Below are 55,293 nucleotides of genomic sequence, written 5' to 3'. Positions count from 1 at the left end.
GACGGACCGAGTACCCCGCCCTGAGACCAGAGGGTTGTCGACTCAGCACCTGCCGTGAGATCCACCCATGAGCTCTCGTTGAAGGGGCCTGGGGACCAGGCGAAGCGCAGGGACGAGCCCGAGGGGAAGGTGGCTCCACTCGCCGGGCTGCTCGGGCGCGGAACTCCAGGGGCTCTGATCTCGTACGTCGCGGAGGACAGGCCCGGAGCTGAGACGATCAACGTGCTCACGGCGCCCGGAGTCGGGAAGACGCCGGGCGTGGTGTCCACGCTGCCGATGGGGATTGGATGACCGTTGAGGGTGGCCGTGGCATCCGCGGCCGTGAGCCACCGGCTCCCGTCGCTGACGCGCACGAGCGCCTGCTCCCGGACGCTCTCCCCGGTGGAGGTCTCCTCGATCCGCAGGACGAAGGACGCGCTCACCCGGAGGATGCCAGGCGTCGCCGGGAGTCCACAGAACTCCAGCGGGTTGGGTGAGCCCGCGGCCTCGGGTGTCATCGTCGCCACGCACACCAGCGCGGCGAGCTCCTCCTCTCCGGTGAGCGTCAGCGGGATGGGAGTGTCCAGGGGTACAGGCTCCGCCCCGGAGAGAGCGTCCCCTCCGGGGACGTGAGAGAGGATGAAGCGCCCGTTCTGACATCCTGCGTCCTCCCAGTAGCTCAGGGCGTAGCCGGGTGCTTGCGGGTCGAAGAACGAGAGCGTGGCGCCGAGCACCTCGTCCTGGGGGACTTCACCGGCGGGGATGGGATCCAGCCTGCCGTTGTGGTTGCCGTCCCGGTACGCAACGAGGATCGCCTGCCCGAAGCGGCCCGCCGCGCTCTCCGTCAGCGCCTCGGGAGGGGGAGGCGCGTAGAGGTGGAAGGTGAAGTCGATGGGGAACGAGGGCTCGTAGGCGATGTCCTCGGTGACGATCTCCCGGGGCTGCGATGGGTCCGTGCGGGACTTGTACCAGACGAGCGCCAGCCGCACCGGCTCATCGACCTGGACGCGGTCCGCCAGGAGCAGCTGGCCCTCCAGTGTCACCAGCGGCTCGCCGCGATAGTCCGGCTGCACCGGCGCCCCCTCTCCACATCCCATCATCAGCATGGCGGCGGTGAGCGCTCCCATGCTCGCGCGAAGAAACTCCTTCATGCGGCCTTCCCAGGTTCGGGTGGAGCACATCTCCACCTCCACTCCCTGTACCGAGGGAGGCCGTGAAAATGGGAACTGTCAGAATCGCCACCCCACCGCCGCCTCGACGCCGGCCCCCGTCCTCCAGGGCGAGGCGTCACCTTCCAGCGGGAGGTAGCGCAGCTCGGCGCTGGCCTCGAGCAGCGCCAGGGCGTTGCCCGCCAGAGGGATCTCCACACCGGCCACCCCCACGGGCCCCAGGCCCTGGCCCCATCGCTCAGGCAGGGCCTTCACCCCGAAGGCGCGTTGGATGCGCTCCTCCTGGGCTCGCGTGAAGCTCTGGCGCAGCGTCAGCGAGCGCAAACCCAGTCCCCCATACGGAGCGAGCGGCCAGCCCAGGTACCGCCAGCCGAAGCTCACCTGGGCGAGCAGGCTCTGCTCGGAGATGTCCAGGCCCACGCCGGCATAGGTGGCGCGCTGTGCCGAGACACCCGCCTTCCACCACCACTCACCGAAGGTGTGGCGGTACCCGACGCCTGCTCGCCACCGGGCTCCCGTCTGGGGGATGGGCCCCGACTGGAACCCTCCCACGAGCAGGAGCGTGGAGGCGCGCAGGTCGACATAGCCTCCCTTCACCGCCACCTCGATCCAGCCGCGCTCCACCATGGCCCGCTCGTCCACGGTGAGCTCTCCTCCATACGGCAGCTCCAAGGTGGCCACCGCCACGCGCGAGCCCAGGCGCTTGCGCACCACGTACCGTCCCGGCGGTACCGCCAGGCGCAGCACGCGCCCTGCCCGCTTGTCCACCTCGAGCAGCACATCCGGCTCGGGCTGGCTCGACACGGTGAAGGAGCCCTCCGAGGCAGGCGGGAAGATCACCGCGCTCCGGTGGCGCAGCGGCTCGGTCAGGACGACCTCTCCCGCGCCGCTCAGATCGATGTCCGCCACGGGGTGCTGCGAGCCCCGGGCCGCGGCGGACACGGTACGCCGGTACGAGTAGCTGTAGGCCTCGGCCAGCGTGATCTGGCCGTCCCCGTTCACATCCGCGTCGCCTCGCAGGCCCGTCAGCAGGTGGTGGGTGAAGAGCGAGCCCGCCAGCGACTCCCACTCCTCCGAGGACTCCGCAGGCCCGCTGGAGGAGATGAGCACCTCGCCCCTGAGAGGCAACCGCTCCAGGCTCAGCTCGTAGCCGGAGACGAGCCTGCCCCCCTTCCGCCGCGCGACGATGCCGCTCTCGCACGTGTCGAGGATGAGGACCCGCAGCGGCGCGGCCACCCGCCTCGCCAGCTCGCGCAGCTCCGCCAGCGGCAGGTGGCCCCCGCCCAGGTGCACCTGGCCCGCTCGAGCGTGGGCCGACACATAGATGAAGAGCGTGACCTCCGCGCCCGAGGCGGCGAGCTCGGCCGCCCGCCCGCGCACCTCGGTGAACGCGGCGCGAACCTGCTCCACCGTGGCGCCCTCGAGCAGATAGGCCCGCGTCGACTGCACCTGCCCCAGCTCCAGCATCACCTCGTGGAAGCGGCGGGCGTCCGCGTTGGCATAGCGCAGCGGCACGTCGGTGGGGTCTCCCACGTTGTTGCCGATGGACACCAGCAAGCGCACCGGGGCCGCCCACGCCTCGCCCGCGAGCAGCACCGCGAGGATCACCACCAATCCCGGCAGCTTCATGGGCTCTTCTCGAGGACGACCCAGTCCACCTGGCAGCGCGGGCAGTCGATGCGCGGCGCGCCAGAGGAGGGGCTGCTCAGCCAGGCCCGGAGTTCCTCCACGGTGAAGGGCTCCGGGCTGAAGATGGCAGCGAGACGCTCGGGCCCTGGGGCGTCATCGAGCGCGATGCTCTCTTCCAGCACCGAGAGGGTGCCGCCAGCCACCCGTGCCGCGGCGCTGCCCTGGTAGGGATGGAAGACGGTGAGCCGCCCCGTTCCATCGACGCTGATGAGCAGGAGCCAGCCATCGCTCGGAGGCTGGTAGTGGAAGCGCAGCACCTCGCCCGCGCGGACCTTCGCACCGGAGGCCAGCGGTTGGGGCGAGGCTTCCCCTGGGCGCTTCACATACACACCGAACTCCGTCCGTCCCTTCAAGCGGACCTCGTTGCTCCCCGGCATGAACAGGACCGCCAGGAGCACCATGCAGGCACCTGCAGCGACGGGGGCGAACAGCCAGCGTCTCCAGGCTGGCGCGGGACTCCGGCGAGCATCCAGCTTGCGCAAGAACTGCTCGGGAGGATGGGAGCGGCGGTACGCCTCGCTCGCCTGCGTGAGGGCGTGGAGGTGCTCCGTGCACGCCGCGCACGAGGCAACGTGCTCCGCAATGCCGGGCTCGATGGCGTCTCCCGCGGCCATGTACTCGAGCACCACCACGGGAGGACAGCCGGGGCCACGGGGCGGAGCGGGCAAGGGCTTCATGGCGTCACCTCCGGGGATGACAGTTTCCGAAACTTCCGCCACCGCTCGCGCAGCAGCTCGGCGAAGCTCGCGAGCTTCTTGCCCACGGTGCGGCGCGAGTAGCCTGTCTGGGCCGCGATCTCCTCCTGGGTCCACCCCTCGATGTGGTGGAGGATGACGATGTCTCGCATGCGGCGGTCGAGCTGCCCCATCACGGAGGAGACGAGGGCACGGCGGTCCGCATCCTCCGGAGCGCCCAGTCGTCGGGGGTCCAGCTCGGCCAGCTCGGGGGGCTCACGGGGCTCTTCCCGGGCCCGGCGCTTCGCCCGGTCGAAGCAGACATGGTTGGCGATGGCATGGAGCCAGGCCAGGGTGACGGGCGCCTTGAGCGAGCTCTGGTAGCTGCGCACGCGCACGAAGACATCCTGGACGGCATCCTCCGCATCCGCTCGGTTGCCCAGGAGGAGCAAACAGCGCTGGTGAAGGCAATAGCCGTACTTGTCGTACAGCGCTGAGAGTTCCTCGGGACCCACGTTCCTGTCAGTTCACTCCTCGGGGGATATACCCGCGGAGGGCCTGAAATGGGAACAGGGGCCCCACGAGGCCCTGTGGATGGCTCGCCAGGGCATGAGGTGTCGATACAGCCCTGGATATTTCACGCCAGGGATTGCGCACTGGCCTGAAGCACAGGGTCTTCGCTTGGGATTGGCGACGAGAGCGACGATGTGTCGCAAATCGCGACGGTGCCGAGGTCCGCCCGTGAGGAGAGGTGCACCATGCAACAAATACATAAAAATATTGAAACCACACCCCTACGGATTACTGATTTTCCATCACCCCTGGCCCCTGGAGAGATCGATGCAAGTGTATCGAGATACGTGTTTCTTCAAGCACTCCCTGATGATGGCGCTGGCGTCCGCGCTTTTGATGACGGGATGTGACGCAACGCTCCTCTCGCCCGAAGGTGCTCCCGAGGACGAGGCGGTCGAGGTGTCAGGGATCGCGCGGCGCATGCAGGAGGGAGACGATCTCTGCGACGCGCCGGACTTCACCTCGGAGGAGTTCGCGAAGCTGGAGGACGAATACCAGCAGCTCCGCGTGCTGCGCGCGGCGCGGGCCAACGGCTCCGTCACCGTCCCTGTCTACTTCCACGTCATCCGGCAAGGCCTGGAGTCCTACAACGGAGAGGTCACCCTGAAGCAGGTCTACGACCAGATGGCCGTGCTGAACACCGCCTTCGCCAACACCCCCTATCGGTTCGACCTGGTCTGGCTGGATCGCACGACGAACCCGTCGTGGTTCAGGCTGCTCAAGGGCACTGGCAATGAGGCCACCATGAAGCACACCTTGAAGAAGGGAGGCCCGGGGTCGTTGAACATCTACACCATGGCCCCGCAGGACGGGAGCCTGGGCTGGTCGAGCTACCCCTGGGAGCTCTCCGCCCGGCCCACCATGGATGGCGTGGTCGTGAGCTACGCGTCCCTGCCGGGTGGCGCCGAGGCCCCCTTCAACCGGGGAGCGACGCTCGTCCACATGGTCGGGCACTGGTTCGGAGTGCTGCACACGTATGAGGCGGGGTGCACGGGAAGCGATGGCGTGGCGGACACGGCCGCGGAGGCCAGCCCCGCTTTCGGCTGCCCCGTCAACCGGGACAGCTGCCCCGGCGGCGGCACGGACCCCATCCGCAACTACATGGACTCCACGGACGACTCCTGCAAGACGGGCTTCACCCCTGGCCAGAGCGCGCGCATGGACGCCATCGGAGCGGCCTATCGGCTGTAGCCCATCGCTCCTGCTGATCGGTATGGCACGTGCTCAGAGGCGCTCGCCGTGGCTCGGTTCCAGGTTCGCGAGCCCGTCGAGCGCCGCGAGGCGTGTCGTTTCACAGGGGCGCTCGTACGCGACACGCTCCAGCAGGGCCGCCGTCCGGGCATCTCCGAGCTGTGCCGCCGCCATGCAGAGGGTCGCGCGGGCTCGGCTCGCCCCCTCGACCGGCGCTCGGACACTCCCCTGCTCCACGTCGAACAGCAGCTGCTCCCAGCGATGGCGCCGCGTTCGAGACACCAGGTTGATGGATACGGAGAGCGCCTCGGGCGGCCACTGGGTGTGCACATCCACGTGCGCGCGGTAGTGCATCACCGTGCCCCTCGAGAGGCGGAAGCGCCCGCGCGGTGTGAGTACCACCGGCTCTCCGGGCCGCCCGACGATGGAGGCGCGCTCGTACTCCCACAGGTCGGTCTCGTAGCCGGGGCCGTGGTAGCCCACCGTGAGGAAGTCGAGGTCATGGTCGTGCGGCACGTCGTAGAAGAAGAGCTGCTGCTGCCAGTCCCGGGCGGGACCCGAGGCGGCCCAGGGCATCCAGATGTTGGCGCGCACGAAGAAGCGAGCTCGCGTCGCCAGGTGCAGCGTGGCGGCGGTGGCCTCGTTGCCGGGCTGGAAGTCACCGGAGGCGAGCTCGGCGTTCAGACGCTCGACGAGGAAGTGGCGATCATTGGCCAGCGCGGAGAGCAGCGGCGTGGCGGCGAGCAGGCCGTCCGGCGCATCGAAGTCGATCTCGCGCTCGACACGCTCGAGGAAGTCCTCCAGGCCGAGCACCGCGTCGGTGGCGTGGGGGCTGAGCTGGCTCATGTGAGCGACTCCGCGAGCCGGGCGAGCGTGCGACGGGCCGCCGTGCGGATGTGGGGATGCGGGTCGTCGGCGGCGAGCTGGAGCCGATCCTGTGCCGCGCCTGTATCGACCCGTGAGAGTGCGCGCAGGGCGCTCCAGCGCACGTGATGCGCCGGGTGCTCGGTCAGTTGGATGAGGGTGGGAGCCGCCGCCGCGCCGCCCAGCTCGGCCAGGAGCTCGGCTGTCAGCTCGAGGCGTGAGGCCGTCGGATCGCCCGCGACGGCCCGCACGGCGCGACACGTCGTGCCGTCGTAGAACCACCGCAGCGGTCTCACCGGCCCGGCGCTCACGGAGACGATCACCGTCGGGGCCGTGGGTCTGGGCACGCACACGTCGCGCCCAGCCGCGAGCACGAGGACGTCTCCTCGCAGCAGCGTCCGAGACGCCTCGGGGAGGAGCCGCCGCCCGGGGTCGAAGACATCATCACGCGCGACCGGCTCCTCGGTATGGCGCTCGACCTCCAGCGGCGCGGGCCCCATGGCTCCAACGAGCAGGTGCTCGGCGGGCCCTTCCACGGTGGCGGGCCTGGCTCCCGGTGAGAGCACCTGGAGCGCCAGCCGCCAGCGACGGCCCCGCGCGAGCACGAGTGCACCGCCCACGGAGGCGGGCACGAACTCGGGCTCGGAGAGCAGGCGCTCGAGCCCACCGGCCAGAAAGCCCTCCAAGACGCCATGGCCCAGGAGCGCCGAGAGCGCACCGGCGCATCCAAGGATGCCTTCGGCGTCATCTCGGGTCTGGCGCTCGCAGGCCTGGCTGAAGCCGGCGAGCGCGTCGTCATGGGGAGTGGCTCGCATGGCGTCCTCGAGGGACGCTGGCCCGGCCTGGAGGTGGCTCGGGCCAGCGCCCGCGCTTCTCCTAGCCGATGAGCTGGGAAGTGGCCGCAATGGGGACGCTCACCGCGGTGGCCTTGAGGACGATGACCGCGGTGGAGGGACTCCCGACGCTCACCGATGCGAGCGCTGCGACGTCGGCGGTGGGCGGTGCGACAGGGTGCTCGAGCTCTTCGAGGACGAGGGGACGCTTATCCATGGTGTGCTCCGGGGTTTGAGCGCGGGAGGGCCGCGCCTGGAGAGACCGTCGCACGAGCTGGCGTGCGCGCGCATTGACCGCACACGCCAGATTCATTGTCCTCATGCGCCAGCCCGGATCACCGCGGATGGGCCGGCTCCAGCCCGTGCTACGGCGCCCCTCCCGCGCCGACGCGGAAGGTGTTGCTGATCACCGGCTCCTGGATGGTCCGCCCCTGGGAGTCGGTCCGCAGGGTGTCTACATCGTGCACGATGCGGTACTCGCCAGCCTGCAGCTGCGCGGGGAGCCGCAGCGTGCCCTGGGCCTGTTCGCCGCCCTCCAGCGTGTGGAGCATGAGCTCGCAAGCCTCGGCCTCGCCGAGGTGCGGAGCGTAGGCCCACTCGATGCCCTGCCGGCGCTCGACCCGGACGGTGCAGAGGTTGTAGCCCACCTTCCGCAGGCCCTGGTTCTGAAGCACGAGCTGTACGGTGTCACCGGGCTCATACTCGGTGGCGTCCGTGGTGAGTGAGACCTCGATCTCCCCACAAGCCATCAGGAGCGAGGCGAGGGCTAGCAACGGAAGTGTGAGACGCACGTGTGTCCTCCTCAGCATGACCCTGGCCCCGATGCAGCCGCCGGGCCAGCTTCATCCCCCGTCTTCTCGGAGGGTTGCACGGGAGGCGCTCTCGGAAGTCCGGAGCCCTACCCTCGAGCATCACAGATCTCTGAGGCCCTTCGAGCCTCGCCCGCTCCTGGTGCGCGGCCTACTTGGACTCGACCCGTCCGAGCGGCCTGGCGGCTCCAGTCAGCGCGCTTCGCGCTTCCTGCCAGGCGGAGTCTCCGGGGTAGAGCGCGGTGCGGAGATAGGCCCAGGTGAGAAGCTGGACGGCAACCACTCGCTCGGGGTTCTCGTCCGTGGTCTCGGCGACGTCATATCCCGAGACTCCGCCCAGCCCGTGCCCTGCGTCGAACAGGGTGACCAGGGACTTGGGGCTTGGGGAGAGGAAGTATGGATCGGCGTGCCAGTCGGCGCCTGCGACCGTCAGGTGTGGAGAGTCGTCCTTGTCGCCGGCGATCACGAGCGCGGGCGTCGTCATCCTGGAGAAGTCGATGGTCGAGAAGAAGGGGTAGTTCTCGGCTGCGAACTTGCTGAGGGCGTCGCCTCTGCCGGGCGCGGCGAGCAGCACGCCCGCCTTGATCCGGGGCTCGGCGAGGTTCACTTCCGTTCCGTCGCGGAGATCCTCGTGCCGCGCGCCCAGCAACAGGCTCGCGGTGTGCCCGCCCAGCGAGTGCCCGATGACGGCCACCTTGCCTCGGTCCAGGCGCCCGGCGAGCGCGGCGACGGCACGCTCGATGGCGTCGAGCTGATCGAGGATGCGCTTCATGTCCTGGGCCCGCGATCGCCAGTACAGCGGCGCATCCGGATCCTCGGAGCCGAGGTTGAGCGTCCTCGAGTCGAGATGGGTCGGCTGGATCACGACGAAGCCGTGTGCCGCCAGGTAATTGGCGAGCGGGGCGTAGCCGTTCAATGAGGAGAGGTGGTTGGAGCGGCCATGGCCGTGCGAGAGCAAGATGATGGGCAGCTCGCCTCCGGTCATAGGCGCGGAGACTCGCACCTGGAGATCGACGGCGCGGCCGGGAGCTGGCAGCACGACTGGGCTGACCGAGAGGACCGGCATGGGGGCGCTGGGGGTTTTGGCCGCGGGAGTCCGTGCGCTCATGATGTTGATTTCCTTTCGTGGGCCTGGCCCCGTGAAGACGTCCGGAGGCAAGCGCGCGAACCATGCCGCGCGGCGCGACCCAGGGATTGGAAGGACCGGACATTTCATCGTTCCTTCCGCGCAGGCTTGAACGGCCACGGTGGACGCGTGAGGATACGAGGGTGCCGCGCACGCTGGACTCCGCCGCCTCGACGTCCTCACTCTCCCGCTTCGTCGAGGGTGTTCGCACTGTCGTGCCAGTCGCTGGACGCACATGTCACGAGCGGCTGCCCGACGGAAGAACGACCCTTGTCTTTCGAGTGCTCGAGGAGGGTCGAAGAGGGGATGTGTGCGTCGCGGGCCCGCGAACGCGGGCGCTGTTCAAGAACGGAACGGGCGTCGCGCGGGCGGTCATCCTTCAGTTCAAGCCAGGCTGGTCGGCGCCGCTCCTGGGAGTGGCAGCGAACACGCTGACGGACCAGATCGTCCCGCTGGAAGACATCTGGGGCCGTTCGAGCGACGAGCTCTGCCTCGAGCTCCTTGCGGCGCGAAGCCTGCCGGAGGTGCTCGACCGGCTCTCCCACGTGATCGCCCTGCGTACCCAGCGGGCATTCGAGCCGGCATCGGCGCGGCTTGCTCGCCGCGCGGTTCGCCTGTTCGAAGGAGAAGAGGTTCGGGTGGAGAGCGTGGCGGAGCGGCTTGGCGTCACGGCGCGGCATCTTCGCCGCGCCTTCACGGAGAGCGTCGGCATCGGGCCGAAGGATTTCGCGCGGACCGTTCGCCTGCAGCGTGCCGTACGGATGGCGACGACCTCGAAGGACTGGGGACGCATCGCCGCGGACGCGGGCTATTACGACCAGGCGCACCTCATTGCCGACTTCCGGGAGCTCATCGGGCTCACACCGGGCGCCTTCCTGAAGCGTGCGGGCACTCGGAGCGTTCGGTTCGGCTCCAGTGAGGCCCCCAGAGAGGCAGGGGGCTGGACGCGATGAGGGCGATGCGCAAGGCGGCGGGCAGGTGCTCCGCCCGCCTCCCGGCCGCGCCTCAGTCCATCAAAGCGGGAAGCTCCACTGGCCGTCCCAGCAGACGCAGCTGGACTCCGTGCCATCCACGTTGCAGCAGGGCAGCCGGCTCTTGTTAGGGAAGCAGGCCACACCGGGCCAGTTGTCACACATGGTATCGGCCGTACACGGCAGCGGTCAGCGAGGGGCGGCAGCGGGACCTTTTCACCGCGCCTGTCTCGCGCAGAGGGCTTCGAGCTCCGAGGATGGGGTAGGATGTCCCCCCGCGCATGAGCCTGCTCCTGTCCCTCTCGCTCGCCACGGTGGTGGCAACCGCGCCCTCTGTGGAAGGACACTGGGAGGGCAAGGTGAGCTGTCCTCCTCCCTCCTCGGCTCCCGAGCAGCCCCCGAACATCTTCACGATCCATGTGCTGATGGCCCCAGGCCCTCAGGGGCTCCAGGGCTTCATGAGCTCGCCGCGGCCGGGAATCTCCGCGGAGCTCAAGTCCGTCACGGTGAACGAGGCGCAGCTCCGCGTCACCGCGAGCGTGCCCCAGCACTATCAGGTCGTCCTCGCGGGAGCGCTCGACGGCGCGACCTGGTCGGCCACCCTGACCCAGGGGCCGCTCTCCTGCCCCGCGAAGTTCCAGCGCCTCTCGGACCTTCAGCTGAAGACGCTGCCGATCGCGCCCCGGGCCCAGGCGCAGCCCCACTGGAGCTGGATCACCGTCGGGGAGATGGTCTTCCGCCACTATGGCGTCGTCGTCGCGAAGGACACCGTGGACTCCTCCGCCCAGTGCCACATCGTCCGCGCGCTGTTCTCGGGCAGCGAGCAGTTCCAGTGTCAGTCCAACTGCAGCCCCTGTGAGTCCATGAGCGGTGGCAGCTCCGTCGAGGTGGCGGGGATGCTGACGAGTGTTCCCCGCAGGCTCGCCGCCAGCGGTCGCCCGGTTCCCAGGCTCTACGCCGCCGGCGCGCCCGTGCTCCCCGCCAGCCAGATGATTCAAGAGCTCGAGCAGGGCAATCCCATCGTGGTGGGACTCAGCCCAGGCGCTCCATCCGCCCTCCCGGCGAGCCTCCATCGCTTCCTCCCGCCCATGCACGCCGCGCTGGTGACCGGCTACCTGAAGAGCTCCGCCGAGACGTGGTACCTCGTCAACGATCCCTACCCCTTCCGCGATCCCCTCACGAATCCCTATGTGCAGCAGCAGAGCGTGCCCGTCATGGGGCTGCTCCAGGGCGCCCCCATTCCGGTGGCGTATTGGATTCGCGAGAGCGCCTTGAAGGCGGGGCTCCAGTGGAGCGAGTCCTTCCTGCTGAGCGCGGAGCAGGAGCCGCGCGAGAGGAAGGAAAGGAATTCAAAGGAACTACCCTGACCCTCACCTTCTCACCTTCTCCGGGGACGAGCCGGCGTTCGTCCACGCGGGCCTGCTGCGACTCGCGACGAGCCCAACCCCGAGGCCGCCGTGCAGGGCGTCGTGCGCCTGGACACCGAGCTCCGGTCGAGGCCGTGGAGGGGAACTGAGCCAACGCCTCAATGAGCCACCCCAGAACTCGGGATGTTGAGTCATTCGGATGGCGCGCCTATGCTCGGTGGCATGAAACGATTTCTGGTGGTCGCCGGCAATATGACGGGCGACATGTTTGGGGTGCTGGCGGGACTGCTCCTCGACCCGGAATTGAGCGTCTTGATCCTCGAAGAGGTGGAGTTCGCTACCGATTCAGCCCTGGCCACCGACCAGGTGCCAGTGCACCCGATTGTGCTTCCCGAAGAACCCCCTGTGCTTCCCCAACAACTCCCTGCGAGCACCACCGTGAGCGCAGATGCGATGGGAAAAGCGAAGGAGCCGAGAAAGCAGCGGGACCCCCGGGAAGTGTTCGCCCAAAAGGTGGAGCGGTATCGGGAGGCCTTCCCAACAGTCATGAGTTACATCTCCGCGAAGGACCCTAACGGTCGCTGCAAGGCCAAGGAGATGGTGGCTCTGTTCTCGTCGTCCTCCGTGAAGCGTGGCCGTATCCTCCTGCTTCCAGTCAAGAGCCTGAACGCTGCCTATCCCCTTGTCTCGCAGGGTGACGAGGTAGCCATTCAATATGTCACCCTGAATGCATACAAGCTCAAGGAAACCGGCGAGCGTGACGACAAGAAGTCCCGAGCCCAGAAAGCCATGGGCCTCCTGAAGGACTCTCCCCCAACCGGCTTGATGTCCGGCGTGTCCGGGGGCACGAGTGCCACCACGTCGGTTGTGTCAGAGCCTCTGTCCAAGGAGCACTTCACGGAGGTGAGCGAGGGCACGAAGATTGTCCAGAAGGCCAAACGCAGCCAAATCGTGGGGGCGATGCGTGAGTCGTGGGGAATGAAAGGCTTGAGCCTGATCGAGTTCGACAAGTTCGCGGAGAAGATCATCCAGAAATGCGTGGATACGCGAGATCACGAACTGCTCAGGAAGAAGCGCTATGCGGTTCTCTGGGTTCGTTTCTCAGGCAAGAAGGGAGGCCCCCACCCGCAGCACGACACCAGCTACAGAGGCCTCAAACAGCTCATCACCCTATGCCAGAAAGTAGGCCTGGGGGTCATTCTCTGCGGTGACCGGGCGTGGCTGGATTCCAAGAAGATCAAGCTGGAGAAGCTCGCAACCGAGAGCAAGAGTTCCACCTTCATCGATCTCACGGAGATGTGGGAGCGCTTCGAATGGAAATCCTCACTGATGACCTTGAGTGTCGAGGAGAGGCTAAAGCCCATCAAAAGCCGCATCGCGCAGATCGCGCTGCTCGACTACCTCAACCGGCGCACCCTGGGGCTGGTGCATCTGGGCTTCCGGAGTGGCAACCTCGAGGCCTACTCGCTCATTGGTCATCGCGTCTACTACATGGAAGAGAAAGGCAACAAGGAAGCTAAGCGCATGGTGATGTGGCGCTCGAATCCCCAGAAGGCTCCCCCCAGGGAATTCCTGGCCCCACGATATGATCGGATCGTCATTGACCTGCCTGCGTCGCGAACTGGGAAGTTCATCGTCACCCAATTGCGCCAGCCATCCAAGACGGCGGAGGGCCCCTTACGTGACAACATGGTCGCGCCCTGGGGCCCCAAGCGCCTGGACCCCAACAAGATCCTGCTCAAGCAGCGGGACCCCGCTGATGACTCCTTGGAGTCGTTCGACCTGTACAGCGAGCAGTACGACCTGACCGTAGCGCGGTACTACTTGAAAAAAGAGGCGCTTCATCAGACGGGCCTGACCGAGCATGCCGGCTTTCTCGAGAGCGATCTGAAAAAGATCGAGGTTGTCATGGCGCAGGCCGCGAATGACAGTGACATGACGGTCATCGAAGGCGTCACGCATTGGCAGAAGCAGGTCAAAGGCACGGAGTGACGCGGGGGCCGCTTCCAGGGCGGTGGAGCTGGCGCCACGATCTGGTCTGTTCTGACTGCGCATCCCTTCCTGGATTGGAACCATCCTGGAGATGAGCTCGAGCCTCGATGCCTCGCCCCCGGAATCCGCCGCCTCAGACCCCCTCAGGGGTCGTGTTGCTTCTGGAGACTGGCAATGAGCTCCTTCTTGTCCTTCACTTTGCCAATCTCCGAGTTGAGACGCGGGGAGAAGGAGCGGAAGAGAGTGCCCAGCGCGTAAGAGGGGTCCTTGCTCTCCGGGTTGCTCCTGGCCACGCGTGTGGGGCGATCGCTGGCCGGAGAGGATGTGGGGCTGCTCGGCCGGCAAGCTGTCCCTCGTCGGGCCCTCGCTCGGGCCCTCCCCGCTGGCCATGGCGGTGCGCAAGGGGCGCGCGGCGGCGTGGGACGCGGTGCTGAAGCGGGTGGAGCTCGGCTGGAGGCCCTGCGCAAGGAGTGGGTGCCGGGAGAGCCGGAGGCGTTCAGTCCCACGTTCACCCCTGCACGGACCTGGCGCTGCCCCGATCCGAACAACAGGACGTGCGAGGACTGGCTCTCCCTGGCGGCCCATGAGGAGACCATCACCGTGTGGCGGACAGGCGAGATGATGGTGCGGCGCGGCTACCCGGCGACGGTCTATTCGGGGTGGCTACCCCCCTCGCTGGTAGCCCGCTGGCTGGAGGTGCTGGGACCGTTCATGAGGGTCGAGCCGGCCTACAAGGCCACCAACACCCCCGGGCTCACCCTCCTGGGCAGATACGAGGGGCAGTCGTACACGTGGGAGCATGAGAGCGTCGCTCCCGCGAAGCGGCCAGAGTCGGCGCGCGCGGCCATCGCGCGGCTCCGCAGCTATGCGAGCTGGCTGCAGCCCGATCCCCAGGCACGCGCCATCGTGCAAGCGCATCCGGAGCACGAATTGACTCCGTGCGAAGGGCTGAAGCTCAAGGGCAAGCACCTGGCCAAGACCCCATCGGTGAACCGGGCTCTCACTGGCGGCAGCCCGGCGGCGGTGCGCGATGAGCGCGAGCACGCCTGGCTCCTGTCCCAGATCGAAGAACATGGCTGCCTGCGCGACGCGGGGTCTGAAGTCAACGTCATGGCCGTGGAGCCACCCGAGCCCCCGTCGCCTTGCCACGTGGGGCGGGTCTCAGCGGGGAGCGATCGGGGCCTTCCTGGCCCGTCCCCACGCGACGAACGCCGCAAGTCCACCGAGCACCAGGTTGACCGGCAGCGCCGCCAGCTCTCCACGGGAGACGTGGAAGCCGATGGCCAGGAGCATGACGAGCGCGAGGCCCGCCCCCGCCAGCGCCGTGAGCCCCGGCTTGATGCGGCTCCAGGCGGGGACAATGAGACCGATGGCACCCGCCAGCTCGGAGGCGCCGATGAATCGCACGAGCGCGGGAGGCACCGCACCTGGCCAGCCCAGCATCTGCGCGAGGTCGGCCATGGGCATGGTGAGCTTCATGACGCCCGCCATGCCGAATGACAGGGCCAGGACGGCCTGTACGGCCCAGAGGGTGACGTGCAGCGCCTTGGAGCGCGAGAGCCCTCCTGTCATTGAACCAGGAACCGCTTCGGTTGCCGCCATGTTCGACTCCTCCTTGCGAGATGGAGGCGCCCTCATGGAGTTTGTGACATCGGTAGAGGTTCTTGCGGTGGTCGTACTCGAGGCCGATCTCCATCAGGCGCTCCGAGGCCAGGCTCCTCAGGAGCGTGGCCGCGAACCCGCGCTGCTTGTTGCGCTTCAAGTGCTCGGTGAACACCGTCGCCATCCGCGGCAGCGGCTCGCGCTTGATTCTGCGAGTCAATTTCAACGCTCGTCAGAACCGACGGAGGGCTCGACTCCTTGATTACTTAGGAGTCCTAAGCTATAAACCCATGCATGAGTCGGCACCTTCCGTACTTCGAGGAGCACACCGAGGCGATCCCGACGCGCATTGCCGCGGGGCTGCACAAGATCGGGCTCGCCATGAAGCAGCAGGTCTGGCAGCAGGCGAACGGGGAGGGGCTCTCGGCCACGCAAGGACAGATCCTGGCGGTGCTGGTCGGTCAAGGCCCTCTCACCGGGAAGGAGCTGAGTGAACGCCTCGGCGTGACGCTTCCCACCATCAGCGACTCCGTGCGCGTCCTCGTCGAGAAGCAGCTCGTGACCCGGTCGCCGGATCCTCGTCATCCGCGGGCGAGCCTGCTGACGCCCACGGACAAGGGCGCGTCGCTGGGAGCCCGCGCGCGCTCGTGGCCAGAGTTCATGGCGGACGCCGTCGGCGACCTGTCCGCCGACGAGCAGCGCGCGTTCTTCGCGGGCGTCATGAAGATGATCCGCTCGCTGCAGGAACAGGGGCTCGTCCCGCTCAGCGGGATGTGCGTCACGTGCACGCACTTCCGCCCGAACGTGCGCCAGGGAGCGACACCTCATCACTGCGCGCTCGTGGACGCGCCGCTCGCGGCTGAGCAGCTTCGCCTCGACTGCCCCGAGCATGCACGCGCGCCGGACGAGGTGCGTCAGCAGCTCTGGCAGAAGTTCCTGAAGCCGGGCTGACGCTCTCCTCGCGCCCCAACTCATCAACGGTCTTCCGCGGCCATCTCGGCTGGCGGCAAGCGGAGCTTTGCTCCAAGGAAGGCACACCCATGAGCAACATCCCTGGCTACACCCTCGGCACCGCGTCGGTTTCGCGCTCGCCCGTCACGCTGGCTGACTTCGAGCAGATGAAGGCGAGCACACTCTTCGGCGAGGAGGACGTGAAGTATCTGCGCCTGTCTCACGACGTCGTGAAGGACTACGTCGAGCAGATCCTCGACGTCTGGTACGGCTTCGTTGGGAGTCAGCCGCACCTGCTCGCGTCGTTCACCGGCAAGGCGGACGGCAAGCCGCTCGGGGATTATCTCGGCGGCGTGCGCAGGCGCTTCGGACAGTGGATCCTCGACACGGCGCGCGCCGAGTACGACCAGAAGTGGCTCGACTATCAGCACGAGGTCGGGCTGCGTCACCACCGCGCGAAGAAGAACAAGACGGATGGTGCCCCATCGACGGACATCGTGCCGTTCCGCAATCTCTTCGCGCTCATCTTCCCAGTGACGTTCACCTTGCGCCCCTTCCTCGCCAAGAAGGGCCACTCGAGCGAAGACGTCGAGAAGATGTACGCGGCGTGGGTGAAGTCGTGCCTCCTGCAGCTCACGCTGTGGAGCTACCCCTGCGTGAAGGAAGGCGACTTTTAAGGTAGGCCCCCGAGCGCGCCCACGACTCCCCGTCCTCCCGTCAGGCGGGGAAGTAGCTCCCCTGCTCGGCACGGACGCGCCCTTCCTCCATCAGCTTCTCCAGCGTGGCCAGGGCACTGCGCTCGGCCACCGGGTGAAGGAACGTGGGCGTGTCCGCGTAGGCAACCTCCACCACCTGGGACAGCGTGGCGCCTGAAGGAGGCACGGCCTCCAGGATCCGCGCCTCCCGGGCGGCGCGGTGATCGATGTACTCCTGCAGCTTGCCCGGGCCATCCGGGATGGGCCCGCCGTGCGCCGGGTACAGCGTGGTGACGGGCCAGTCCCGCAGCCGCGCGAGCTGCGCCAGGTAGTCCCGCATGTTCCCCTCGGGCGGATCGATGACGATGGTGCCCACGCCCGCCACCATGTCGCCGACCACTCCCGCTCGGCTCCGCTCGTCCACGAGGCAGATGTGCCCTCGCGCATGCCCCGGCGTGTGCAGCACCCTCCAGCGCTGGGGCGGGCTCCCCGCCAGCTCCAGCACCTCTCCGTCCTCCAGCAGCCGGTCGGTGGCCACCTGCAGCCGGTCCGCCGTGCGCGCATGGCACCACAGCGGAATGCCCAGCCGTTCCTTCACCGTCTTCGCTCCGCCGACGTGGTCCCAGTGGTGGTGGGTGAGGACGACCGCCACCGGCCGCATCCCCTGCCCCTCGAGGATCTCCAGCAGCTCCTTCAGCTTCTCGTACTCGCGCTCATCCTCCGCGCCCGGGTCCACGAGGAGCAGCTCGCCGTTTCCCAGCACGTACCCGTTGGTGTGCGTGGCTGGAGGCAGCGTCGGCGTCACCATCGGGATGATGCGCACGCCCTGCTGGAACTCCACGAGCGTGGCGACACCCTCCGGGCAGTGCGGCGGCGCCTCCAGCCGCGCGAGCACGGCCTCCGGTGTGTCGAACCGCTCCAACACTTGGAGCACATACAACCCTGGCGAGTGCAGCAGCGCGGTGCCCTGCCCCCAGCGCCCCAGCGCCTCCGCCGGAGCCACCCACGCCGCCTCCGTCAGCTCGCCCGGCCACAGCTCCGCCACCGCGTGAGGCGGGGCCTCCACCAGGAAGAACCGCGTGTCGAAGCGCATCGGCATATAGGGAGGGGTGATCCACCTGCCGGCGGGATGGAAGTCCTCCGAACGCAGCGCCAGGCCCTCCTCGGCGAGCAGCTGCCCCCACTTGCGCTCGTCCGCCAGCAGCGCCCGGCGCAGCGCCTTCAGGCGCTCCGGGCTCAGCGCCTGCGCGCCCTCCGCCATCAGCACCCCGGTCTCCTCGAAGAGCTCTCGCACGGCGGCCGCGCGGATCGCGGCCTCCTCTCCGGACGCCCCGCGCACCGGCACCTGCGCGTCCTCCTTGTCCACCTTGCCACCTGGGAAGGCGTAGAAGCCGCCCGCGAACCGGAGCGTCTTCTCCCGCTTCACCCAGAACACCTCCACGCCCGAGCCCACCCGCCGGTACAGCACCACCACCGCCGCCGGCCGAGGCTGCACGGGTGAGTGCGGAGGCGGCCTCGGCATGCCGGGGAGGGCCTCGCTCATGACTGCACCGCCTGCCCCAGCAGGCGCGCCATCATCCCTCGCGCCGTCTCGATCTGGTCCGGCCGCACGTACACCCGCGTCAGCCGCACCGAGCCGCTGTAGCGCTGGTAGAGCGGCGTGTAGCGCGCCACCTCCGTGAGCCGGCCCGTGGAGACATCCACGATGAAGAGGCTGGGGCCGGCCCCCTCGCCGAAGTACTTCGAGAGCACGCCCTGCGACTCGACGACGTAGTGCTCGAGCTGACCGGCCACCAGCGCGCTACGCAGCACGTCCAGGTCATACCCCGTGTCGCGCTCGGTGAACTGGGCCAGCAGCTTGAACCCCCGCCGCGTGGAGATGCGCTCCGCCCACCGGTTCTTCGAGCGGCGCAGCGTGTACCAGAGCGCCGCGTCATCGCAGAGCAGGAACGCCTCCGGGTCCGCGGGAATCTCGAACTCGCCGGGCGCCTCCTCGTAGTAGCGCCTGAGCATGTGGTCGAAGTTCACCGAGGTGTGGTGGTAGTAGACCGAGACGAACATGTGGTAGCGGCTGAGGAGGAAGTCCTCGAAGGCGAACGCCGCCGCCCGGCTCAGCGCCAGGTACGCCCGCCCGTCCTTCACCGCCGGGTTCAGGTTCGAGATGATCCACTCGAAGTCGTACCGGCCATAGTTGACGCCCGTATAGAAGGAGTCGCGCAGCAGGTAGTCCATCCGGTCCGCGTCCAGCTCGCCGGACACCAGGGCCCGCAGCAGCGGTGACCAGTCCACGCCCCGGTACGTGAAGCCCGGGTCCCTCGGCGGCCTGGCGCCGGTGATCAGCCCCACCACCGCGTCCGCGCGGATGCCCAGCGGCCCGAAGTGCTCCTCGATGAGGGGCGTGAGCGTGCTGTCCAGGAGGATCTTCGCCGTGAAGTCCTCGTGGGTGGCCTGGGGGCCCTCGGCCGTGGCGTCCAGCCAGGCGGGCAGCTTCAGGTGCGCCCGGGGCGGGGCGATGCGCTCCGAGGCGTGGGACAGCGGCATGTGGCCCAGGTCATGGCAGAGCACCGCCAGCCGGACGGCCGCGCAGAAGCGGGACTGCACCTCCTCCGGCAGCTCCGCCCGCGAGGCCACCGCCCCGAACAGCCGCGAGGCCACGTGCATGGCCCCCAGCGAGTGGGCATGCCGCGTGTGGGTGGCTCCCGGAAAGGCCAGGTCCCCGAACCCCAGCTGCCGCACATGGCGCAGGCGCTGGTAGTGCCGGCTGTCAATGATGGCCTTCTCCGGGTCGCTCACCGCGATGGTGCCGTGGATGGGGTCGCGAATCCGCATGGTTCCCTTTCCATACTCCTGGATACCCCTGCCGGGCAGCACTCCCAGAAACACCGGACGACCAGCCGGTCAAGCCTTCGCGTCGGACTGGGATCGGCTCTGGGGACGTGCTAACCCTTCTTCCCCAATACGAATGCACATCGTCATCCTGCACAACCGCGACCACGATCTCCTCGAAGACGATCCAGGACGGGAGGCTCGCGAGGATGTGGTGCGCGTCGCCTCCGCCCTCTCGGAGGCCCTCACCCGAGGAGAGACGCACGCCGAGCCGCTCGCCATCGAGGGCGACCGCCTGGACTTCGTGGACACGCTGCGCCGCGTGCAGCCGGACCTCGTCATCAACCTGTGTGAGTCCCTGGCCGCCGACAGCCGGGGCGAGATGGTCATCCCCTGCCTGCTGGACCTGCTCGGGATTCCCTACACGGGCTCGTCCGCCCTCTCGCTGGGGCTGGCGCTGCACAAGCCCAAGGCCAAGGAGCTGCTGCGCGCCCGAGGCGTCTCCACCCCGCCCTTCGCCGTGGTGGAGCGCCTGGAGGACGTGATGGCGGTGGACCTGCGCTACCCGCTCATCGTCAAGCCGGCGCGCGAGGACGCCAGCGTGGGCGTGGACTTCGACTCGGTGGTGCACGACAGGCAGGGCCTGGCGCGCGTGGCCGAGGAGGTGCTGCGCACCTTCCAGCAGCCCGCCCTGGTGGAGCAGTTCATCGCCGGCCGGGAAATCTATGTCCCGCTGCTGGGCAACGCACCGCGTCGAGCCCTGCCGCTCACCGAGATCCGCTTCGGCAAGGCCTTCGAGAACCGGCCGAACATCGTGTCCTACAAGGCGAAGTGGGAGGCGGAGTCTCCCGAGTGCCAGGACAGTCCCTCGGTGCCGTGCACGCTGGAGGACGCCGAGCTGGAGGCGCGGCTGGTGCGCACCGCCACCGAGGCGTTCACGGCGCTGGACTGCCTGGACTACGGGCGCGTAGACCTGCGTGTATCGCCCGAGGGCGTACCTTACGTCATCGACATCAACCCCAACTGCGATCTCCACCCGGGCGCGGGGTTTGCCAAGGCCGCAGCCGCGGCCGGCATGGACTACCCCGCCCTGGCCGCCCGCCTCGTGGAGATCGCCCTCGAGAGAACCCATGGAAATCCGTCCGCTCGAAAAAAAGGACCGGGAGCCGCTCGCAGCGCTCATCCGGCGAATCGAAACGTTCTCGCAGGAAGAGGTGCAGTGCGCCATCGAGCTGGTGGATCTCGCGCTCACGCCGAATAACCCGGACTACACCATCCTGGTGGCGGACCGGGACGGCCCGCTGGTGGGGTACGTGTGCTACGGCCCCACGCCGATGACGGAGGGGACGTTCGACTTGTACTGGATCGCCTCGGACCCGACGGTGCGGGGACAGGGCGTGGGCGCGTCGCTGATTGCGGGCATGGAGGCGGACATGCGCCGCCGGGGCGCCCGGGTCATCCGCGTGGAGACGAGCGCCACGGAGGCCTATGGCCCCACCCGTGGCTTCTACGCCTCCATGAAGTACACCGAGGAGGCCCGGTTCCGGGACTTCTACAAGGTGGGGGACGACCTCATCATCCTGGCCAAGCGGCTGTAATCCGCGAACAAAACGCCGCGCCATCCGTTAAGAGGGGGGAGATGACTCGCTCCCGCCTCTGCGCTCCCCTGCTGGGCCTGTCCGTCGCGCTGCTCTGCGCGACGCCGGCGCTGGCCCAGGCTCCCGCTCCCGCCGCTTCCGCCGCTCGTGGCGCCCCCAAGGCCTCGGACGTCTCCGACGCCTTGAAGGCGCCGCGCCCCAAGGGAGGCGAGTGGCTGGGGCTGTACCTGATGGACAAGAAGGTCGGGTACTTCTTCACGGACCTGTCGCTGGTGCCCGGGCGCAAGGACCAGGTGCTCGCCGTCAACGAGATGGTCTTCAAGGCCACGGTGGGCAACAAGCTCTCCGAGCGCCTGTACCGCGAGGAGCGTCTCTACGAGGCGAAGCCGGGAGGCCGGCTGCTGTCCTTCACGGTGCAGCAGCGGGGCGACGGCGGCGAGCAGCGGCTGGAGGCCACCAACCTGCCCACCGGGCTGCGCGTGGTGAGCAAGCGCCCTGGCCAGGCCGACGAGGTACGCACGCTGCCGGCCAGCCAGGAGAAGGTGGAGGACGCGGACCAGGCGCGGGTGGCGCTCTACCGGAAGGCCCGGGTGGAGGGCACCATCACGGACGGCACGGACCTGACGAGTTACAAGGTCACCACCACCACGGAGCCGCCCGAGGAGCGGATGGTGCGCGGGGTGAAGGTGCGGATGGGCAAGGCGCAGACGATCTCCGAGAAGGAGAAGGTGCCGGTGACGGCCTACGTCACGGAGCAGGGAGAGATGGTGGAGGTGGACTTCGGCCAGACGATGCAGGCGCGGGCCGAGTCGGAGGCGGTGGCAAAGCGGCTGGACGTGGTGGAGGTGTTCGGGCTCACGCGCGTGGTGCTGCCCAAGCCGCTGCCCGTGGAGGCGCGGGCCGTGCCGGGGCGGGCCGTGCTGGTGATGACGGGGCTGCCGGACAAGTTCCAGCAGGACAGCTACCGGCAGAAGTACGTGAAGCTGCCGGACGGGCGGGTGGAGGTGACGCTGATGGCGGACTTCCCCAAGCAGCCGAGCCTCAAGCCCCTGCCGCTGGCGGATCCCGACGGCGGAGAGAACCTGAAGGCGACCATCATCGTCGAGAGCGACAACGCGGAGATCCGCAAGCTGGCGAAGAAGCTGGCGGGCTCGGACAAGGATGCGTACACGGTGGCGAAGAAGATCGTCACCTGGGTGGCGACGAGCCTGGTGAAGGACTACGGGGCGAGCGCGGATCGAGCCTCGGACGTGCTGCGGCAGATGAAGGGCGACTGCACGGAGCACTCGCTGCTGACGGTGGCGCTGCTGCGGGCGGTGGGCATTCCGGCGCGGCGGGTGGACGGCGTCGTCTACATGGTGAACGAGGACAAGGTGCCCGCCTTCTACTGGCACGAGTGGATCGAGGCCTACGTGGGCGAGTGGACGCAGATGGACCCTACGTTCAACCAGATCGTCGCGGACGCCACGCACTTCGGCGTGGGCCAGGAGGGCAACGCGGAGATCACCCCCCTCATCGGGCAGCTCAAGGTGGTGGAGGTTCGCGACAAGCCGCCGGCCGCCGGGGCTCCTGCGGGCCGCTGAGCACGGAGCGGAAGTGCCAGGCCGGCTAGGCCAGCACCTCGGACACGCTAGAGGCTTTCACTGCCCGCTCGAGCCAGCGATCCAGGGTGGGCAGGTCCGTACAGGCCAGGATGCGTTGGCGAGCCACGTCGTCCACGGGCACGCCTCGCACGGTGAGAACCCGGAGCACGTCCTCTGCACGTCCCGCAGCCCTCCCCTTCTGCTCCAGCTTCTCGAACTTTTCCTTGAACCAGGTCGACATCAGCTCCTCCGTGTGCTGCGCGCTCACCACGGATTTTAACATGTCCACCGTGGCATCCCGCGCATCCTCATCCCCCACCAGCAGCAGGTAGTGGAAGACCGCCTTCAAGTCCTCCATGCCCTGGGCATCCCCGAGCGCCTGGATGAAGAGCACCCTCCAGCCAGGCAACCGCTGCGCCAGTTCCTCCCTGCGTCCGTAGACCAGCGCCAGCAGCACCAACCGCACCAGCGGCGGGCCGGGACGCGCCCTCAGCGCCTCCTCTCTCTCGGTGGTCAGGTCATCCAACAGGTACTCGAAGCGTGGCACCAGCGCTCTCCACTGCTCCGGGTGCTCACCCGGCACATCGAACAGCTCCTCCACCCTCCGAGGTGCGCTCCAGGCCCCGCCTGGCCCGTGGTACATCACCAAGGGGATGATGACCGGCAGCAGCTCACTCCCCGGATGCTCGCGGTGCCAATGCTCCAGCTGGCGCACCACGTAGCGCAGCATCCGCAACGCCATCCAACGGCTCACCGTCGACTGGTGCTCCAGCAGCACATAGAACAGCACCGTCCGGCCGCCGCGAAGGCGGGCCGAGAACAGCATGTCGCTCTCGGTCTCCCGCAGCTCCGGGTCCACTACCGAGCCTGACTCCAGCTGCAGGCTCGCCCAGTCCACCTGAACCACGACGTGGTCCGGCAGCGCGGCGCGCAGCTCCGCTTCGGCTCTCTCCCGCTGGTTGAAGGTGAAGCGCACGAGTCGATCATGTGGACCGGACATAGGGCGCGGCATCAGCACGAAACGGGCCAGCCCTGCCGCGCAGGCAGACGGAGATACAAGGCGTCCACCATCCGTTACCTCCGTCCCGCACCGGAGACGGTCTGTCCCTCTCTGGCCTGTCCTGGCTACCAGCGACTCGCTGACGCAGACCTACTCATGGCGTAGGCTCCGCGCAGGCCCGGGGACACGTACGTGGAGCATTGCCTGTGAGAGCTCCGGCGGGAGCGAGCTCCTCGCGCGGAGGGCTTCAGCGCCACGGCCCCCGCGCGAGCAGTCCCGCCTCGGCCGCGTCGCCCAGCGCTCGGGCCTCGCTGATGGGGAGCAGTTCCAGCTCCCCCACGAAGAACAGGTCCTCGCCCACGCCCGGGACACGCACCTGGATGAGCGGATCCCTCGGGTACTGCATCTCCGGGTCGTCGTAGACGAGGCCCACCACCATGCCCGTGTGGCCCAGGAAGCGCTGTCCGATGGTTCCGTCCTCGGACGTGTCGACGATGCGCACCAGCTCACCCATCCGCACGGGAGCACCCTCGACGTCCTCGGAAACGATCAATGTTGGATCTTGGATCATGGCGCGTAGGAGCTGGACTTGAGAGACCGGGACACCACCACTTCCACCATGGCAATGAGCGCCCACGCTGACAGGTGGTAGCCCGCCACATGCAACCAACCCTGCGAACACGCGAGCTCGCCCACCAGCGCGCCCGTCGTGCCCACCGAGAGCCCCGCCACCATGGCTCGCACGGGGCGGAACGCGGCGCTGCGTAGCGCCAACAGCGACACCACCAGCGGCCCGAGCCCCACTCCCAGGTGGCTGACCGTGCACACCCAACCCGGGAGCGTCGGCTCCACGTGAGGCTCTCCCCTGGCGAAGACGAGCGCGGCGGCACTCAACATCGCCAGCACGATGCCCGCGGGCCGCAGCCACTTCCCCCGGGGCGACAGCGCGCCCCACGCGCACACCGCGCCGGTGAACCACAGCAACCCGAAGAGCGGCGCGCGGCTCAGCAGCGCGTCGAGCGTCATCTGCCGCAGCGCCAGCAGCACCGAGGCCACCAGCGCCACCATGGCCACCGTGCTCGTGAACACCCAGACGGCTTGCGTGCGCCAGCGGCGCACCGTGCGGTTGCGCGCCAGCTCCGCGCGAGCCGCCTCCAGCGTCCGTCCCAGCGAGGCGGCGTCCGCCGGATAGGGCTGCGTGAGCAGGCTGTCGAGCGAGGGACGCATCAGGCCTCCACCAGTCCGCCCAGCAGCGCCCGGAGCTTCTCGTAGCCACGGTGCGCCCGGAGCCGGGCCGCGCCCACGCTGCCCCCTTGCAGCGCGGCGATCTCCTCGAAGGACCACCCCTCCACCTTGCTGAGGATGACGGCTTCCCGCTGATCCCTCGGCAGCTGCTGCAGCGCGTCCTCCAGCTGCTTGCGCAGCCCGGGGTCCCCCACGCCGGGAAGCGCCGCCGAGGCCTCGAGCGGGCGCTCCTTCGAGAACGCCTCCACGTGCCGATGGTGACGCAGTGAGTCTCGCGCCGCGTTCGCCGCGATCGTCAGCAGCCAGGGCACCACCGGTGTCCCCGGCTCGTAGCGCCCCCGCGCCCGGATGACGGACAGGAAGGTCGTCTGCAGCAGGTCCTCCGCGAGCGGTCCGTCACGCACCATCCGAGCCAGGAACCCCTTCACCCGTCCGGCATGCCGGGCGAAGAGGGCCTCGAAGGCGTCGTGTTCACCGTCGCAGAACCGTTCCATGAGCTCTTCGTCCGTAGGGCTCCCCATCCTCTGCCTCACGTACGATTCACCCGGGAAAGTGTTTCCAGCACCTCACTGGCGGCCATAAAGCCGCGAAAGGATTGGGAAAATCAAGCAGGGACTGCCGGACAGCAGGCAGCCGGGCTCAGGCGTGGTGGCGCAGCAGATCCCGCGCGTACCACGCCAGGAGCGGCTCCTTGCTGGAGGCCGCATGCCACAGCGCGGTACGGGCCGTCACCGAGAGCAGCGGGAAGGAGTTCAGCGAGTTGGCCGCCGCCACCCGCAGCTCCAGGTCCATCGCCTCATCGATGATGATGTTCGCCAGCGTCTCGAGCGCCGCCTCGTGGTGCAGCGGCGAGCGCGAGTGGCTCAGCCGCAGCGCCGCGGACACGCGCAGCTCCAGGTCCCCCGTGCGCAGCAGCCGCACGAGCAGCTCCCACGCCTCGGGCCGGTGCTCGCCCAGATCCCACACGAAGCCCTTGATGGCCGCCTGGAGGTTGCGGTCTCCGTCCTCCAGCCGCTGGATGAGCACGCCCAGGATGCGCTCGGCGATGGGCTGGAAGCGCTGCGGATCCCTCGAGCAGACGGCGATGCTCCCCACCGCGCGCAGCAGCGCCGCCAGGGGCTCGCCCTTCACGCCCGAGGCCAGCGCCCGGGCCAGCAGCTCCACCTGCTCCGGCGCTTCCGCGCACACTCGCGCGATGGCGGCGGCCGAGTACTCCCGCTCGGCCGGGTCACTCTCGGGAGCGAGGATGCGGCCGATGAGCACTCCCACCGCCTCGCGCGCCTCGCCTCCGTAGCCGCCAATCTCCCGCAGCGCCCGGCCCCGCATCTCCGCGTCGCCGTACCGCAGGTGTCCCATCAGCTCGCGCACGCGCGACAGACGGGCCTCCGCGTCATCCGGCAGCGCCGGCCGCGGCAGATCCAGGTGCTGCAGATCCGTGACGAGGCACACCGGCCGACCATCCTCGGCCAGCCCCCACCACGAGCAGTAGGCGCTGTGCGCCATGGACGAAGGCGCGAGCGTGCCGGAGGAGAAGGCCACGACGTTGGCCCCGGACTTCGCGTCGAGCGTCAGCACCGTGCTCGACCACGAGGGAGTCTCCCCATCCGTGAAGGTCTCGATGAACTGGCGGCTCCGGTCGGACACCCGCTCCACCACGTCCGCGTCGAGGAACGCGGTGATGTCCGGATCCGCCCGGTACCCATAGCGCTGATTGGGACGCAGCGCCTGAGGGCTGCGCTCGCCGCGAGCCGCCATCTCCCAGCGCACCGGGCGCTCGTCCTCGAAGCGGACCATCGCCATGGCGATGAACTCGTGCGAGGTGGGCGAGCCCGCGCGGCCGGACCGGATGATGCTGAGCACGACGGGGTAGCGGCCCGGGCGAACCGTGCGCGAGAACGGCTCGCGGTGGTCCAGCGCCAGCAGGGCCAGCAGGTGCGCCCCAGGCAGCGGGCGCGGGGGCAACGTCAGCGGGTTGCACGCGACGATGCGGCCACTGGTCAGAACCAGCGTACCGACATGGTGCGTGGATACAGCCACCGGCCTTCCACGGTCGAGCAGCACCCTGCTGTCCTCGAACGCCGCCAGCAGGTCCTCCGTGGCACTGCTCACTCTCATCGAAGAAATGCCCCCGCTCGAGATTGTAACCGCTCTTCCAGGCGCGTGCTGGAAGAGGTTGCCGGCCAGAGAGTAGGCGCTGTTCCCAAGGAGGGAAGTCCCGCGTCCGGCCCGTTGGACAGCGCCTCAGCCCGCGGAACGAGCCGGAGATCACCGCCGAACAGGAAAGACCCGTGGGCATTCCCGCTTCGCTCAACTCTGAACGCGTGCTCCAGGCGCAGCAGGTGGGAGATCCGCGCCCTCTTCGGCAGCTCAGCCGCCAGTCTCAGCCTCCATGAGCTGGAGCCTGGAGGCGCTGGCTCAGCGCCTGGGGATCCGTGAGGGGCCGCTCGCAGGCGAAGCCGCGACAGACGTAGGCCGCGCCCAGGCCGCCCACGGGCTCGCGCGCCTCGAAGATATCCTTCAGCAGTGGGGGCACCGCGGCGCCGGGCTCCTTCCAACCGAAGGCGAAGGTCGGCGCGAAGGCGCGGTTCGCCGCGGACAGCAGCGGAGCCACCTGCTCGCGCGTCCCCGAGAAGGTGACGCCCGCGGCCCCATCCAGGAACGCGTCCGCCGCGAGCGCCAGGTACCCGTAGCCCATCGGGTTCTCGTCGAGCGGCTGGCGCATCCGGGTGATGTAGCGCTCGGCGGACTCCAGCCAGGCCTTGTCTCCGGTGAGCGCGGCGAGCGCCACCTGGGCCTCGGTGAGCGTCGAGGCCCCCGAGGGGTAGGCGTTGTCGAAGAGCGAGTAGGTGGCCACCACCAGATCCTTCTGGCCCTTCGGCGCGGAGAGCCAGGCCTGCTTCTCCTCGTCCCAGAAGAGCGTCACCGCGCGCTTCACCAGCGCCACCGCCGCCTCCAGGTACTTGGCGTCGAAGGTGACCTGGTAGAGCGCGGTGAGGCCAGCGGCGAGATCTCCGTAGTCCTCCAGGAAGCCGTCGATGCGGCTGCCGCCCTCCTCGTACGAGCGCACCAGCCGCGTCCCGTCCCACATCTTCGAGAGCACGAAGTCCGCGGCCCCCGCCGCGAGCCGAGCCCACTCGGGGCGCTCGAAGACGCGCGAGGCCAAGGCCAGCCCGCGAATCATCAGTCCGTTCCAGCCCGCGAGGAGCTTGTCGTCCCGCCCGGGCTTCACGCGCTTCTCCCGTAGCTCGAAGAGGGCCTTGCGCGCCGCGGCCAGCTCAGCCTCCACCGCCTCCACTGGCAGCCCGCGCTCCTGGGCGAGCTGAGCGATGGGGACGACCACCTCCAGTACCGTGGCGCCGTGCTCGAAGTTTCCCTGGGGCGTGATACGGAAGTGGCGCATCAGCAGGTCGGCCTGCGTGGGCGGCAGCACCTTCAGCTCGTCCGGCTTCCAGACGAAGAACTTCCCCTCCTCGCCCTCGCTGTCCGCGTCCTGGGCGGCGTAGAAGCCTCCGCGCGCGTCCGTCATCTCGCGCCGCACGTACTCCACCGTCTCCTCCACCACCTTGCGCCAGAGCGGCCGCGACTCCACCTGCTCCGCCTCCGCGTACAGGTGGAGGAGCAGGGCGTTGTCGTAGAGCATCTTCTCGAAGTGCGGCACCAGCCACCGCTCGTCCACCGAGTACCGGTGGAAGCCGCCCCCGAGCTGGTCATAGATGCCGCCCAGCGCCATGCGCTCCAGCGTCCGCATCACCGCGTCCTTGAGCGCGCCCGAGCCCCCGCGCCGCCACGCGCGCAGCATGAAGGACACATCCATGGGGTTGGGGAACTTGGGCGCTCGGCCGAAGCCGCCGTTCACCGGATCCACCTGGCGCAGCATGCGCTCGCCCATCTTCACCATGTCGGCCACGGCCAGCGTCGCGGGGGCGGCGTCCAGTCCGTAGGCGGCCAGCTCGCCCAGCCCCTCGTGGAAGTCCCCCGCCTGCTGGAGCACCTTGTCCCGCTGGTTCACCCACGCGTCGTGGAGCGCCTCCAGCAGCTTGGGGAAGCCCGGGCGCCCGTACTTGTCCATCGGCGGGAAGTAGGTACCTCCATAGAAGGGCCGCAGGTCCGGCGTGAGGAACACCGTGAGCGGCCAGCCGCCCCCCTGCCCCATGAGCTGCACCACGCCCTGGTAGATCTGATCGAGGTCCGGCCGCTCCTCGCGGTCCACCTTGATGTTGATGAACCAGTCGTTCATCCGCTGCGCGATGGCGGGGTCCTCGAAGGACTCGTGCGCCATCACGTGGCACCAGTGGCACGCGGAGTAGCCCACCGACAGCAGGATGGGCTTGTCCTCGGTGCGGGCGCGCGCGAGGGCCTCGTCTCCCCAGGGGTACCATTCCACGGGGTTGGTGGCGTGCTGGCGCAGGTAGGGCGAGGGCTCGCTCGCGAGGCGGTTGCTCTTGCCGGACGGGGACGAGGGCGGATGGGCCATGAGGGCATGCGAGCAGGCACACCCTCCCCTTTCAAGCGCATCCTGGGAGGTATCGACTGGAGAGAGCCACAAGAGAGCACTGGCCAACGGGCTCCGGTTGCGCTTTGTCCAGGGCGTGGCCGTTCCCGTCGCCCAGCCCGCCACGGTCTCCCTGAGAGCCTGTCTCGCCCTGCTCGCGCTGGGCGTGGGCGCACGGCTCGTGCTCGCGCTCGGCACGGACATCTACTTCGACGAGGCGTACTACTGGCAGTGGGCCCGCCACCTCGCGTGGGGCTACTACGATCATCCTCCGCTCATCGCCTGGCTGATCGCCGCGGTCGGCGTCCGGCCCGCGGCGCTGCTGTGTGGCGTGGGCACGGTGGCGGCCGTGTGGGGACTCGCCAGGGATGTGCACGGCAGCCGCGAGGCCGCCTGGCGCGCGGCGGCGCTGTGGAGCGTGGTGCCCGCCGGCACCATGGCCGGGGTGTGGGCCACGCCGGACTCACCGCTGCTGCTGTTCTGGGCGCTCGCGCTGTGGGCGCTGTGGCGCGAGCGGTGGGTGCTGGCGGGGCTGGCCTCGGGGCTCGCGCTGCTGTCGAAGTACCCGGGGGTGCTGCTCGCGGTGGCCTTCCTCGCCACGGCGGTGCGCATGCGGCGGCTGCCGGCGGGAGCGTGGGTGACGGCGCTGCTGGGCGCCGGGCTCTTCCTGCCCGTGGTGCTGTGGAATGCCCAGCGGGAGTGGGTGGGCTTCGCCTTCCAGCTCCGCCACGGGCTGGGCGGCACCGGAGGGCTCGCGTCCTTCGCGGAGTTCCTCGGCGGCCAGCTCGCGCTGGGAGGCCCCGTGCTGCTCCCCCTGACGCTGGTGTACGCCGTCCGTGGCCCCCGCGAGCAGTTCCTCCTGCGAGCCGCGGCGGTGGTCCCGCTGCTCTTCTTCGGCTACGCGGCGCTGCGCACGCGGGGCGAGGCCAACTGGCCCGCGGCGGCCTACGTGGCGGCCTGCGTGGGCGTGGCGGGGATGCGGCCCGTGTGGTTCCGCGCGGCGACGCTCAGCGGGCTCGCCATCATCCTGGCGGTGGGCTCGCACCTGCTCTTCCCCCTGCTGCGCTTCGAGCGGGACGTGCCGCTGGCGCGCACCCACGGCTGGAGCGTCCTCTCCGCGCTCGCCGAGCCGGAGCGGCTCTTCCCGGGCACCGACGCGCGGAGTGTCGCCGTCGTCTACGCACCGAGCTACCAGCTCGCCTCGCAGGCCGTGCGCTACGCCGGAGTGACGGCGGACACGGCGGGCGGCGGACGCATGAGCCAGTACGACCTGTGGCCGAGGCCCGAGGTGGCTCGAGGGCAGGATGCGCTCTGGTACTCCGAGGGGCGCGAGCCTCCCGAGGAGCTCACCGCGCGCTTCACCACGGTCGAGGGTCCCGTGGAGCTGCCCGCAGACTTCCGAGGCCGACGCGTCCACACCTTCCTCGTCTGGAGACTTCGCGACGCTCGGTAGCGAGTGGATTTGTGCAGCGTCCCTGTCTGAAAGCCGTGGCCCACCGCACATTTTCTCGCTGAGCGCCGAAGCTCCTACCCGCGTGCCTCTGGCTACAATGGAATGAGTACCTCACGCAGGGGCTGGGAGGGACCATGGGACGGACCGTGCTCATCCTCGATGACAGCGACTCCATCCGATACATCATCCGGGTGTATCTGATGACGCTGAAGCTGGAGTTCCTGGATGCGGACCGAGCGGAGAGAGCGCTCCGGATCCTGGGAGCCAGCCCCGTGGACCTCGTCATCGCGGACGTCAACATGCCCGGCATGAACGGCATGGAGTTCGTCCGCAGGGTGCGCGCGGACGATCGCGACGAGGTCCGCCGAGTGCCCATCATGCTGCTGACCGCGGACAAGTCACCCCACCTGGAGACCCAGGCCGCGGAGGCGGGCGCCACGACGCTCATCCACAAGCCCATCGGGAGCATGGCCCTCACGGAAGTGGTGTGCCACGCCCTGAACATCCCCGTGCCCGTCCAGGACGAGCTCGTGTCACCTTCGGCTCCCGCGTCCTCGAGCGGCTCGGCGCCGGGCAAGTCCGTCGGGGTGTGATGTGCCATGGCCCGGCCACGCGTACTGCACGTGGACGACAGCGAAGCCATCCTCGCCTTCTCTCGGGCGGCGCTGGGCCGCTGGTACGAGGTGGACACCGCCACCCGCGGGCGTGAGGCGCTCGAGCGGCTGAGCACGCTGCGACCCGCCGCGCTGCTGCTGGACCTCTCCATGCCGGAGCTGGACGGCGCGGAGGTGGTTGCCCGGCTTCAGGTGAGCCCGGAGTGGGCCTCGCTCCCGGTCATCATCGTCTCCTCGGAGCGCGCTCGGGGCGAGGCGCTGGTGGGACGTGGCGCGGTGGCCTTCCTGCCCAAGCCCCTGCGCGCCGATGAGCTCGTGCGCACGGTGGATCAAGTCATCGCCCACACCCGCGCCGCTTCGGAGCCGGGTGAGCTGCAGGTGCTTCCAATGCGCGTGGGGGAGCTGCAGCTCGCCGTGCCCCTGGCCTGCGTGCGGAACGTCCTGCTGCTGCCAGCCACGCGCCCCATTCCGGGCAGCCCCTCCTACCTCAACCAGTACATCGAGCTGCACGGCGAGCCCATCCGGGTGCTGGACCTGGCCCGCCGTTTCGGCGTCCCCCACGGCGTGGGGCACCTGCGACGCAAGCTCGTGGTGGTGGAGCTGCACGGCCAGCGGCTCGCCCTGTGCGTGGACGAGGTGAAGGACCCGCAGGAGTTCCCCGCCAGCGCCATCCACCCCACCGAAGCGCTGGGCGGAAGTCCCTCCCCCGCCTTCCGAGAGGCCCTGTACGCGCTGCTCCAGACACCGGAGGGTTTCCTTCCCCTGCTCTCTCCCGAGGCGCTCGTCGCTCCGGGGCGGTTCCATGAGCCCTGGCTCCCGGCCCAGGCCGGAGCACCCGTCTCCTCCTCGTCATGAAGCTCCTGCCCCTGCACGACGAAGTCCCTGAAGAGGCTCGTGCCGAGCTCGAGGAGCGCGCCGCCCTGCTGCGCCGCCCTCCCGAGGTGGCGGACCTGGGCACCACGCCGGTGCTCGTGGTGCGCGCGGGCGAGCACCGACTCGGGCTGCCCCTGTCCGGGGTGGAGTCCGTCTGCAGCGCGGCGCCAGAGTCCCTGACGGCAGGTCTCCTGGAGCTCCGCGAAGAGCGGCTGCCCGTGGTGGACCTGTGCTCGCGCCTGAACGTGCTGCCCGGCAACACCTCGGACGAGCTGCGCGTGGTCATCCTGCTGGCGCGAGGGCGGCGGCTGGCGCTCTCGCTCACCGCTCGCGCCCCCCACCGGACCGTGCTGGAGGCGGGAGGCTTCCGCGTCCACACCAGCGCCTCGGGCGCCCAGGCGCTGCAGCTGCTCTCGTGGGCGACCTTCGATCTGGTGGTGGCGGACGTGAGCATGACGGAGATGAGCGACCATGCGTTCACGGCCAGGCTCCGGGCCCAGCCCTCGACGCGGGCCATGCCCGTGCTCCTGGTCTCCGCGCAGGACACCCTGGCGGAGCAGGAGGCCGGGCTCGAGGCGGGCGCGGATGCCTTCCTCAGCAAGCGCGAGTGCCGGGCGGGCCGGCTGCTCGACGCCGTCGAGGAGCTCCTGGCCCGGCCCTGGGTGCGCGCATGAGCCCACGCATCCGCATCCTCCTCGCGGAAGGCTCGCCCTCGCTGGAGCAGGCGCTCGTCGAGCTCATCGCCCGCGCGCCCGATCTAGAGCTGGTGGGCCACACCCACGATGGCAGGGAGGCGCTGGAGCTGGTGCACGCGCAGCACCCCGACGTCGTCATCCTGGATGCGCTCCTGCCTCACCTGGACGGCATCACCCTCACCAACCAGCTCATGACGGAGGCTCCCTGCCGCATCCTGGTGACGACGCACACCTCGGAGGCGGGCCTCTCCTTCCATGCGAAGCGGAACGGCGCGCTGGAGGTGCTGCGCAAGCCCACGTCCGCGGCGGGGCTCGATGCCTTCGGCGAGCAGCTGCTCAGAGCCATCCGGCTGATGGCGGAGGTGCCTGTCGTGCGCCGCCGTCCCTGGCGCGGCATGAGCTCCGCGCGGACGCTCCCGGCGGGCGGGCGGCTGCATGGCTTCGGGGTGGTGGCCTCCACCGGAGGGCCTCCCGCGCTGGCCACGCTGCTGTCCCTGCTGAGACCGGGCGTGCGCTTCCCCTTGCTCATCGCCCAGCACCTCTCGGGAGGCTTCACCACCAGCCTGGTCCGCTGGCTGTCCGACGCCTCGCACCTGCCGGTGGAGCTGGCGCGCCCGGGAGCCTGGCCTCAGCCGGGCCATGTCTACCTGCCGCCGGACCGGCACCACCTGACGCTGGAGCCCACCGGTCAGCTCGCCCTGGAGCCCGCCACCGAGGTGCTCTACCCCTCGGGGGACAAGCTCCTCAGCTCGCTGGCGCGCGCCTTCGGAGCGCTGACGGGCGGAGTCGTCCTCACCGGCATGGGCCGGGATGGCGCGGCGGGCCTGCGCTCCATCCACGACGCGGGGGGCCTCACCTTCGTGCAGGACCCGGACAGCTGCGTCGTCGCCGGCATGCCCAAGGCGGCGCTCCGGGCCGGCGCCACCCGCTGGAGCCTCTCCTTGGAGGAGCTGGCCACCACGCTGCGCTCGCTCGCGGGCCCGCTGCCCGCGACTCACCCCTCCGGGAGTTCCTGATGAGACGCCTCATGCTCTGAAGCGCCCTGCTCCTGCTGACCGCCAGCGCCTCCGCGCGCGCCGAGAGTGCCCACCTGGCCAAGGTGCAGGAATCCTGGAGCGGCTGCACGCCCTGGCGCTTCCAGCGGGCGGCCAACGAGAGCTTCCAGGGCTCGGACTGGCTGTACATCGCGGTCCTCGACGGGGACGAGGCGTACGCGCTGGCCCGCCAGTCGGTGGCGCGGCTGGCCTCCACGCACCAGGCCACCGCGGAGCTCCAGGCGGTGACGGAACGGGTGGTTGGCATCGTAAAGAGCTACCGTGTGTAGGCAATGAACCTCACGCTCGTCTCGGTCGGCCTGGTCAAGATCGTCTTCGGGGGCCTGGTGGCCGCCCTGGGCATCTGGCTCGCGTTCCGCGGCCTCAACCGCCTGCTCGGCACGGACGCGGTGGAGGACTTGCGCAAGGGCAACACCGCGGCGGGCATCGTCCACGCGTCCAGCCTGCTGGCGCTCGGGCTGCTGGTGCAGCATGCCATCCAGGCGACGTTCGATGCGATGGACCTCACCCTGCGGACTCCGCCGTTCCAGCCGCTGATGGTGGGCAAGCTGATGCTGTTCGCCCTGCTCCACGTGGTGCTGTCGCTGGGCGTGGGCACCGCCGTGCTCGCCGTGGGCGTGGTGCTGTTCGACAAGATGACGCCGGGGCTGGACGAGCTGGCGGAGGTCCGCAAGGGCAACGTCGCGCTGGCCCTGGTGCTGTCCGCGATCCTCGTGGTGATTGCGCTGCTCACCGCGCCGGGGCTCCAGGCGGCGCTCAACGGCCTCATCCCCTTCCCGCAGCTCCCCGACGCGGTGCTGCGCTCGCCCGCGTGAGGAGGACGCCGCGTGGATCCTTCCTCCTCCCCTTCCAGCTCCGCGACGGTGAAGTGGCTGAGGCGCATCGCGTGGGTGCTCCTCGCGGGCTGCTGCTGCCTGTGGATGGCGCACCTCCTGGGCTACCTGGGCACTCGCACCTCCGAATCGTCACCCTCCCCGCCGGTCACGGACCTGGGCATGGTGCTCGCCCCGCCGGGCACTCCGCTGGGTCAGGCGCAGACGTACGTCTGGAGCGTGGAGGGGTTGAAGCCCTCCCGGCATCAGGTCGTGTACGGGCTGGGGCCCTCTCTCATCGAGAAGATAGAGGAAGACGACGAGGCGCTCGGGCGGCGGATGCACTTCCGCGCGCTCAGCCGGGACCGCTTCACCTTCCGAGCTCCGCCCGAGTGTCGGGTGGACATGCGCTGCATCTACGAGGAGCTGATGCGCATGAACCCCGAGCCGGTGGAGGAGCTGGGCGAGCGCTTCCTGGCGTTCACCCGCGCTCGCCAGCTCAGCGCGGCCCAGGCGGCGGAGCTCATCATCGGCTTCGTGCAGCGCATCAAGTACGAGCTGCCCGAGCTCGAGGTCCCCTTCGGCGTCACTCCGCCAGCGCTGGTGCCCGCCAGGAACAGCGGAGACTGCGACTCCAAGGCCCTGCTCGCGGTGATGCTGCTGCGCCAGGTGGGAATCGATGCGGTCGTGCTCTTCTCGGATCCGCTCGCGCACGCGGCCGTGGGCATCGGGCTCCCGGGCAGCGGCACCACGCTGCGCCATGGTGGCCGCTCCTGGCGATACGCGGAGGTGAGCGTCGAGGGCTGGCCGATCGGGCTGATTCCGCCTCGGTACGACAAGCCCCGCCTGTGGACGGTGGTGCCGCCAATGAGCCGGGACTCGGGTTGAGTGCTGGCCCGTGGAACACTCCGGATCTCGGGTGCCTCAATTACGGGCTCACGTTCGGGGCGCACAGGTCGCGGGCCCCTCGTCTCGGCGCGGGTCCCCCCATCAGCGGATGGGTCCTCCCGCGCCGGCCGTCCCGCTCTCCCAAGAAGAACAGCATTGAGCAGGCGAGCCCATTCAAGCTCCCCGCCGTTCAATGCTCGGAGTCCGGCGTGCGTGCTTGCTCGCTTGCGGAGGCGAGCACGATCTCGCCGTACTTTCCGTACTTCACGCCAACCCCATGGCGGGCCAGCAGGTCCACCAACTTCGCACCATTCACGAGCTGGAGCCTCGGCTCCTCAGCGGCAGCCTTTTGCGCCTGGGCCGAGAAGTCCGCGGTCGTCACCAGAATGCCCGAGGCCAATCGCTCCCGAGTCATCACGCCAATGAGCTCATCCACCTGCTTGCGTCCCACGCTGTTGGTCTCGCTGTAGCGCTTGACCTGGATGGCCACGTGGGTCGGATGGTTCCACTGATCGATCTTCACGGCTCGGATATCCACGCCTCCGTCACCCGGGCCACCCTGTACGACGACTTCCAAGTGGTTCATCGCTTGAACCAGCCTTCCCACCAGATGCTCGAAGGCGGTGGGATCCATCTTCTGCATCCACTCCAGGAAGCTCTGCTTTGCCAGCGCGTTGTGACGCGCAATGAGACTCTCGAGCTGGCTCGTCAGAGCCGGGACCTGTGGCCCTACCGCCCGGTGGGCATCCCCCTGGATGTATTTCCTCCACTGGAACAGCGTCTGCGTCCTTCGCTCCGCCGTGCTCGGCGCAAGTCCGGTCAGGCGCTGCAGACGATCCGCCACCTGCTCGAAAGGAATGTCTTCTCCTTCAAAGAAGGACTGAAACGGCTTGAGAGCCCGTGCCGAGCGAATAGCCTCTCGGAAACACAGCCGTTCGGCTTCGGAGCGCTCAGGAGTTGCCAAGAGACTCTTACCCTGCTCGGAAAGAGCCACCCGGCTGTCCGCGGTCCTGGTGATCATGCCCAGGATCGTCGCGGCCTGCCGATAGTACGCAAAGTGCCGCGCATCCACGTCCAGTAGCTCGAGGAGCGTCACAGGATGATAGATGCCGTCCCTGATCGCAGCCGCGAACTGCCGGACGTTCTCAAGACGATCCGCTTGAGGAATATCGACGGTTCTGTGGAGCCGTTGAGCCCCAGGTTCTGTATCGGATTGGCGATGCGGGGACACGGCTTCACGCTAACACGTGCCAGAACAGGGCAGCAAAGATCAGGTCCTCACTCACTGAGCTTGCGGATACACGGTGAGGAATCGAGTGAGTGATCCCTTGCAACATCCTGATCTGGCTCAACGCGTTACAGGGCCGTATCGTCGCTCCTCTCATCCCCTCGGCTCCGCACACTCTCGAAGAAGCAGGCCCTGCGCCTTTCCCTCCTCATGACCAACGCCTCCACGAGCCTGTTCCTCACGCTTCTGCTCTCCCTGCCCGCCAGTGCTCGGTCCGCCCTGAGCCGGGACGTGGAGCGCCACGCGACCAAGGTGGACCCCAAGGTGGTGGAGTGGCGACGCGACATCCACCAGCACCCCGAGCTCTCCCATCAGGAAACGCGCACGGCCCAGAAGGTGGCGGACCACCTCCGCAGCCTGGGTATCGAGGTCCGCACCGGCGTCGGAGGCACAGGCGTCGTCGGCATCCTTCGCGGCGGTCGCACGGGTCCCGTGGTGGCACTCCGGGCGGACATGGACGCGCTCCCGGTCACCGAACAGGTGGACCTCCCCTTCAAGTCCACCGTGCGCGCCCAGTACAACGGCCAGGAGGTGGGCGTGATGCACGCGTGCGGCCATGACACGCACGTGGCCATGCTCATGGGCGCGGCAGAGGTACTCGCCAGCATGCGCGCTACCCTCCCGGGTACGGTCAAGTTCATCTTCCAGCCCGCCGAGGAGGCTTCCGGCACCGGTCCCGGTGGCGCCGTGGCCATGCTTCGTGATGGAGCGTTCGAGAACCCCACACCCTCCGCCATCTTTGGAGTGCACGTCATCGGCGGTCATCCCGCAGGCCACGTGGTCTACCGACCGGGCGGATTCATGGCCAGCTCCGACGGGCTCACCATCATCGTGCGTGGCCGCCAGACGCACGGCGCGCTGCCCTGGGCCGGAGTGGATCCCATCGTCGTCGCGTCGCAGATCGTCCTCGGGCTCCAGACCGTGGTGAGCCGCCAGGTGGACCTCACCGCCAGCCCCGCCATCATCACGGTCGGCAGCATCACCGGCGGCGTGCGCGGTAACATCATCCCCGACGCCGTCACCATGAAGGGGACCATCCGCACCTTCGATCAGGCGATGCGCCAGCAGATCCACGAGCGCGTGCGCCGACTCGCCGAAGGCATTGCCCAGAGCGCGGGAGCCACGGCGGAGGTGGAGATCAGCACTGGCAACGGAGTGACCTACAACGATCCCTCGCTCGTGGAGCGCATGCGTCCCACCGTGGAGCGGATCGCCGGCCAGAAGATGTCTCCCGGCACGCAGAGCACCACCTCCGAGGACTTCTCCGCCTTCCAGGCTCGTGTCCCCGGCGTGTTCCTCTTCATCGGCGCAACCCCCGAGGGAAAGGACCTCGAGGAAGCACCGGCCAACCACTCGCCACGCTTCTTCGTGGACGAGCGCACTCTTCCCGTGGGCGTGCGGCTCCTCTCTCACCTCGCGGTGGACTACCTCTCGGGCCCCCAGGGCAAGGGCTCTGCCGCCCCTTGAGGCGAAGGCCTCGCCGGCCTGACAGGAATCGAGCCGCTTGACCCAGCGTGCAGGCAGGCAGGAGAGCCCCTCTCCCCCGAGCGGGTTCACGGGCCGCTCCGGGATGAGCAGGTTGCCAGGTCAGGAGGAGGGGACACATGCCTGAGAAACTGCCCAAGAGCCCCGGCGCGCCCGTAAAGGAGCCGGAGCCTCGAAAGTCACCCCAGCAGGAGCCCGAGCGGGGACCGCCGGAGGTCGATCCTCCCCGACGACACCAGCCGGAGATCGATCCGCCGAACCGTCAGCCTCCGGAGGTTGAACCACCTCGGCGAGACCCGTCCGTAGAGGACCCGGAGCGCCGTACCGAGCCGGAGGCCCAGCCTCCCGGCATCCACGAGGCGCCCGACCCCGCGGAGCACCCCATCGGTCAGCCACCGATCATCGCGTAGGCGCTCACTCACGCTCCGGGTGTGGCTGGTGAGGTCCAACCCCACCCGGCCCGTGGGATGACCGCTTGGTGGATCTTTTCCGCCCTGCCCGAACGCGGAACGAGCGGCACCGGAACGTGGGCATTCTGTTCTAGGCTCAACGCCTACCCACTTCCGCGTGCCCCGTATGCGCTCCCTGCCCGTTCCGCAAGCCCTCTGGAAGGCGCTCCCCGTCCTGATGCTGCTGTGCTCCTCGCTGCCCATGCACGCCGAGGCGCAGACGAAGTCCAGGACGCAGACGCAGACGAAGGCCAAGGCGAAGGCGAAGTCCAAGAAGACCAAGGCCAAGGCCAAGACTCCGCCCGCGGAGCCCGAGAAGACACCGGAGGCGCAGAAGGCTCCGGAGGAGGCTCCCCAGAAGGCCGCGGAGCCGGCGCCGCAGAAGCTCGAAGAGCCCGAGAAGGCCCCTGCTCCGGAGAAGGCGCCCGAGAAGGCACCCGCCCAGGCGAAGACGCCGGCCCAGCCGAAGACGCCGCCGAAGTCCAAGGCGCCCGACAAGGTCGTCGCGCAGCCCAAGGCCCCGGACCGGCCGCTGCCCCAGTCGCAGATCCAGGCGCAGGAGCGAGCCGAGGCCCAGTCGCGGATGCGCATCGGTGTCGGGCTGGATCTCTTCATCGAGAACTCGCGGATGACGGGCTCGCAGGCCATCAACGCCTCGCGGGTGGACGAGTCCTTCGACTACAGCAGCGCCACGTTCCTGTCGGCCACGCTCTCCATGAGCGTCCCGGCGCCCGTCTTCAAGGATCGAGCGCGCATCGGCGGAGCCGTACGGCTGTTCGGCAACTACAGCGCTGGCGGGGATCGCACCTTCGGGTTCGGTCTGCTGGGCCAGGCGCTGGTGACGGGTGAGTACGGCCTGCCCGTCGCGAACCAGCTGGAGGTGGTGTTCGGCGCTCGGGTGGGCCTGGCGCTGCTCCTCCCGGGCCGCGAGTTCGACCAGGAGATCGACCGGCTCCAGGTCCAGGGCGTCGGCGTGTGGAGCGTGCCGCGCACCGGCTGGCTCGGAGGCCTGTCGGCGGGAGTGCGGCGGCGGATGAGCGAGCACATCCTCTTGCGCGCGGACCTGTCCGGCCAGCTCGAGAAGCTCTACCTCTTCGCCACGAACGAGGACATCGAGGGCCTCCAGTTCGAGAAGAACTGGAGCACCTCCGGCCTGCGCCTCGGCCTCACGCTGGGCATCGAGTTCGCGCTCTGAGGCCTGTCCCCTGCTGCCCGTCCGCCTGGCGGCCGGGCTTCAGGAGGGCTGGGGCATCCACCGCGTGTCCCGGTGAGTCCTTCACTCCGAGCCCTGCGCCCGGCGCTCCGAGTCCTCCACGACGCGCCGGATCCAGGCCTCGTACTCCTCCTTCATGGGCAGTGAGGAGTCCACCTTGAGCCGACGGCGCTCGGTGGGCACCCGCCGGCCATCGCGCGGGTCCACGCCCTCCTTCACGTAGCGCTCCCAGGTGATGCCGGTGCCGCGCCGCTGCCAGAGGGGCAGCTCGTTGAAGTTGATGCCCCGCTGGAAGAGCAGCTCGTTCTTGGCCCCCACCGTGCCGCCGTCCAGCTCGCTCGTGGCCTTGCGCACGCTCCAGCCCTCCTTGCGCAACGTCCAGTAGCACCAGCCGTTCAGCGCGCAGCGCGTGGCGTCCGACTGCCTCCAGCGGAAGTAGTCCACCACCGCCCCCACATCCACGCCCAGCCAGGCCCGGCCGTCGAAGGTCGCCGGCGCCCCCGCCCCGTGCGTGAACGTGGCGCTCGCCAGACCCGCCGAGATCGACACGAGCTTCTCCACCTCCCGGTCGAAGAGCGACCACTCCGGCCGGAAGAGCACGGAGATCTCATCGCTCTGCGTATAGGCGTAGATGCCCTGGAGCTCCTCCAGCAGCGTGCTGGCCGTGCGCACCATCACCTCGTGGAACCGGGCATCGAAGGGCTTCTCGTAGCGCTCCTCCGTGAGGCGGGAGAAGCCCCGGCCATCCACGCGGAGCACCACCCAGGCGCCCGGCAGCATGCGCAGCGAGTGGAACACCTCGCCCTGGCGCATCCGGTCCGCGAGCTCATCTGGGTTCATGACTCCCTCCAATCGGTGACTTCAGTGGTTCCTTCAGGGGTGAAACGGACGAAGAACAGCGCGTCGAAGCCCTCGGCGAGGCTCGGCCAGCGGAGCACCTTCCGGGTCGCGTAGAGCGCCACCTCGGGCACGCGGGCGCGCCCTTCCCTCCGGGCGTTGCGTGCCAGGCAGTCCTCCAGGCGCGACTCGAAGGCATAGCCGACGACTCGCGCGCCATGCGCCTTGCCGACAGCGATGAGGGGAGCACGCCCTTCCGGAGTAGGGTTGGTGTTGTCCACCACCACCGAGCGACCCGCCGCGAGCGCCTCCGAGATGAGGCGCTGCTGCCGGGCCTCGCGCCTGCGAGCGTGCGGCCAGAGATCCTTGCTCACCAGCACGTGCGAGTCGGCGAAGCGCTCCCGGTAGAAGCTGCTCTTGCCAGATCCCTGCAGGCCGATGAAGAGGACGAGTTCCATGGCGGAGCCATTCCAGACGGGACATCCTGACCCGGCTGACGCTCTCCCGCCTGTCCCGTGGAGCAGACGCGAAGGAGGGGCCCCTCGTCGGAAGAGCCCCTCGCTCCGCGCACGTCATGAGACCACGCTGAGTGCGTGTCCTACGGGAGGATCGCGCTCAGGAGGCTCCACTTCTGGGAGCGCCCGGCCTTGATGTTGAGGATCGCGGTGAGGGCGATGATGCCCGCGGCCGCGACGATGTTCACCCGGCCCAGCCAGTTCACCGCCTTCTGCGCCTTGACGTCCACTTCGGACGTCTCGGCCGCGGGCTCGTTGCCCGACTCCACCGGCGGCTCACGCATGCCCCACACCCGCCCGACGATGAGCGAGCCGATGCCAGCCACGGTGTAGAGCGCCACCAGCGCATCCTTGGCCAGCACCAGGCCGCGCGTCTCGTCGTCGATCTCCCCGCCCGACAGCGCGCTGCGGCCGATGACCCAGGTCAGCGCCACGGACCCGAGCGCGAAGGCATTCACCGGGCTGAAGCCCATCCAGGCCTTGTTCAGGATTTCACCGCGCTCCTTCGTATCATCGATGGTCCGCACCGCCGGGTGCAGCGCCATCTGTCCGAAGAGCGATCCACCGAAGCCCGCCGCCAGTCCCAGGTTGTGCAGCGTCAGCGCCGAGCCAGTCCACATCGCGTTCATGGATACTTCCTCCCTTTGAGAGCGATGTGAGGGTGTGCATGACCTGGATCGGGGCCCAGGCACCCGAAAGCGCATGACCGGGGTCGGCTGCACGAGTGCCCTCCAAGAATCCGGCGCCTGATTGCTCGGCAGCCACAGCGGACACGATAGATTCCAGACATGCGTGAGCGCAGTGTTCGGAAGTCCGGGTGGCCCCCGGGAGTCGTGGTGGCCCTGCTCGTGTGCGGCGGGCTGTGGGCGGGCTGTGAGCGGAGCAACGCGCTCGAGGGGAAGCTCGAGCAGGCCATCCGCACGGCGTCCGGGAACCGTCAGCCCCTGAAGATGGAGGACGTGACCGACTTCGCCTGGAGCGAGCTCCACATCTTCGGCCCCTATTCCGCCGCCGACGAGATGCACAAGCAGCTGGGCTTCGTGTGGCTCGATGCCCGGGATGTGCAGCTGGACAGCGAGAACCTGCTCGTCTTCGTGCACGAGCGGAAGGTCGTGAAGAGCCTCCACTTCCCGCGCGCCAAGGGAGACTTCATCCTCCCTCCCGTCGCACGGTTTTTGCGCGCGGAGGCCCGGTTCGTCGTACAGGAGCCGCGCAATGGCTCCCCCAGCCTGGTCCTCGTCCCGGAGTCCATCGCGCAACAGAGCCGGAAAGATGGGGGCACTCCCTGATGCCTCGCGACGTCTCCTTCTTCGACCAGCTCGGCCGGCTCCTCGCCATGGAGCGCGATGCCGAGCGCGCCCGCTCCGCCGCCCTCGCCCAGAGCATGACCCTGCGCGAGCGCGCGGAGCACGGACTGTCCGTCCTCGATCTGGAAAGCGTCGAGGAAGAGGTGGGCCTCGGCGGGCGCATCCTCCTCACGCTCGCCCGCGCCGACCGCGCCCCGTTCCCCTCTCCGCTCAACAACGGCGACCTCGTCGCCGTCATGCCTCGCCGCGCCGAGGTCAAGGAGCCCGCTCGCGCGCTCGTCTCCCGCGCCACCCGCACCCGCCTCCAGCTCGCCTTCGACCGCTCCCCACCGCCCTTCATCCACGAGGGCCTGCTCCGCCTGGACATCGTCCCCAACGACGTCACCTATGAGCGCGTGCGCGCCGGGCTGGATCGCGTCAAGGCGCTCGACAAGGGCGCCGAGCGTCGCAAGCGGGAGGTGCTCCTCGGCAACGAGCCGCCGCGCTTCGACAAGCCGAAGGAGCTCGAGCCCACCCGCCCCCTCAACCCCGAGCAGGCCGATGCCGTGGCCCGCGCCCTGGCCGCCGAGGACTTCTTCCTCGTCCACGGCCCTCCCGGCACGGGCAAGAGCACCGTGCTCGCGGAGGTGGCCGTCCAGGCCGTGGCGCGCGGCGAGCGCCTGCTGTGCACCGCCGCCAGCAACGCCGCCGTGGACCACCTGCTGGAGCTGTGCCTGAACCAGGGCCTGCGCGCCATCCGCGTGGGCCACCCGGCCCGCGTCGCCGCCCGACTCCAGGAGCACACCCTGGACATCGTCGTCGAGGAGCACCCCGACCGCATCCTCTCGCGCGAGCTCTTCGACGAGGCCTTCGACTTGTTCGGCTACGCGCGCCGCCAGCGCACCCAGGGCCGCAGCCGCCAGCGCTTCTCCAACGCCCGCGCCTCCTCCACCGAGGCCAAGGGGCTCATGGACGAGGCCCGCGCCCTGGAGCGCAAGGCCGTGCGCGCCGTGCTCGAGCGCGCCCAGGTCGTCTGCGTCACCCTGGCCAGCCTCCAGTCCGGCCTGCTCGCCCCCGAGTCCTTCGATCTCGCCCTCATCGACGAGGCCACCCAGGCCACCGAGCCCCTCACGCTGCTGGGCTTCCTGCGCGCCCCCAAGGTCATCCTCGCCGGAGATCCGAAGCAGCTGCCGCCCACCGTCCTCTCCCAGGAGGCTGCCAAGGCCGGGCTCGGCACCAGCCTCTTCGAGCGCCTGCTCCAGGACCACGGCGAGGGCGTGAAGCGCATGCTGCGCGAGCAGTACCGGATGAACGCCCGCATCATGGACTTCCCCTCGCGCGAGATGTACGGCGGCGAGCTGCGCGCCCACGCCAGCGTGGCGGAGCGCACCCTGGCCGACGTCCTCTCCCCGGGCGCGCAGGTGGACGCACCGCCCGTCCTCTTCCTCGACACCGCCGGGAAGGGCTTCGACGAGCAGGTGGAGGAGAGCACCCAGAGCCTCTTCAACACCGGCGAGGCGGACCTCGTCATCGCCCGCGTGAAGGAGCTGCTGGCCGCGGGGCTCTCTCCCCGCGAGCTGGCCGTCATCACCCCCTACAGCGCCCAGGCCTTCCAGCTGCGCGAGCGCGTGGAGGCCCTCTCTCCGGACGTCGAGGTGGACACGGTGGACGCCTTCCAGGGCCGCGAGAAGGACGCCATCCTCGTCACCCTCACCCGCTCCAACTCCGAGGGCCACCTGGGCTTCCTCACGGATCTGCGCCGCATGAACGTGGCCCTCACCCGCGCCCGGCGGCACCTCTTCGTGGTGGGAGACTCGGCCACACTCAGCGGCCACGCCTTCTACGCCCGCTTCATCGAGGGGACGCAGGCCTCTGGCGGATACCGCTCCGCGTGGGAGTGGCCCGAGCCCTGAGAACAGGCTAAGCGGGGGCCCAGGAGACCTGAGTGCCCCCATCCTTCGAGTCCTTCACCGTTCTCTCCCAGGCCGTCGCCGTCCACGTTCGCGAGCGCAACCCGAAGGGCTCCCCCGCCGTGCTGTTCCTCCACGGCTGGCTGGACCACTCGCACACCTTCGACTGGGTGCTGGAGCACCTGCCGGACGCCTGGCGCATCCTCCTGCTCGACTTCCGAGGCATGGGGCGCAGCGAGCACATCCCCCTGGGCGCCCACTACTCCTTCCCGGACTACCTGCTGGACGTGGAGGCCGTCCTGGACGATCTCAAGCTGAGCGAGGTGCACATCATCGGGCACTCGCTCGGCGGCATCGTCGGCACCGCCTACGCCGCGGCGCGCCCCACGCGGGTGAAGAGCCTCACCCTGCTGGAGAGCCTGGGCCCCTGGGGCGGCAACCCGGACGAGGCGCTGGAGCGGCTGCGCTCCTTCCTGGATGACTCGCAACGCCCGCCGCACCGCAAGCACTACCCCACCGTGGAGGCCGCCGCGGCCCGGCTCCGGGAGAACAACCCCACGCTCACCGAGGCCGCCTCGCTCCACCTGGCCCGCCACGGCTCCGAGTCCTCCGAGGGCGGCTACCGCTTCCGCTTCGATCCGCGCCACCGCCGCCGCTTCGGCGTGAGCTGGGACGAGGCCCAGTGGCTCGTCGTCTCCTCCGCCGTCACCTGCCCGGTGCAGGTGATCCACGGCAGCCAGGGCATCCCCATGGATGACGCCCGAGCGAAAGCCCGCCTGCTCGCTCTACGCTCTCCCAAAGTGCTCACCTTGTCCGGTGGGCACCACGTCCACCTGGAGCAGCCAGAGGCCGTGGCTCGCGCGGCGGAGCACTTCATCCGCGGAGCCTCGGCTCAGCCCCAGGGGTAGGGAAAAAACCCAGCTCACCCTCCCTCCGGTGGGGAAAAGACTTTCCACCCCGAAGGGCAAGGCGGTTCCCTTCCCGGCAACGGTTGGCGACTGATCCTCGCAAGCCCCTGATCTTCCGAGGGGCTGGGGCGGCTCGCGCGTTGGTACGTCCTTTGGATCAGCCAGGCGTGGATGAGCACGCGCAGGCGGGCAAGGACAAGGGCGGGAGCGACGATGAGGCAGGGGCGGGGCTGGGGACGGGTCATCGGGCTGGCGGTGCTGACAGCCATGACGGCGGCGTGCCACGAGCCGGGGAACACTCGCTCGGTGCAGGCGGCCGCGGTGGTCGACAAGGATCAGCTCGACTTCGGCGAGGTGCCCGTCGGGGAGTGGCGGGAGCAGAAGGTGCTGATCCGCAACGTGGGCTACGTGCCCTTCTCCGCGCTGGAGGCGCTGGCCCTGGAGGGCAACGCCTCCTATGAGGTGGAGCTGGTGGAGGGCGGCCGGGTGATGCCGGGCGAGGCCAAGGAAGTGGCGGTGCGCTTCCACCCGCTGCGCGAGGGCCTCATCGAGGAGCAGCTGCGCGTGGCGACGGACGCCAACACCGGCGCCGAGAGCACCGTGAGGGTGCGCGGCCAGGGCGCTCCGACGCCCATCCGCATCGCCCCGCCCGTGCTGGACTTCGAGACGCTGGAGGTCGAGAGCGACCGGACGCTGACGCTCACCGTGACCAACCCGGTGGACCTGCCGCTCACGGTGAAGGTGGCCGGTGACGGCTCCGATCCGTTCTCCACGGATGTCGTCACCATCCCGCCCTTCAGCACGCAGGAGGTGCGCACGAAGTACCTGCCGCGCGACCTGGGCCAGATGGGCGCGCTGGTGGAGGTGCGGGCCTGCGAGGGGTGCACGCCCACCACGGCGCAGCTGGCGGGCAACTCGGTGGCCAGCGCCTTCGTCTTCGAGCCGACGCCGGTGCCCTTCGCGCCCATCCCCGTGCACGAGAGCACCGAGAGCCGGGCGAAGGTGCGCAACATCACCTGGCGGCCGGTGACGATCGCCAGCCTGAGCACGACGGATTACTCCTTCGCGCCGCTCAACAGCCTGGCGGGCCAGACGGTGGCCCCGGGCGAGGCGGTGGAGCTGAAGATGCAGTTCGCCGCGCGGCGCTCGGGCCCGAACATGGCCGAGCTGAACGTGCACTACCAGTCGGACAAGCAGCGCCAGTCCCAGGTGATGCTGGACGCTCGGGGCGGGCAGCCCACGCTCGCGGTGGCGCCGGCGGCGCTGGACTTCGGCGAGCTGCCCGTGGGCGGCAAGGTGGCCCAGGTCATCCGCATCTCCAACGGCGGCAGCAACGGCAACCTGCTCTTCCTGGGCGTGAGCGGCGGCGGGGCATCGGCGCACTTCGACGTGGGCGTGCCCAAGCGCGGCGCGCAGTCCTACCCGTGGAAGGGCGGCACCTGGCCGGCGCTGGAGGCGGACTCGCTGGCCATTGCACCGGCCAATGACTTCGTGGAGCTCACCGTCTACTTCGAGCCCCAGGCGGAGGGCAGCCACCAGGCCACGCTCACGCTGCGCTCGAGCGATCCCTTCACCCCGGAGCGCACCGTCGTCCTCACGGGGCGGGCGCGCGCCAGCGGCCCGTGCGTGTACGAGCTGCGGCCGCAGCCGGGGCTGGACTTTGGCAACGTGCCGCCGGGCCGGGGCGCGGTGCTGGGCATCTACATGCGCAACCCGGGCCGGGCCGAGTGCGCGGTGAAGAACATCCACATCTCCAAGGACGGGGGCGGGGCCTTCTTCATGCCGGGCGGTCCGCTCACGGGCGGCGTGCTGCCGTACGACACGGCCTTCAGCACGCAGGTGGCCTTCCGGCCGCCCACGGCGGGCGCCTACACGGGCGAGCTGAAGATGACGGTCAACAACCCGAGCTACCCCACGGTGACGCTGCCCCTCAAGGGCATGTCCCAGGCCACGTGCCTGGTGGCCGCGCCCAACTACGTGGACTTCGGGCCCATCCGCTATGACTGCGCGACGGAGCCGCGGCGCACGCTGGTCTCCAACCAGTGCCCGTACCCGATCACCGTGGACACGGCGGAGATCGGCACCGGCACGAGCCCCCAGTTCCAGCTCACCACGCCGCTCACCATGCCGCGCGAGCTGGCCCCGGGCGCGGGCTTCGAGCTGGAGGTGACGTACGCGCGCAACGTGCACGGCCAGCACTACAGCCCGCTCTTCGTCAAGGCCAACAACGAGCCCTCCCCGCTCGTCATCCCGCTGCTGGCGGAGACGAACCACGAGGGCATCCAGCTGGACAAGTTCATCCAGGGCACGGACAGCCAGCTCGACGTCCTCTTCGTGGTGTCCAACACCACCACCATGGAGGCCTTCCAGCAGCGGCTGCAGGCGGCCATCCCCGGGTGGCTGGAGCGCGCCCGCCAGGAGGGCGTGGACATGCGCGTGAGCGTCACCACCACGGGCCTCGTGCCGCGTGGGACGGCGTGCGGCGGGCCCGCCCAGGGCGGTGAGGCCGGGCGCCTGGTCCCGGTGGACGGCCACCGCCAGCGCGTGGTGAGCAGCATGGCGGCCGAGGCGGCCACCTCGCTCCAGGCCAACGTGAGCGTCGGCGTCTGCCACAACCTGGTGCAGGGCCTGGAGACCACCCGGCAGGCGCTGTCCTCGCCCCTGGTGGACAGCCAGGACGACCCGCGCACCCCACTGCCCAACGACGGCAACGCCGGCTTCCTGCGGCCGACGGCGCGCCTGGCGGTGGTAGTGCTCTCGGACGAGGATGACCACTCGGGCTTCGGGACGGACAGCTACATCCAGTTCCTCCAGGCCATCAAGGGCCCGGGCATGTCCCACCGCACCCAGCTCTACGCCCTGGTGCCCGACGGCAGCTGCAGCACGGCGGAGGAGGCCGCGCCCCGCTTCTCCACGGTGGCCCAGGCCACGGGCGGCGCGGTGGGCTCGGTGTGCGCGGGGGACTACGGGCCCTTCCTGGCCCAGGTCATCGGCCGAGCGGGGGACCCGCAGGCCGACTTCCCCCTCACCGCCACCCCGTCCGGCACCGCCGAGATGTCGGTCAGGGTCCAGGGCAGGACGGTGGAGCCCTCGCTCTGGCGGTACGATGCCGCGCGCAACGCCCTGGTCTTCCAGCCCGCCGCGGTACCGAAGACGGGCGAGAACATCCAGATCCGCTACCGCAGCATCTGCGCGGCCCCGCCAACTCCGTAAAGGCGGTGAGCCCCACGCAGGGCCCCGGGCCCAGGGACGGACCGTGAACCCGGTCCGGCCCCTCCCCGGGGCACCATACCCCTCCCAGGGCAGGAAAACCCGCGAGACGGACTTCCGATCCCGGGCCTCACACGGCTATCGTCGCGATGAGTGGAGACCTTCGGGCGCTATGAGCTGCTGCGCAAGCTCGCTGCGGGCGGGATGGGCCAGGTGTTCCTGGCCCGGCAGAAGGGGCCCGTGGGCTTCCAGAAGCTGCTGGTGGTGAAGCGGCTGCTGCCCCACCTGTCCGAGGACGACGAGTTCATCCAGATGTTCCTGGATGAGGCGCGCATCGCCGCGCTCCTCAACCACCCGAACATCGCCCAGATCTATGACCTGGGAGAGGTGGACGGCATCTACTACATCGCCATGGAGTACGTGCATGGCGAGGCCATCGCGGAGGTGAACAAGCGGGCCATCCAGCGCAAGGGCTCCATGCCGCTGGCGCTCAAGTGCCGCGTCATCTCGGACGCCGCCGCGGGCCTGGACGCCGCGCACCACGCCCGCAGCCCCTCGGGCCGCAAGCTGGCGCTCATCCACCGGGACGTGTCGCCGCAGAACGTGCTGGTGGGCTTCAACGGCGCGGTGAAGATCATCGACTTCGGGGTGGCCAAGGCCGCCAACAAGTTCAGCCAGACGAACGTGGGCCAGATCAAGGGGAAGCACGCGTACATGTCCCCGGAGCAGGCCAAGGGCGAGCCGCTGGATCACCGCTCGGACGTGTTCGGCCTGGGCACGGTGTTCTACGAGCTGCTCACCAACACCCGCCTCTTCAAGCGCGATACGGAGATCGCCACCCTCAAGGCGGTGGTGGGCACGAAGGTGACGCCCCCTTCCGAAGTCGTGCCGGGCATCCCCAAGGCGCTGGACGCGGTGGTGCTCAAGGCCCTGGCGAAGAACCGGGACGAGCGCTTCGCCACGGCGGGGGACCTGCAGCTGGCCATCGAGGACTTCCTCTTCAAGCAGCAGATGCCCGGCACCACGGCGCACCTGGCCGCCTTCATGCGGGAGATCTACGCCGAGGAGCTGGAGGAGGAGTTCTCCAGCGAGCCGACGATCATCGCGTACGACCCGCGGATGCCGAACCGCAAGCCGCCCGGGCCCATCGTGGATCCCGCCGCGCCGACGGCGCTGGTGCCCTCGCACAAGCAGCCCCCGCCGGAGGTGTCCTCCAAGCCGGCCTCCACGGTCAGCCCGATTCCCAAGGCGCCCAAGGTGACGCCGGCGCCCAAGAGCCAGGGCGAGGCCTCCAAGGAGACCTCCAAGAAGGGCCCCCGGCACGGCAAGGGCGACAAGTAGGCCCCTGGCCCGGACTCAGAGGCTGGCCAGGGCCACGCGGTACAGGGCGCGGTAGCCCATGCGCGGGGCGGGCTCGAAGCGGTCCGCGCTGAAGACGTTCTTCAGCAGGTGCTTGCCCTCCTCGGACTCGCCCAGCCCGAGCATCGTCGACTCCAGCTTGCTCGCCAGCTCGGGCGACACGCTCATCGCCACGGGCACCCCGTCATTGGGCGCCTCCTCCGTGTAGGCGATGAGCTCGAACTTGTCGCCCGCCTTGGGCCCCAGCACCTTCTCCACGCCCGCGCTGAAGGAGAGCCCCGTGGAGGCCGGCGGGCAGAACACCCCCGCCACGTCCGCCGTCCCCGACTGCACCGCCTCCAGCGCCCCCCGGTACGAGCCGGTGAAGAGCTGCGAGGTGAAGACGCGCGACGGCTCCACGCCCTGGGCCTTCAGGAACGCCACCGGCAGCAGGTAGCCCGCCACCGCGTCCCGGTCCACCCAGGCCACGGTGGTGCCCTTCAGGCGGTCCAGCGAGAGCCGCGCGCCGGCCCGGCACACCAGCGCGGCCCGGTACGAGGACATGCCCAGCCGCACCCCGCGCACCAGCACCCGCACGCCCATGGCCTCGGTGCGCGCGCACACGAAGGGCGGCGCCCACGCCGCGTCCGCGCGGCCGGAGAGCAGGTCCTTGGCCAGCGCCTCGTAGCTGGCCGCCACGCTCACCTCCACCGGCTTGCCCAGCGCGTTCTGCAGGAAGGAGACGAGCTTGTCCGCCCGGTCCCGGGCGTTCTCGCTGCCCAGCGAGGGCGGCAGCACGAACCGGAAAGCGTTGCGAGTCGAGTTCGGAACGTTCACGGACATACGCCCGCCTAGGCTCCCGCGCCCTGATCGAGGCGTGACACCTCGTCATCCGCCAGTCCGAACGTCGCCTGCAGCAGATCCAGGATGCGCTGCTCGGCGACGCTGGCCTTGCCCGAGGCGTGGGCGATCTTCGTCGCCAGCCGGTAGGCCTTCAGCCGCTGCGGGTGCGTGGCCAGCCCGTGGGCCAGCACGTGCAGCCGCTGCGGCAGGCCCTCGACGGCGAGCGCGGACACCGCCTCGCTCACGAAGCCCTGGGCCCGCTCCGGGCTCACGTTGTGGAAGAGCGGATCGGCCGCGAAGCTCTCCACCAGCGCCCGCGCCTCGGCCTCCTTGAGCTGGCCGTCCGCCGCGCTCACCAGCACCATCACCTCGGCGTACAGCCGCTCCAGCGGCTCGCCCAGGGCCTCGGACAGGCTGCCGCCCTGCTCGATGATGTCGATGATCTGCGCCACCTCGTCCTCGGAGATGCCGAGCGCGGCCTGCATCGTCTTCAACAGGCCCAGCTCCATGCGCGTGGCGCGCTGGTCCGCGAAGGCCACCGCCGCCGCCAGCCCGAAGGCCAGCATCCGGTTCTTGTGGTCCGGCAGCCGCGAGCGCAGCGAGGTGAGGATCTCCTGGAGGTCCTTCGCCTGGGACAGCCGCTGGGCGCTGCTCTCCACCAGCGCGTTGAGCTCATCGGGCTTGGTGCCCTCGAACTCCGGGCGCTCGATGACCCGGCGCAGCAGGGCGCGGATCTCCACCTGGGAGACGGAGCCATCCGCCATGGCTGCCAGCAGCATGGCTTCCACCAGTGCGGCGTTGCGCTGCTTGCGCGCGTTCAGGGCCTGCTCTCGAGCCATGGGCTGACGCTCCCTTCCTGGGTAGGGGGGTTGGGGTTGGCGGCCTCTTCCTTCGCATCCGGCGACAGAAAATCGAAGAGGTTTCGATCCATCAGGTGGCTGGGCCGGACGTTGCTCATCGCCGAGAGGATGCTCTGGCGCACATTCGGAATTTCCTTGCCAAGGTCCTCCACCAGCTTCTGCATGCGCTTGCGCTGCAGGTTCTCCTGCGTGCCGCACAAGTCGCAGGGGATAATGGGGAACTGCATGAGCTCGGCGAACCGGGCGATGTCCTTCTCCGGCGCGTAGCACAGCGGGCGGATGACGGTGTTGCGCCCGTCGTCGCTCTTGAGCACCGGCGGCATCGCCTTGAGCGAGCCGGCGAAGAAGAGGTTCAGCAGCAGCGTGTGGATGAGATCGTCCCGGTGGTGCCCCAGGGCAATCTTCGTGCAGCCCAGCTCCACCGCCGCCGTATAGAGGATGCCCCGGCGCAGCCGCGAGCAGACCGTGCACTGCGTCTTCCCGGGCGGCGTCTTCTCGAGGACGATGCTGTAGGTGTCCTCCTTGAGCATCTTGTAGGCGTAGCCCTCGCGCTGGAAGTACGCCTCCAGCTTGTCCGCCGGGAAGCCGGGGTGGCCCTGGTCCAGATTCACTGCCAGCAAATCGAAGCGCACGGGGGCGCGGCGCTGGAGCTCTCGCAGCAGGTACAGGAGCGTGTAGGAGTCCTTGCCACCGGACACCCCGACCATGATGCGGTCGCCCTCCTGGATGAGGCCGTAGTCGGAGATGGCTCTCCCCACGTGACCGAGCAGGTTCTTCTCCAGCCGTTGGATGTCACTCATGGCGTGCCCATCCTACCGACGGCCGGGGAAAAAACACGTCACACGTACAGTTCCCGGTCCGCTAGCCTGCCCGCCCCGATGCCGACCTTTCCCCAGGGTGCAGTAGATGTCGTGGACACAGCAGGGGCCCAGGCCGCCGCCCGGAAGCTGGAGGAGGCTCGCGAGCTGGCGGTGGACCTGGAAGCCGACGCCATGCACGCCTTCCGGGCCCGGCTCTGCTTCCTCCAGCTGGGCACCGACACGGACGTCTTCCTCTTCGACACGCTCGTCCCCGGAGTCGAGGCGGGCCTGCTCGCGCCCCTGATGGCCGACCCGGCGCGCACCAAGTTCTTCCACGCCGCGCAGGGGGACTTGCAGTACCTGGCGGAGGTGGGCGTGCGGGTGCAGGGCCTCTTCGATACCCACCGGGCGGCCACGCTGCTCGGCTGGCCGAAGGTGGGCCTGGCGGACATCGCCCGGGAGCGCCTGGGCGTGGAGCTGCCCAAGGAGCACCAGCAGTCGGACTTCTCGCTGCGGCCGCTGCCGCCAGAGATGCGCGAGTACATCGCCAACGACGTGCGCTACCTGTGCGAGCTGGGCCGGCAGGTTCGCGAGGCGTGCGACAAGGCGGACATCCTCGAGGAGGTGCTGCTGGACTGCGCGCGCATGTGCGAGGAGGCCGCGGTCCGCCCGGACGTGGGCGCGGACTTCAAGCCGAAGCTGCCACGCTCGGGGCTGTCACCGGCGCAGCTGACGCTGGCCACGGCCATCGCGCACGCGCTCCACCGCAAGCGCCTGGAGTGGGCCGAGAAGGCGAACGTCCCCATGGGGCGGATGCTCTCCAACATGGCCATCGCGGACATCGCCGTGAAGCTGCCCACCAACCCTCGGGAGCTGGCGCGGGCCGCGGGCGTGCGCGGCGCCTTCGTGCGCGAGCATGGCGAGCAGGTGCTCGCCACCGTCCGGGAGCTGTCGGAGCAGTCCCGTCGCGGCGAGCTGAAGCCCGAGCGCGAGGCGAAGGAGGGCAGCCGCGATCCGAACCGCCGCAAGCGCGAGGACGCGCTCAAGGCGTTCCGCTCGGAGAAGGCGACGGCGCGCAAGGTGACGCCCTCCGTGGTGCTGCCCAACCCGGTGATGGACGTGCTCGCCGCGGTGCCGCCGCGCAACGTGGAGGAGCTGGCCAAGGTCCCCTGGTTCGGCGAGAAGCGGGTGCGGCTCTATGGCGCGGAGCTGCTCGCCCTGCTCGCCCAGTTCCCCGCGCCGCAGAGCCTGCTCTAGCGCTCGAGCGCCCGCCTCGCCCCGTCACGCACCACCGGTGGAGTGTCCGTCATCAACAGTCCCCGGTGCGCCACTACGGGACAGCCACCGGGCATTCGCTGTTTCCCGGAGTTTCTCGGAGATCGGGCCAGGGGGCTCGGTGTGAGCCTGCGCGTACTCTTCAACCGGGAGTGGGACGAGGGTGAGCGAGGTGGCCAGGCGGAAGCATCCACCAGCGATCAGAAGCCCGGGCGATGCGGGCGTGCTCCGATCGGAGCCAGTTGCGACGCGGGATGCCATGCATAGCTTTGGGTCCGCTGTGGAGGTGGCCGGCATGACGGGTGCGAGAACGGGCGTGGCGAGGTCGGACATCACTCACTGCATCAATGCCAGCCTGCGCTGCCAGGCCTCCTGCGAGGCGGGCGTGGCGAGGCTGGTATCCGAGGGCCACGCGGCGGATAGCGACACGGTACGCCTGCTCCGGCAGTGTGCGGAGCTGTGTGAGCTGAACGCGCGCGCGCTTCAGAAGGACAGCGTGCTGGCTCGGCGCACGGCGAGCATCTGCTTCGAGCTGGGCAGCCAGGTGGCGCGCACGGCGTGGCTGGACACCAACGCGGCCAGCGCGGGGCTCGCGCGGGATGCGCTGTTCCTGGCGCAGGCCTGCCGGCTGCTGCTGTTCGCGACCTGAGGCGCTGAGGCTTCACCTCACAGCGAGGTGCCGTACAGCGCGCTGTACTTGCCACGCAGGTACTGCAGGAAGTCCACGTCCGTGAGGCCTCGGCCCGTCACCTGGTGGATGAGTTCCTCCGCGGGCAGGCGGAAGCCCTGGCGGTGCACGTGCGTGCGCAGCCAGTCACGCAGCGACAGCAGCTCGCCGCGACGGATGCGCTCGGTGAGGTCCGGCAGGGCCCGCTCGGCGGCGCGGTAGAGCGACGCCGAGTAGAGGTTGCCGAGCGCGTACGTGGGGAAGTAGCCGAACTCGCCCCAGGCCCAGTGGATGTCCTGGAGCACGCCCAGCGTGTCATCCGGCGGAGTGACGCCCAGGTAGCGCCGCATGCGCTCGTTCCACGCCGCGGGCACGTCCGCCAGCGGCAGCCGATCGTGGATGAGCAGCAGCTCCAGCTCGTAGCGCAGGACGATGTGCAGGTTGTACGTCACCTCGTCCGCCTCGGTGCGGATGAGCGAGGGGCTCACGCGGTTCGCCGCGGTGTGGAACGTGTCCAGGTCCACGCCGGCGAGCGCCTGGGGGAACGTCTCCCTCAGCGAGGGGTAGAAGTGCTCCCAGAAGGCGCGGCCGCGGCCCACCACGTTCTCCCAGAGGCGTGACTGGGACTCGTGCAGGCCCATGGAGGGAGCCGCCGCCAGCGGCGTGCGGTAGTGGGCCTCGGCGAAGCCCTGCTCGTAGAGCCCGTGGCCCGCCTCGTGGATGGTGCTGAAGAGCGCGTTGAGCGGGTTGGACTCGTCGATGCGCGTGGTGAGGCGCACGTCCAGCGGGT

Annotated in this window: 53 protein-coding genes (2 of these 53 running past the window's edge); 27 read left to right on the top strand and 26 right to left on the bottom strand. The window is 69.3% G+C overall.

The window, feature by feature from the left end:
- From KY572_RS31810 to KY572_RS31795, 4 genes are all read right to left on the bottom strand, one after another.
- Window positions 1-1,130: the 5' portion of a hypothetical protein gene (locus tag KY572_RS31810; RefSeq protein WP_224247395.1), read on the bottom strand. It extends 163 nt beyond the left edge of the window; 1,130 of the gene's 1,293 nt are visible here — the first part of the coding sequence; it begins with the start codon at window positions 1,128-1,130; its stop codon lies off the left edge, out of view.
- A gap of 78 nt (window positions 1,131-1,208) precedes the next feature.
- On the bottom strand, window positions 1,209-2,777 hold the full coding sequence (locus KY572_RS31805) for a caspase family protein (RefSeq protein WP_224247394.1): 1,569 nt from the start codon (window positions 2,775-2,777) through the stop codon (window positions 1,209-1,211).
- Window positions 2,774-3,514, bottom strand: coding sequence for a DUF4384 domain-containing protein (locus tag KY572_RS31800; protein ID WP_224247393.1), 741 nt, complete (start codon window positions 3,512-3,514; stop codon window positions 2,774-2,776). The genes KY572_RS31805 and KY572_RS31800 overlap by 4 nt, the downstream gene beginning before the upstream one ends.
- Entirely contained in the window at window positions 3,511-4,026 is a 516-nt protein-coding gene (locus KY572_RS31795) for an RNA polymerase sigma factor (RefSeq protein ID WP_224247392.1), read from the bottom strand. Before KY572_RS31795 ends, KY572_RS31800 begins: the two co-directional genes overlap by 4 nt.
- A gap of 325 nt (window positions 4,027-4,351) precedes the next feature.
- Between KY572_RS31795 and KY572_RS31790 the strand changes: the two genes are divergently transcribed.
- Window positions 4,352-5,275, top strand: a complete 924-nt coding sequence (locus tag KY572_RS31790) for a zinc metalloprotease (protein ID WP_224247391.1) — start codon at window positions 4,352-4,354, stop codon at window positions 5,273-5,275.
- Between the two features lie 33 nt (window positions 5,276-5,308).
- On the opposite strand, the gene KY572_RS31785 is transcribed toward KY572_RS31790, so the two are convergent.
- The 5 genes from KY572_RS31785 to KY572_RS31765 form a co-directional block, all read right to left on the bottom strand.
- Window positions 5,309-6,121 carry a hypothetical protein gene (locus tag KY572_RS31785; protein ID WP_224247390.1) on the bottom strand — a complete coding sequence of 271 codons (813 nt, stop codon included), beginning with the start codon at window positions 6,119-6,121 and terminating at the stop codon, window positions 5,309-5,311.
- A complete protein-coding gene (locus KY572_RS31780; RefSeq protein WP_224247389.1) occupies window positions 6,118-6,954 on the bottom strand; it encodes a HEAT repeat domain-containing protein in 837 nt (278 codons plus the stop codon). Before KY572_RS31780 ends, KY572_RS31785 begins: the two co-directional genes overlap by 4 nt.
- A gap of 61 nt (window positions 6,955-7,015) precedes the next feature.
- Window positions 7,016-7,189 (bottom strand): hypothetical protein, encoded by a 174-nt coding sequence (locus KY572_RS31775; protein WP_224247388.1) that lies wholly within the window; start codon window positions 7,187-7,189, stop codon window positions 7,016-7,018.
- Between the two features lie 148 nt (window positions 7,190-7,337).
- A complete protein-coding gene (locus KY572_RS31770) occupies window positions 7,338-7,763 on the bottom strand; it encodes an immunoglobulin-like domain-containing protein (protein WP_224247387.1) in 426 nt (141 codons plus the stop codon).
- 169 nt (window positions 7,764-7,932) lie between these two features.
- Complete coding sequence (locus KY572_RS31765; protein WP_224247386.1) at window positions 7,933-8,889, bottom strand: alpha/beta hydrolase family protein; 957 nt, start codon at window positions 8,887-8,889, stop codon at window positions 7,933-7,935.
- Between the two features lie 62 nt (window positions 8,890-8,951).
- Here KY572_RS31765 and KY572_RS31760 point away from each other — a divergent pair, with 62 nt between their 5' ends.
- The 3 genes from KY572_RS31760 (at window position 8,952) to KY572_RS31750 (ending at window position 13,237) form a co-directional block, all read left to right on the top strand.
- Window positions 8,952-9,860, top strand: coding sequence for a helix-turn-helix domain-containing protein (locus KY572_RS31760; protein WP_317987927.1), 909 nt, complete (start codon window positions 8,952-8,954; stop codon window positions 9,858-9,860).
- Between the two features lie 299 nt (window positions 9,861-10,159).
- A complete protein-coding gene (locus KY572_RS31755; protein ID WP_224247384.1) occupies window positions 10,160-11,245 on the top strand; it encodes a hypothetical protein in 1,086 nt (361 codons plus the stop codon).
- Between the two features lie 210 nt (window positions 11,246-11,455).
- Window positions 11,456-13,237, top strand: a complete 1,782-nt coding sequence (locus KY572_RS31750) for a hypothetical protein (RefSeq protein WP_224247383.1) — start codon at window positions 11,456-11,458, stop codon at window positions 13,235-13,237.
- Window positions 13,238-14,398: 1,161 nt separating this feature from the next.
- Here the strand turns inward: KY572_RS31750 and KY572_RS31745 are convergent.
- Entirely contained in the window at window positions 14,399-14,839 is a 441-nt protein-coding gene (locus tag KY572_RS31745) for a DoxX family protein (RefSeq protein ID WP_224247382.1), read from the bottom strand.
- 294 nt (window positions 14,840-15,133) lie between these two features.
- Here KY572_RS31745 and KY572_RS31740 point away from each other — a divergent pair, with 294 nt between their 5' ends.
- Window positions 15,134-15,790, top strand: a complete 657-nt coding sequence (locus tag KY572_RS31740; protein ID WP_224247381.1) for a MarR family winged helix-turn-helix transcriptional regulator — start codon at window positions 15,134-15,136, stop codon at window positions 15,788-15,790.
- Window positions 15,791-15,879: 89 nt separating this feature from the next.
- A complete protein-coding gene (locus tag KY572_RS31735; protein WP_224247380.1) occupies window positions 15,880-16,467 on the top strand; it encodes a protoglobin domain-containing protein in 588 nt (195 codons plus the stop codon).
- A 40-nt stretch (window positions 16,468-16,507) separates the two neighbouring features.
- Here KY572_RS31735 and KY572_RS31730 read toward each other — a convergent pair whose 3' ends face one another.
- On the bottom strand, window positions 16,508-18,028 hold the full coding sequence (locus KY572_RS31730) for an MBL fold metallo-hydrolase (RefSeq protein WP_224247379.1): 1,521 nt from the start codon (window positions 18,026-18,028) through the stop codon (window positions 16,508-16,510).
- Window positions 18,025-19,314: an HD domain-containing protein gene (locus KY572_RS31725; RefSeq protein ID WP_224247378.1), complete on the bottom strand. Its 1,290-nt coding sequence runs from the start codon at window positions 19,312-19,314 to the stop codon at window positions 18,025-18,027. Before KY572_RS31725 ends, KY572_RS31730 begins: the two co-directional genes overlap by 4 nt.
- A gap of 133 nt (window positions 19,315-19,447) precedes the next feature.
- Here KY572_RS31725 and KY572_RS31720 point away from each other — a divergent pair, with 133 nt between their 5' ends.
- The 3 genes from KY572_RS31720 to KY572_RS31710 are packed head-to-tail and all read left to right on the top strand — an operon-like array spanning window position 19,448 to window position 22,492.
- Entirely contained in the window at window positions 19,448-20,572 is a 1,125-nt protein-coding gene (locus KY572_RS31720; protein WP_224247377.1) for a D-alanine--D-alanine ligase family protein, read from the top strand.
- The gene (locus KY572_RS31715; RefSeq protein WP_224247376.1) at window positions 20,526-20,909 is read left to right on the top strand and encodes a GNAT family N-acetyltransferase; all 384 of its coding nucleotides are present in this window, start codon (window positions 20,526-20,528) and stop codon (window positions 20,907-20,909) included. Before KY572_RS31720 ends, KY572_RS31715 begins: the two co-directional genes overlap by 47 nt.
- A 41-nt stretch (window positions 20,910-20,950) precedes the next feature.
- Window positions 20,951-22,492: a transglutaminase-like domain-containing protein gene (locus tag KY572_RS31710; protein ID WP_224247375.1), complete on the top strand. Its 1,542-nt coding sequence runs from the start codon at window positions 20,951-20,953 to the stop codon at window positions 22,490-22,492.
- A gap of 25 nt (window positions 22,493-22,517) precedes the next feature.
- On the opposite strand, the gene KY572_RS31705 is transcribed toward KY572_RS31710, so the two are convergent.
- From KY572_RS31705 to KY572_RS31680, 6 genes are all read right to left on the bottom strand, one after another.
- On the bottom strand, window positions 22,518-23,492 hold the full coding sequence (locus KY572_RS31705) for an Rpn family recombination-promoting nuclease/putative transposase (protein ID WP_224247374.1): 975 nt from the start codon (window positions 23,490-23,492) through the stop codon (window positions 22,518-22,520).
- A gap of 247 nt (window positions 23,493-23,739) precedes the next feature.
- Window positions 23,740-24,063: a Carotenogenesis protein CarS gene (locus KY572_RS31700; protein ID WP_224247373.1), complete on the bottom strand. Its 324-nt coding sequence runs from the start codon at window positions 24,061-24,063 to the stop codon at window positions 23,740-23,742.
- Entirely contained in the window at window positions 24,060-24,719 is a 660-nt protein-coding gene (locus tag KY572_RS31695) for a DUF1109 domain-containing protein (protein WP_224247372.1), read from the bottom strand. The genes KY572_RS31700 and KY572_RS31695 overlap by 4 nt, the downstream gene beginning before the upstream one ends.
- Complete coding sequence (locus KY572_RS31690) at window positions 24,719-25,258, bottom strand: RNA polymerase sigma factor (RefSeq protein ID WP_224247371.1); 540 nt, start codon at window positions 25,256-25,258, stop codon at window positions 24,719-24,721. Before KY572_RS31690 ends, KY572_RS31695 begins: the two co-directional genes overlap by 1 nt.
- 118 nt (window positions 25,259-25,376) lie before the next feature.
- Window positions 25,377-26,852: a DUF4241 domain-containing protein gene (locus tag KY572_RS31685; protein WP_224247370.1), complete on the bottom strand. Its 1,476-nt coding sequence runs from the start codon at window positions 26,850-26,852 to the stop codon at window positions 25,377-25,379.
- A 265-nt stretch (window positions 26,853-27,117) separates the two neighbouring features.
- Window positions 27,118-29,211, bottom strand: a complete 2,094-nt coding sequence (locus KY572_RS31680; protein WP_224247369.1) for a thioredoxin domain-containing protein — start codon at window positions 29,209-29,211, stop codon at window positions 27,118-27,120.
- 115 nt (window positions 29,212-29,326) lie between these two features.
- Here KY572_RS31680 and KY572_RS31675 point away from each other — a divergent pair, with 115 nt between their 5' ends.
- From KY572_RS31675 to KY572_RS31640, 8 genes are all read left to right on the top strand, one after another.
- A complete protein-coding gene (locus KY572_RS31675) occupies window positions 29,327-30,682 on the top strand; it encodes an ArnT family glycosyltransferase (RefSeq protein WP_224247368.1) in 1,356 nt (451 codons plus the stop codon).
- A gap of 134 nt (window positions 30,683-30,816) precedes the next feature.
- Window positions 30,817-31,275 (top strand): response regulator, encoded by a 459-nt coding sequence (locus tag KY572_RS31670; protein ID WP_224247367.1) that lies wholly within the window; start codon window positions 30,817-30,819, stop codon window positions 31,273-31,275.
- Between the two features lie 6 nt (window positions 31,276-31,281).
- Window positions 31,282-32,151: a chemotaxis protein CheW gene (locus tag KY572_RS31665; protein ID WP_224247366.1), complete on the top strand. Its 870-nt coding sequence runs from the start codon at window positions 31,282-31,284 to the stop codon at window positions 32,149-32,151.
- Window positions 32,148-32,843: a chemotaxis protein CheV gene (locus KY572_RS31660; protein ID WP_224247365.1), complete on the top strand. Its 696-nt coding sequence runs from the start codon at window positions 32,148-32,150 to the stop codon at window positions 32,841-32,843. The genes KY572_RS31665 and KY572_RS31660 overlap by 4 nt, the downstream gene beginning before the upstream one ends.
- A complete protein-coding gene (locus KY572_RS31655) occupies window positions 32,840-33,880 on the top strand; it encodes a chemotaxis protein CheB (protein WP_224247364.1) in 1,041 nt (346 codons plus the stop codon). Before KY572_RS31660 ends, KY572_RS31655 begins: the two co-directional genes overlap by 4 nt.
- Window positions 33,881-33,963: 83 nt before the next feature.
- Window positions 33,964-34,188 carry a hypothetical protein gene (locus KY572_RS31650; protein ID WP_224247363.1) on the top strand — a complete coding sequence of 75 codons (225 nt, stop codon included), beginning with the start codon at window positions 33,964-33,966 and terminating at the stop codon, window positions 34,186-34,188.
- 3 nt (window positions 34,189-34,191) lie between these two features.
- Complete coding sequence (locus tag KY572_RS31645) at window positions 34,192-34,734, top strand: DUF350 domain-containing protein (RefSeq protein ID WP_224247362.1); 543 nt, start codon at window positions 34,192-34,194, stop codon at window positions 34,732-34,734.
- A gap of 12 nt (window positions 34,735-34,746) precedes the next feature.
- Window positions 34,747-35,619: a hypothetical protein gene (locus KY572_RS31640; protein WP_224247361.1), complete on the top strand. Its 873-nt coding sequence runs from the start codon at window positions 34,747-34,749 to the stop codon at window positions 35,617-35,619.
- A gap of 190 nt (window positions 35,620-35,809) precedes the next feature.
- Here KY572_RS31640 and KY572_RS47910 read toward each other — a convergent pair whose 3' ends face one another.
- Window positions 35,810-36,850 carry a restriction endonuclease gene (locus KY572_RS47910; RefSeq protein WP_224247360.1) on the bottom strand — a complete coding sequence of 347 codons (1,041 nt, stop codon included), beginning with the start codon at window positions 36,848-36,850 and terminating at the stop codon, window positions 35,810-35,812.
- 207 nt (window positions 36,851-37,057) lie between these two features.
- On the opposite strand from KY572_RS47910, the gene KY572_RS31630 reads away from it, so the two are divergent.
- The 3 genes from KY572_RS31630 to KY572_RS31620 all read left to right on the top strand — a co-directional run bounded on the left by KY572_RS31630 (window position 37,058) and on the right by KY572_RS31620 (window position 40,036).
- On the top strand, window positions 37,058-38,374 hold the full coding sequence (locus KY572_RS31630) for an amidohydrolase (protein ID WP_224247359.1): 1,317 nt from the start codon (window positions 37,058-37,060) through the stop codon (window positions 38,372-38,374).
- A gap of 137 nt (window positions 38,375-38,511) precedes the next feature.
- Window positions 38,512-38,802: a hypothetical protein gene (locus KY572_RS31625; RefSeq protein ID WP_224247358.1), complete on the top strand. Its 291-nt coding sequence runs from the start codon at window positions 38,512-38,514 to the stop codon at window positions 38,800-38,802.
- A gap of 166 nt (window positions 38,803-38,968) precedes the next feature.
- Window positions 38,969-40,036: a hypothetical protein gene (locus tag KY572_RS31620; RefSeq protein WP_224247357.1), complete on the top strand. Its 1,068-nt coding sequence runs from the start codon at window positions 38,969-38,971 to the stop codon at window positions 40,034-40,036.
- 81 nt (window positions 40,037-40,117) lie between these two features.
- Here the strand turns inward: KY572_RS31620 and KY572_RS31615 are convergent, their stop codons facing one another.
- The 3 genes from KY572_RS31615 to KY572_RS31605 form a co-directional block, all read right to left on the bottom strand.
- Window positions 40,118-40,894, bottom strand: coding sequence for a tRNA(His) guanylyltransferase Thg1 family protein (locus KY572_RS31615; RefSeq protein WP_224247356.1), 777 nt, complete (start codon window positions 40,892-40,894; stop codon window positions 40,118-40,120).
- Entirely contained in the window at window positions 40,891-41,349 is a 459-nt protein-coding gene (locus KY572_RS31610; RefSeq protein WP_224247355.1) for an ATP-binding protein, read from the bottom strand. Before KY572_RS31610 ends, KY572_RS31615 begins: the two co-directional genes overlap by 4 nt.
- Before the next feature lie 140 nt (window positions 41,350-41,489).
- Complete coding sequence (locus tag KY572_RS31605; RefSeq protein WP_224247354.1) at window positions 41,490-42,035, bottom strand: hypothetical protein; 546 nt, start codon at window positions 42,033-42,035, stop codon at window positions 41,490-41,492.
- 159 nt (window positions 42,036-42,194) lie between these two features.
- Between KY572_RS31605 and KY572_RS31600 the strand changes: the two genes are divergently transcribed.
- From KY572_RS31600 to KY572_RS31580, 5 genes are all read left to right on the top strand, one after another.
- Window positions 42,195-42,695: a hypothetical protein gene (locus KY572_RS31600; RefSeq protein ID WP_224247353.1), complete on the top strand. Its 501-nt coding sequence runs from the start codon at window positions 42,195-42,197 to the stop codon at window positions 42,693-42,695.
- The gene (locus KY572_RS31595) at window positions 42,695-44,605 is read left to right on the top strand and encodes an AAA domain-containing protein (RefSeq protein ID WP_224247352.1); all 1,911 of its coding nucleotides are present in this window, start codon (window positions 42,695-42,697) and stop codon (window positions 44,603-44,605) included. The genes KY572_RS31600 and KY572_RS31595 overlap by 1 nt, the downstream gene beginning before the upstream one ends.
- Window positions 44,606-44,637: 32 nt before the next feature.
- On the top strand, window positions 44,638-45,510 hold the full coding sequence (locus KY572_RS31590; RefSeq protein ID WP_224247351.1) for an alpha/beta fold hydrolase: 873 nt from the start codon (window positions 44,638-44,640) through the stop codon (window positions 45,508-45,510).
- Between the two features lie 213 nt (window positions 45,511-45,723).
- Window positions 45,724-48,723: a choice-of-anchor D domain-containing protein gene (locus KY572_RS31585; RefSeq protein ID WP_224247350.1), complete on the top strand. Its 3,000-nt coding sequence runs from the start codon at window positions 45,724-45,726 to the stop codon at window positions 48,721-48,723.
- 201 nt (window positions 48,724-48,924) lie between these two features.
- Window positions 48,925-50,061 carry a serine/threonine protein kinase gene (locus KY572_RS31580; RefSeq protein ID WP_263452167.1) on the top strand — a complete coding sequence of 379 codons (1,137 nt, stop codon included), beginning with the start codon at window positions 48,925-48,927 and terminating at the stop codon, window positions 50,059-50,061.
- 15 nt (window positions 50,062-50,076) lie between these two features.
- Here KY572_RS31580 and KY572_RS31575 read toward each other — a convergent pair whose 3' ends face one another.
- From KY572_RS31575 to ttcA, 3 genes are read right to left on the bottom strand one after another with little or no spacing between them, the layout of a single operon-like run.
- The gene (locus KY572_RS31575) at window positions 50,077-50,901 is read right to left on the bottom strand and encodes a phosphate/phosphite/phosphonate ABC transporter substrate-binding protein (RefSeq protein ID WP_224247348.1); all 825 of its coding nucleotides are present in this window, start codon (window positions 50,899-50,901) and stop codon (window positions 50,077-50,079) included.
- A gap of 8 nt (window positions 50,902-50,909) precedes the next feature.
- Complete coding sequence (locus tag KY572_RS31570; RefSeq protein ID WP_224247347.1) at window positions 50,910-51,740, bottom strand: TerB family tellurite resistance protein; 831 nt, start codon at window positions 51,738-51,740, stop codon at window positions 50,910-50,912.
- Window positions 51,719-52,561 (bottom strand): tRNA 2-thiocytidine(32) synthetase TtcA, encoded by an 843-nt coding sequence (ttcA, locus tag KY572_RS31565; protein ID WP_224247346.1) that lies wholly within the window; start codon window positions 52,559-52,561, stop codon window positions 51,719-51,721. Before ttcA ends, KY572_RS31570 begins: the two co-directional genes overlap by 22 nt.
- A gap of 78 nt (window positions 52,562-52,639) precedes the next feature.
- On the opposite strand from ttcA, the gene KY572_RS31560 reads away from it, so the two are divergent.
- Together KY572_RS31560 and KY572_RS31555 are read left to right on the top strand one after the other, a co-directional pair.
- Window positions 52,640-53,818: a ribonuclease D gene (locus tag KY572_RS31560; protein WP_224247345.1), complete on the top strand. Its 1,179-nt coding sequence runs from the start codon at window positions 52,640-52,642 to the stop codon at window positions 53,816-53,818.
- A gap of 313 nt (window positions 53,819-54,131) precedes the next feature.
- Complete coding sequence (locus KY572_RS31555) at window positions 54,132-54,485, top strand: hypothetical protein (protein WP_224247344.1); 354 nt, start codon at window positions 54,132-54,134, stop codon at window positions 54,483-54,485.
- A gap of 17 nt (window positions 54,486-54,502) precedes the next feature.
- Here KY572_RS31555 and KY572_RS31550 read toward each other — a convergent pair whose 3' ends face one another.
- Window positions 54,503-55,293, bottom strand: partial view of a carboxypeptidase M32 gene (locus tag KY572_RS31550; protein ID WP_224247343.1) — the 3' portion only. It continues 712 nt past the right edge of the window; only the last 791 of its 1,503 coding nucleotides appear in the window; its start codon lies off the right edge, out of view — the gene reads right to left on this strand; its stop codon occupies window positions 54,503-54,505.

The sequence above is a fragment of the Hyalangium gracile genome, assembly GCF_020103725.1.
Taxonomy (GTDB): Bacteria; Myxococcota; Myxococcia; order Myxococcales; family Myxococcaceae; genus Hyalangium; species Hyalangium gracile.
This window is presented reverse-complemented; position numbering and strand designations above follow the sequence as displayed.

Excerpts from the sequence above, each read along its gene's own strand:
- KY572_RS31775 (WP_224247388.1), bottom strand. The coding sequence starts at position 7,189 with ATGGATAAGCGTCCCCTCGTCCTCGAAGAGCTCGAGCACCCTGTCGCA.
- KY572_RS31600 (WP_224247353.1), top strand. The coding sequence starts at position 42,195 with ATGCGTGAGCGCAGTGTTCGGAAGTCCGGGTGGCCCCCGGGAGTCGTG.
- KY572_RS31615 (WP_224247356.1), bottom strand. The coding sequence starts at position 40,894 with ATGAACCCAGATGAGCTCGCGGACCGGATGCGCCAGGGCGAGGTGTTC.
- KY572_RS31685 (WP_224247370.1), bottom strand. The coding sequence starts at position 26,852 with ATGAGAGTGAGCAGTGCCACGGAGGACCTGCTGGCGGCGTTCGAGGAC.
- KY572_RS31555 (WP_224247344.1), top strand. The coding sequence starts at position 54,132 with ATGACGGGTGCGAGAACGGGCGTGGCGAGGTCGGACATCACTCACTGC.
- KY572_RS31665 (WP_224247366.1), top strand. The coding sequence starts at position 31,282 with ATGGCCCGGCCACGCGTACTGCACGTGGACGACAGCGAAGCCATCCTC.
- KY572_RS31690 (WP_224247371.1), bottom strand. The coding sequence starts at position 25,258 with ATGGGGAGCCCTACGGACGAAGAGCTCATGGAACGGTTCTGCGACGGT.
- KY572_RS31750 (WP_224247383.1), top strand. The coding sequence starts at position 11,456 with ATGCTCGGTGGCATGAAACGATTTCTGGTGGTCGCCGGCAATATGACG.
- KY572_RS31670 (WP_224247367.1), top strand. The coding sequence starts at position 30,817 with ATGGGACGGACCGTGCTCATCCTCGATGACAGCGACTCCATCCGATAC.
- KY572_RS31630 (WP_224247359.1), top strand. The coding sequence starts at position 37,058 with ATGACCAACGCCTCCACGAGCCTGTTCCTCACGCTTCTGCTCTCCCTG.
- KY572_RS31700 (WP_224247373.1), bottom strand. The coding sequence starts at position 24,063 with ATGATCCAAGATCCAACATTGATCGTTTCCGAGGACGTCGAGGGTGCT.
- KY572_RS31735 (WP_224247380.1), top strand. The coding sequence starts at position 15,880 with ATGAGCAACATCCCTGGCTACACCCTCGGCACCGCGTCGGTTTCGCGC.
- KY572_RS31570 (WP_224247347.1), bottom strand. The coding sequence starts at position 51,740 with ATGGCTCGAGAGCAGGCCCTGAACGCGCGCAAGCAGCGCAACGCCGCA.
- KY572_RS31645 (WP_224247362.1), top strand. The coding sequence starts at position 34,192 with ATGAACCTCACGCTCGTCTCGGTCGGCCTGGTCAAGATCGTCTTCGGG.
- KY572_RS31745 (WP_224247382.1), bottom strand. The coding sequence starts at position 14,839 with ATGGCGGCAACCGAAGCGGTTCCTGGTTCAATGACAGGAGGGCTCTCG.
- KY572_RS31560 (WP_224247345.1), top strand. The coding sequence starts at position 52,640 with ATGCCGACCTTTCCCCAGGGTGCAGTAGATGTCGTGGACACAGCAGGG.
- KY572_RS31620 (WP_224247357.1), top strand. The coding sequence starts at position 38,969 with ATGCGCTCCCTGCCCGTTCCGCAAGCCCTCTGGAAGGCGCTCCCCGTC.
- KY572_RS31610 (WP_224247355.1), bottom strand. The coding sequence starts at position 41,349 with ATGGAACTCGTCCTCTTCATCGGCCTGCAGGGATCTGGCAAGAGCAGC.
- KY572_RS31725 (WP_224247378.1), bottom strand. The coding sequence starts at position 19,314 with ATGCGGATTCGCGACCCCATCCACGGCACCATCGCGGTGAGCGACCCG.
- KY572_RS31790 (WP_224247391.1), top strand. The coding sequence starts at position 4,352 with ATGCAAGTGTATCGAGATACGTGTTTCTTCAAGCACTCCCTGATGATG.
- KY572_RS31580 (WP_263452167.1), top strand. The coding sequence starts at position 48,925 with ATGGGCCAGGTGTTCCTGGCCCGGCAGAAGGGGCCCGTGGGCTTCCAG.
- KY572_RS31605 (WP_224247354.1), bottom strand. The coding sequence starts at position 42,035 with ATGAACGCGATGTGGACTGGCTCGGCGCTGACGCTGCACAACCTGGGA.
- KY572_RS31740 (WP_224247381.1), top strand. The coding sequence starts at position 15,134 with ATGAGTCGGCACCTTCCGTACTTCGAGGAGCACACCGAGGCGATCCCG.
- KY572_RS31765 (WP_224247386.1), bottom strand. The coding sequence starts at position 8,889 with ATGAGCGCACGGACTCCCGCGGCCAAAACCCCCAGCGCCCCCATGCCG.
- KY572_RS31585 (WP_224247350.1), top strand. The coding sequence starts at position 45,724 with ATGAGGCAGGGGCGGGGCTGGGGACGGGTCATCGGGCTGGCGGTGCTG.
- KY572_RS31710 (WP_224247375.1), top strand. The coding sequence starts at position 20,951 with ATGACTCGCTCCCGCCTCTGCGCTCCCCTGCTGGGCCTGTCCGTCGCG.
- KY572_RS31800 (WP_224247393.1), bottom strand. The coding sequence starts at position 3,514 with ATGAAGCCCTTGCCCGCTCCGCCCCGTGGCCCCGGCTGTCCTCCCGTG.
- KY572_RS31805 (WP_224247394.1), bottom strand. The coding sequence starts at position 2,777 with ATGAAGCTGCCGGGATTGGTGGTGATCCTCGCGGTGCTGCTCGCGGGC.
- KY572_RS31660 (WP_224247365.1), top strand. The coding sequence starts at position 32,148 with ATGAAGCTCCTGCCCCTGCACGACGAAGTCCCTGAAGAGGCTCGTGCC.
- KY572_RS31780 (WP_224247389.1), bottom strand. The coding sequence starts at position 6,954 with ATGCGAGCCACTCCCCATGACGACGCGCTCGCCGGCTTCAGCCAGGCC.
- KY572_RS31785 (WP_224247390.1), bottom strand. The coding sequence starts at position 6,121 with ATGAGCCAGCTCAGCCCCCACGCCACCGACGCGGTGCTCGGCCTGGAG.
- KY572_RS31730 (WP_224247379.1), bottom strand. The coding sequence starts at position 18,028 with ATGAGCGAGGCCCTCCCCGGCATGCCGAGGCCGCCTCCGCACTCACCC.
- KY572_RS31625 (WP_224247358.1), top strand. The coding sequence starts at position 38,512 with ATGCCTGAGAAACTGCCCAAGAGCCCCGGCGCGCCCGTAAAGGAGCCG.
- KY572_RS31655 (WP_224247364.1), top strand. The coding sequence starts at position 32,840 with ATGAGCCCACGCATCCGCATCCTCCTCGCGGAAGGCTCGCCCTCGCTG.
- KY572_RS31755 (WP_224247384.1), top strand. The coding sequence starts at position 10,160 with ATGAGCCTGCTCCTGTCCCTCTCGCTCGCCACGGTGGTGGCAACCGCG.
- ttcA (WP_224247346.1), bottom strand. The coding sequence starts at position 52,561 with ATGAGTGACATCCAACGGCTGGAGAAGAACCTGCTCGGTCACGTGGGG.
- KY572_RS31595 (WP_224247352.1), top strand. The coding sequence starts at position 42,695 with ATGCCTCGCGACGTCTCCTTCTTCGACCAGCTCGGCCGGCTCCTCGCC.
- KY572_RS31680 (WP_224247369.1), bottom strand. The coding sequence starts at position 29,211 with ATGGCCCATCCGCCCTCGTCCCCGTCCGGCAAGAGCAACCGCCTCGCG.
- KY572_RS31575 (WP_224247348.1), bottom strand. The coding sequence starts at position 50,901 with ATGTCCGTGAACGTTCCGAACTCGACTCGCAACGCTTTCCGGTTCGTG.
- KY572_RS31695 (WP_224247372.1), bottom strand. The coding sequence starts at position 24,719 with ATGCGTCCCTCGCTCGACAGCCTGCTCACGCAGCCCTATCCGGCGGAC.
- KY572_RS31760 (WP_317987927.1), top strand. The coding sequence starts at position 8,952 with ATGCCGCGCGGCGCGACCCAGGGATTGGAAGGACCGGACATTTCATCG.
- KY572_RS31705 (WP_224247374.1), bottom strand. The coding sequence starts at position 23,492 with ATGTCCGGTCCACATGATCGACTCGTGCGCTTCACCTTCAACCAGCGG.
- KY572_RS31720 (WP_224247377.1), top strand. The coding sequence starts at position 19,448 with ATGCACATCGTCATCCTGCACAACCGCGACCACGATCTCCTCGAAGAC.